This window comes from Stenotrophomonas sp. RIT309 (genome assembly GCF_000632045.1).
In the GTDB taxonomy this organism is placed as follows: domain Bacteria; phylum Pseudomonadota; class Gammaproteobacteria; order Xanthomonadales; family Xanthomonadaceae; genus Stenotrophomonas; species Stenotrophomonas indicatrix.
Window position 1 is genome coordinate 1 of sequence record NZ_JFYS01000007.1, and the last position, 57671, is coordinate 57671.

A 57671-nucleotide genomic window follows, 5' to 3' on the forward strand; every position below is an offset into this window, starting at 1 on the left:
GAAGTGATCTACGAAACCGACGCCGTCGCAGCCGCTCCGGCCAACGATGATGCGGCGCTGGAAGCCGCCTTCGACGCTGCTGCCGCACCTGCCGCCGACGCTGACCGCGAGCCCACCTGGGACGACCTGCCGGCCGAGGTCGTCCATGAAACCGCGCCCGTGGCCACTGCCGCTGTCGCACCGCCCGCGCCGGAACCCACCTGGGATGACCTGCCGGACGAAGTGATCTACGAAACCGACGCCGCCGACAGCCTGGCGCACACCGACAGCCCCGGATTGCAGGCCGCCTTCGAAGCCGCCGCCGACGGCGAAGTGGTTGCTGACATCGCTGCGCCGGCCGTTGCCAAGGCCGCCGCGCGCCCCGCACCAGCACCGATGCCATCGATGACCCGCGCCGCTGTCGCACCGCCGCCGCAGTTCGCGGTGGACACCCCCTCCAGCAACCGCCCCGGTTCCTGGCAGGAGCTGCAGGCCCAGGCGCATCAGCCCGCCAGCAGCCCGCATCCGCAGAACCGCCGCGCCGGCGAACGCACGTCGCGTTGGCTGCGCCTGCGCTGTGGCACCCAGGCCTACGCGCTGGAACTGCTGAAGGTGCAGGAAGTGGTGCTGCCGGTGCCGTTGCTGCCATTGCGCGGCACTGCCCCGGAAATGCTCGGCATCATGAACCTGCGTGGCCAGGTGGTGCCGGTGATGGATCTCGGCCTGCACCTGGGTGCGGCCTCCGCCGAGGATGACGCGCAGACCCGCATCGTCGTGCTTGAAGAGAACGGCGAGACCTTGGGCCTGCGTGTGTCGGCCGTGGAGGACGTCGCCAACCTGACCGACTCGCAGATCGAACCACCCGATACCGCCCGCATCTGCCAGATCTCCAATGAACTGTTCCGTGGCGTGGCCCGCATCAGCCAGCGGCCGATGATCCTGCTCGACGCCACGCAGCTGCTGGGGTGAATCCGTGCTCTGAATCGGCGCGCAGCGCCGATACCCCTAAAGAACCGCCCCACGGTGCCGTTATGAATGCTGGAACCGTTTGTCCGGAGCAACGATGAGCACTGTCGAACTGGGTGAGGATCTCGGCATCGAGAGCAGCACCGAGCTCAAGAACCGCCTTTCGCCCTTGGTGGCGGAAGCAGGCGAGCTGACCCTGGATGCAAGCCAGGTCGGCCGCATCCACACCGCCAGCATGCAGGTGCTGTGCGCCTTCGTGCAGGCCCGCCGCGAGGCAGGCCTGGGCACCGGCTTCCACGGTTGCACTGCAACCTTCCGTGACGCTGCACGCCTGTTGGGCGTCACCCAGGCCCTGGGCCTGGACGTACCCCATGACAACCTGAAATCTGTGGAGAACGCTGCATGAGCGCACGTATCTTGGTGGTGGACGATTCGGCGTCGATGCGCCAGATGGTTTCCTTCGCCCTCACCTCGGCCGGTTTTGCCGTCGAAGAAGCTGAAGACGGCGCGGTCGCGCTCGGACGTGCCAAGGGCCAGCGCTTCAATGCGGTGGTCACCGACGTCAACATGCCGAACATGGACGGCATCGCGCTGATCCGCGAACTGCGCCAGCTGCCGGACTACAAGTTCACGCCGATGCTGATGCTGACCACCGAGTCGGCAGCGGACAAGAAGTCCGAAGGCAAGGCCGCCGGTGCCACCGGCTGGCTGGTCAAGCCGTTCAATCCCGAACAGCTGGTCGCCACCGTGCAGAAAGTGCTGGGCTGATCGCCCCGCACTGCTCCCCCTCTTCGCTTCCGGATCGCCACTGCCATGAGCATGGACCTGCAACGCTTCCACGCCACCTTCTTCGAGGAGAGCCGCGAAGGCCTCGACGCCATGGAGGCTGGCCTGCTGGCCCTGGAATCGGGACAACAGGACCCGGAGATCATCAACTCGGTGTTCCGTGCCGCCCACTCCATCAAGGGTGGCGCAGGCACGTTCGGCTTCGATGCCATCGCCGGGCTGACCCACGTGCTGGAAACGCTGCTCGATGAGCTGCGGGCCGGCAAGCGCGCACTGGAAGGCAACGCCGTCGATGCGATGCTGTCGTCGGTGGACGTACTGCGCGCCCTGTTGCGCGAGGCCGAGCACGGCCAGCCCGCCGATCCTGCAGCGGTTGCTGCGGTGAAGGCGCGCCTGGAAGCGGTGCTGTCCGGCCAGGCACCCGCCGCCGCTGCACCCGCTGCCGCCAGCAAGGTGGACGACACGCCGGAAGCCTGGCAGATCGGCTTCACCCCGGCGCCGTCACTGTTCATGAGTGGCAACGACCCGTTGCGCATCATCCGCGAACTGGAACACCTGGGTTCGCTGCAGGTGGCCGCGCGCATGGATCGCCTGCCCGGCTTCGCCCAGCTCGACCCGCTTGAAGCCCACCTGGCGTGGGACCTGGGCCTGGTCGGCAAGGTGCCGCGCAGCAAGATCGAAGACACCTTCGCCTGGGTGCTGGACGACTGCGAACTGGACATCCGTCCGGCCGCACCGCCGAGCCTGGCCACCCAGGCACCGGCCGCCGCGCCGGTCGCTGCCCCTGCGCCCGCCGCTGCCGCACCGACGGCCAGCACCGGGGCCAGCCAGGAAGCAGAAACCTCCATCCGTGTCAGCGTCGACAAGGTCGATGCACTGATCAACCTGGTCGGTGAACTGGTCATCACCCAGGCCATGCTCAAGCAGGTCTCGCACGCGCTGGACCCGGTGCATGCCGAGAGCCTGTTCGCCGGCCTGGACCTGCTTGAACGCAATACCCGCGACCTGCAGGAGGCTGTAATCGGCGTGCGCATGCTGCCGGTCGACGCAGTGTTCCGCCGCTTCCCGCGTCTGGTCCGCGACCTGTCCGGCCGCCTGGGCAAGCACGTGCGCCTGCGCACCATCGGCGAAGGCACCGAGCTGGACAAGGGCCTGATCGAGAAGATCGCCGATCCGCTGGTGCATCTGGTCCGCAATTCCATCGACCACGGCCTGGAAATGCCGGACGTGCGTCGCGATGCCGGCAAGGACGAGACCGGCACGATCACCCTGGCTGCCTCGCACCAGGGCGGTCATATCGTCATCGAAGTCAGCGACGACGGCCGCGGCCTGAACCGCGAGAAGATCCTGGCCAAGGCGCAGGAACGCGGCCTGGCCGTACCGGACAACCCCACCGACTCGCAGGTCTGGGACCTGATCTTCCAGCCCGGCTTCTCCACCGCCGATGCGGTCACCGACCTGTCCGGTCGTGGCGTGGGCATGGACGTGGTCCGCCGCAACATCCAGGCGCTCGGTGGCGAGGTGCAGATTGAAAGCGGCCTCGGTACCGGCACCCGTACGCTGATCCGGCTGCCGTTGACCCTTGCCATCCTCGACGGCATGACCGTAGCGGTGGCCGGCGAAACCCTGATCCTGCCGCTGGCGTACGTGCTTGAAGCACTGCAGCCGCAGCCTGACGACATCCGCAGCATGGCCGGCGAAGGCCGCGTGCTGCGCGTGCGTGGCGAATACCTGCCGATCCTGTCGCTGAGCGAGTACTACGGCTATGGCCAGCGTGCACCCGGCAGTGAATCGCTGGTGGTGGTGGTTGAAGGCGATGGCCAGAAGATCGCGCTGGAAGTGGACGAGCTGGTCGGCCAGCAGCAGGTCGTGGTGAAGAACATCGAGAACAACTACCGCCGCATCGGCGGGGTCTCCGGTGCGACCATCCTCGGCGATGGCCGCGTCGCCCTGATCGTCGACATCGGCGGCCTGGTGCGTTCGCTGCGGGTGCCGCAGGCCGCCTGAGCTGCGCTACACGTTGTACCTGACCGCCGCCCTCCGGGGCGGCGGTTTTCGTTTGCGCGCGGGCGCAGGCAGCAATCGTACCCACGCGCAACGCGGCGGCCCCCGCAACTGTGAACTCCGTCGTCCTGCGTCGTGAACCTGATCGGGCGCATGGTTTCGCCTGAAACCACGCCGCCACGGCGAAAGCCCCGCCACTGCTTGCTTTCCGTTGGTTTCCCCTACGCCAGCGAATGTGACATCGGTCCATAAAGTACGGCGCAGCTGCGCCGCTATCTCGGGTTGACGGCAGTCACCGATCCTTCACCCGGCACCACCGTTCCCTCCTGCAACGACCTTTTGCCCGCGGCGCCGCCGCGGGTATTCTGCCCACCTTGGAGCACCCTGCATGAAGTGGTTCCACGATCTGCCCATCGCCCGCAAGCTGGCTGTGGGATTCACCCTGACCACCCTGATGACCGTCGTGCTGGGTGCGTTCGCCCTGGTCCGCCTGTCCGAAGCCAACGCCAAGCTGACCTCGATGGCGACCAACGACATTCCATCGGTGCAGTACCTCGGTGAAGTGCGCTCGCAGCTGGGCGAGTTCCGCACCTATGAACTGGCCCAGATCAGCATGCTGGACCAGCCGGAGAAGGTCGCCGACTACAACAAGCGCATGAACGACACCGCTGCAGTGGTGCGCGAGCAGCTGGCGGCCTATGCCAAGCTGCCGTCCGGCGACAAGGAGCGCACGCTGTACCAGGCCGTGCAGGCCGACGTCGATGGCTACTTCGCCGCCAATACCAAGCTGCGCGAAGCGGCCACCGCCGGTGATGGCGAAGCGGCCCGGCAGATTTCCGATGAGCAGTCGCGCCCCCTGCGCCGCAAAGCTTTCGAAGACCTGAAGGCGCTGGGTGCGCTGCTGGGAACCCAGATGCAGGGCAAGATCGACGACGCCAACGCGACCCACCGCAACAGCATGCTGGCCATCATCGCCGCCATCGTGCTGCTGGTCGTGGTCGCCGCCACCCTGGCGGTGATCATCTCGCGCGCCGTGGTCGGCCCGCTGGGCAAGGCCGTGCACGCCATCCAGGCCGTCGCCCGCGGCGATCTCAGCGTCACTACCCAGGCCACCGGCAAGGATGAGGCGGGTCGCATGCTGGCGGCCACCGCGGAGATGACCGCGATGCTGCGTCGCTTCTCCGAGCAGACCCAGCTGATGGCACAGATGCATGCCGGCCCCGATATCAGCCACCGCATTCCGGAAGACTTCCCGGGCGTCTATGGCCAGCTCGCCGGCGGCATCAACACGGTGATCTTCGAACACCTCGATGCGATCCGTGATGCCATCGATGTGCTCAACCAGTACGCCACCGGCAACCTCACCCCCGATGCGCGCCGGTTGCCGGGCAGCCGCGCGATCCTGCACGAATCGATGGATGCGGCCAAGGCCAGCCTGCTGGCCATCAACACGCAGATCCAGCAGTTGGCATCGGCTGCTGCGGCCGGCGACTTCAGCCAGCGCGGCGATGCGCAGCGCTTCGATCACGATTTCCGCGTGATGATCGAGCAGCTCAACAGCATGATGGAGGTCGCCGACGGCAATCTTGGTCAGCTGTCGCAGCTGCTGCAGTCCATCGCCGCGGGCGACCTGACCGCACGCATGGACGGCCAGTTCCACGGCGTGTTCGCCCGCATGCGTGACGATGCCAACACCACCGTCGCCCAGTTGACCCAGATCGTCAGCCAGATCCAGGCCAGCACCTCGAGCATCACCCTGGCCTCAGGCGAAATCGCCTCGGGCAATAGTGACCTGTCGCGCCGTACCGAGCAGCAGGCCGCCAATCTGGAAGAAACCGCCGCCTCGATGGAGGAACTGACCTCCACCGTGCGCCAGAACGCCGAACATGCGCGCCAGGCCAACCAGCTCGCCATCGGTGCGCACGGCGTGGCCTCGCAGGGCGGTGAAGTGGTCGGCCAGGTGGTCACGACCATGTCGGCCATCGAAGCCTCCTCGAAGAAGATCGCCGAGATCATCTCGGTCATCGATGGCATCGCCTTCCAGACCAACATCCTGGCGCTCAATGCCGCAGTGGAAGCGGCCCGTGCCGGCGAACAGGGCCGTGGCTTCGCCGTGGTCGCCAGCGAGGTGCGTACCCTCGCCCAGCGCTCGGCCGCCGCCGCCAAGGAGATCAAGGGGCTGATCGACGAATCGGTCGGCAAGGTCGCCGAGGGTTCCAGCCTGGTCCACCAGGCCGGCAGCACCATGGGCGAGATCGTCGCGTCGGTGCAGCGCGTGACCGACATCATGGCCGAGATCTCCGCCGCCTCGCAGGAGCAGTCCGCCGGCATCGAGCAGGTCAACCAGACCGTGGTGCAGATGGACGAAACCACCCAGCAGAACGCCGCGCTGGTGGAAGAAGCCACCGCCGCCGCGCGGGCGATGGAAGACCAGGCCGCACAGCTGGGCGAGGCCGTCGCACGCTTCCGCCTGGCCGCACCGAGCGCGGGCAATGCGATACCGCGCGCAGCCATGGCCGTGGCCAGCAGTGCTCCGCGCAAGGCGGCGCCCGCATCCATCGCCGCACCTGCGCGCGTGCGCAAGCCCGTTGCGCAGCCGGCCCTGGCCGGTGACGGCGACTGGCAGGAGTTCTGATCGCAGCATCGGGGTGGCCGCGCGCCACCCCGTCAGCGGAAAGGCAGCGCCGGGCCATGCCCGGCCCGGGCACCACTCGTGCCCGACCGCCGCGGGCATGGCACAACGGAGCAAACGAGTGCGTTCGGTGCTACATAAATCCGCAACGCAGCCGATACTTCTTTCGAGCCACGCGCCCACACGCGTCGGCGCCCGCCCCTGACCACAGATTCCATGTCCGACGGCCACGACACTGCACTGCCCGAAGTCCATGCGGCCGATGCCGCGGATGATCGCTTTCTGGTCCGCAACCCCCGCCAGGTGCGGCAGCTGCTGCGTTCACTGATCGACCAGCGATCACTGATCAACGCCCATATCGACGGCCGCGATCGATCCTTCCCCACCGCCCTGCTTGAACTGGACGACGACGAGGATTTCCTGCTGCTCGATGGCAGCCCGCAGGAGGCTTCCAACCGCGCCGCCGAACAGTCCGACCACCTGCTCTGCTTCGCCCAGCTGGAACGGGTACTGGTGCGTTTCCGCCTGCATGACCTGCAGCGCGTGGACAACGAGGGCCATGTGGCGTTCCGTGCACCGCTGCCCGATGAATTGGTGCACCTGCAGCGACGCGAACTGTACCGGCTGGAGACCCCCATCACCGACTCACCGCAATTGCTGCTGCCACCGGGCGAGGCCCGCGCCGAAGCCTTGTCGATGCGGGTGGTGGACATCAGTGGCGGCGGCCTGGCGGTAACCGTGCCCACCGACTGCGCCATCTTCAGCCTGCAGCAGCGCTACCGGGCGCAGCTGTCGATGCCCGATGGCCCGGACCTGCAGATCGAACTGGTGGTCTGCAACCTGCTGCCGCAACGCCTGCCCAACGGCACCGAGGTCAAGCGCGTCGGCATGCGCTTCGACGACCTGCCGCGCGGCGGCGACAGCGCCATCCAGCGCTACATCTTCCGCATCGACCGCCAGCGCAAGGCACGCCGCAACGGCGAGCTCTGACACCCCCACGGCGGGCAGTGCCGGCCGCTGGCCGGCAACCTCGAAACCGCGTGGATACCGGTGCCAGTAGATCCACGCCATGCGTGGATGCGGGAGCCAGTAGATCCACGCCATGCGTGGATGCAGGATTGCCGGCCAGCGGCCGGCACTACCAGATGCCTAAAGTCCCCCACCCAGGGGCCGATATCGAGCCTGACACCGGCACTTCCGGCAGAACCAGGACCCCTCGATGAACGACAAGAACAGCTCCGCCGCCGGCGCCGATGGCGAATTCCTCAGCTTCACCCTCGGTGCCGAGCACTACGGCGTGGACATCCTCAAGGTGCAGGAAATCCGCGGCTACGACGCCGTCACCCGCGTCCCCGATGCCCCGGACTACATCAAGGGCGTGATCAACCTGCGCGGCACCATCGTGCCGGTGATCGACCTGCGCCTGAAGCTGCGCCTGGAAGACGCCCGCTACGACGCCTTCACCGTGATGATCGTGCTCAACGTGGAAGACCGCGTGGTCGGCATCGTGGTCGACAGCGTCTCCGACGTGATCCCGCTGTCGGCCGAGCAGATCCGCCCGACCCCGGAATTCGGCGCCGCCGTCGACACCCGCTTCATCTCCGGCATCGGCACCCACGACGACCGCATGCTGATCCTGCTGGATATCGAAACCCTGCTGGACAGCGCCGACATGGGTCAGACCAACGTCGTCGAAGACGCTGCCGCCTGAGCAAACGGACCTTTTTCACGTTTCTGTTACGCAGCCCTTCAGTTCCCCTCATCCACGCCGATAGGGGGACAGAAGCCGGTCGCGCAGGAACGCGCCAAGGCCGGATCCACCATCACCATCCCCGGAGAATCACCCCGATGAAGTCCCTGCTTGCGTTCGTTTCGGCTGCCGTCCTGGCCACCACCGCTTCCTCCGCCTTCGCGCAGTCGGCCGAGATGATTCCGCCGGAGATGGCACCGCGCGCCGTCGGCAAGGACGGCATGGTCTGCGGCAAGGTCGAAAAGGCCCGCTTCGCAGAAGGTTCCGAAGGCCAGCCGACCTTCCTGTACATGGGCGGCGCCTTCCCGCGCCACACCTTCTCGGCACGCATCGCCGGCGAGAACCGCGGCAAGTTCTCCTTCCCGCTGGAAACCCTGGAAGGCAAGACCGTGTGCGTGATCGGCAAGATCCAGCGCGACGCCTCGCGCGCGGAAATCGAAGTCAGCTCGCCGTCCAGCCTGAAGCTGGCCAACATCAAGTAATCCGCTGTCCGTCAGACCGCGCCGGCCAGCGTGCCGGCGTGGCTGTTGCAACCGGGCCCTGCGCCCGGCCGCGTCTGCCTTAGGAGATCGCAACGCCCATGCCGTGGATCAACAACCTGAAACTGATGCCGAAGCTCATGCTGACCTTCGGTGTCCTCTTGCTGGTGATGCTGCTGCAGGGCATCGTCGCCTACCGTGGCCTGCATTCGCTGAACAACGTGACCACCGAACTGGCTGGTTCACGCATGGAGAGCATCCGCATGGCCGGCGAGATGCGCGGCATGCTCGGCGAGTACCGCAACAGCGCCTACCAGCAGCTGATCCGCGCCAGCGACGACGTCAAGGCCGACGCCCGCAAGCAGGCCGTCGAACTGCGCACCAGCATGGACAAGTCGATCAAGGACTATCCGAAGCTGGTCGACAACGCACAGCAGAAGAAACTGTTCGACACCTTCGCCAAGGACTGGAAGGACGCGCTGGCCTCCTATGACAGCGTCACCGAAATGCTGGAGCTGGACCTGCCCGACGATGCGATCGACACCTTCGTCGGCGAGACCCGCACCAAACACCGCAAGGCCGGCGCCGCGCTTGAAGCGCTGATCGCCGAAGACAACCGCCTCGCCCGCGCCTCGCGCGACGAAGCCGCCTCCACCTACTCCGCCTCGGCCGTGCTGACCGTCATCGCCCTGCTCGGCGGCGCCGCGCTCGGCCTGGTGCTGGTGTGGCTGTTCGCCCGTGCCCTGGTCGGCAGCGTGCGTGGCGCCGTCTCGGTGGCCAACGACGTCGCCGGTGGCAAGCTCGATGGTCACATCGACGTCAGCCGCCAGGACGAAGTGGGCGAACTGATGCAGGCCATGCAGCGCATGCAGCGCGACCTGCGCGAGCGCACCGAAACCGACCAGGCCATCGCCCGCGAGAACCTGCGCATCCGCACCGCGCTGGATTACAGCTCGACCGGCGTCTACCTCACCGACCCCAACAACACCATCGTCTACAGCAACCGCGCCCTGCAGCAGACCCTGGCCCAGTACCAGGACGAGCTGCGCCGCGACCTGCCCGACTTCGACGTCCACGCCTCGCTGGTCGGCAAGCCGGTCACCGTGCTTGAACACCGCGGCGAGATGGACAATACCCTGCTGGCCAACCTCAAGCAGCATGGCGTTGCCCGCCGCCCGATGCAGTACGGCGATGCCCAGTTCGCCCAGGTCGTGTCGACCATCCGCAACGAAGACGGCGACACCGTCGGCTACGTGGTGGAATGGCGCGACCGCACCCAGGAAGCGCAGGTCGAGGCGGAAGTGGCACGGGTCATCGCCCAGGCCGCTGCCGGCGACCTGTCCGGCCGCATCGATGCCAACGACAAGGAAGGCTTCTTCCTGCAGCTGGCCCAGCAGATCAACGGTCTGCTGGACGCCAACTCGGGCAGCATCGAACAGATCTCCGGCCTGCTCGCCGCACTGTCGCAGGGCGACCTGACCGTGCGCATGCATGGCGACTACCAGGGCGTGTTCGCCCGCATGCGTGACGATGCCAACGCCACGGCCGCACAGCTGAGCGAGATCGTCACCCGCATCAAGCAGTCCAGCCGTGCGATCAGCTCGGCCGCCGGCGAAATCGCCTCCGGCAACAGCGACCTGTCGCGCCGTACCGAACAGCAGGCCGCGAACCTGGAAGAAACCGCCGCCTCGATGGAAGAACTGACCTCCACCGTGCGCCAGAACGCCGAGCACGCCCGCCAAGCCAACCAGCTCGCCATCGGCGCGCACGGCGTGGCATCGCAGGGCGGCGAAGTGGTCGGCCAGGTGGTCACCACCATGTCGGCCATCCAGGCCTCGTCGAAGAAGATCGCGGAAATCATCTCGGTCATCGACGGCATTGCCTTCCAGACCAACATCCTGGCGCTGAACGCCGCGGTGGAAGCGGCCCGTGCAGGCGAACAGGGCCGTGGCTTCGCCGTGGTCGCCAGCGAGGTGCGTACCCTCGCCCAGCGCTCGGCCGCCGCCGCCAAGGAAATCAAGGGCCTGATCGACGACTCGGTCGGCAAGGTCAACGACGGCTCGGCACTGGTGCACAAGGCCGGCGCCACCATGGGCGAAATTGTTGCCTCGGTGCAGCGCGTCACTGACATCATGTCCGAGATCTCTGCTGCCTCGCAGGAGCAGAGCGCCGGCATCGAACAGGTCAACCAGACCGTGGTGCAGATGGACGAAACCACCCAGCAGAACGCCGCGCTGGTGGAAGAAGCCACCGCCGCCGCACGTGCGATGGAAGAACAGGCGGGCCACCTCAGCGAGGCGGTCTCGATCTTCGTGGTCGACGAAGCCGAAGCCGTGGTCGCCACGCGCGCACCGGCACCGCGCGCGTCGGCACCGGCAGCCCCGGCTCCGGCAGCGGCGGCACCGCCGGCCCGCCGCAGCACCGGCGGCCGATCCATGGCCACCGAACTGGCTGATGGAGACTGGCAGGAATTCTGATACCTGCCTGACCTGAGGCACGAAAACGCCCCGGCCCTGCGCTGGGGCGTTTTTTTTTGCGGCCTCGCCAGGTGTTGTCCAGCCAACGGCGCAGTGCTTCCGGGGTCAGATCCGTTTTCCTGCGGAAAACGGATCTGACCCCTCTTTCCACCCGCCAACACCAATGCACTTGCCATCCGAGCCAGTGAAACCCGAGGGGATGGGTCGGGGCGGCCAGGCGGGACCGTTGGCGCCATGGATGGCGCCATCGAGCCCCCATGGATGGGTTTACGGCGTGTCCCGCCTGGCCGCCCCGACCCATACCAGCACGTATCAACACAGAGCCCTGAGCGCTGTTGCTGTTGCTGTTGCTGTTGCTGTTGCTTCAACAGCCTGCCGCAGGCAGCGCCGCAGCCGCCGCTGCAAACGAACCTGAATACGTTCGAACAGCCCACCTCAATCCCCCGCCCCCGCGGCCGATAACGGTCATGTCACCGCTGCTCCCGATCAGCACCGGCGCCTCCACCCACCACCACCCGGGTACTGCTCGATGAATCTCCTGCATCGCTGGCAACACTACTTCAGCAATCTCTCCGTCCGACGCAAGCTCAATCTGCTCACGCTGCTGATCGCACTCGGCGTGATCGCGCTCTCGGTGATCGCTGCCCGCATGCAGTACCTGGACCTCAATGAAACCCGCAAGTCGTCGTTGAAGACCCAGGTTGAACTGACCTACGGCATCCTCGACCACTACCACGGGCTGGCCGCCAGCGGCGAACTCACCGAGCCCGCCGCCCGCCAGGCCGCGCTCGATGCGCTGGCGCGCATGCGCGCCGACAGTGATACGTATTACTACAGCGTCTACGACACGAACTACCGCGTGCTGATGCATCCGTTCCGCAAGGACCTGATCGGCAAGGACATGAAGGACTTCCGCTCCGAGGACGGCGTGCAGCTGTTCCACGACCTGGTGGAAGTGGCTCGCAAGGGCGGCGGGGTGGTCTCCTACAAGTGGGCCAAGGCCAACAGCGAAGGCCTGTACGACAAGGCGTCCTACGCCGGCCTGTTCAAGCCCTGGAACTGGGTGGTCAGCAGCGGCGTATACATGGATGACGTGCAGCAGCAGGCACTGGTCTTCACCGCCATCATGACCCTGGCCGGCGGCGTACTGGTGCTGATCGTGCTGGCATTGAGCTGGGTCATCGGCAACCGCATCGCACGTCCGCTGAAGCAGGCCACCGCCGTGGCCGAAGGCATTGCCGGCGGCAAGCTGGACAGCCACATCGGCCCGCAGCCGCATGACGAAACCGGTCGCCTGCTCGAAGCCATGTCGCGCATGCAGCAGCAGCTGCACGCGGTCATCAGCGGCCAGCGCGAGATGGCGCGCCGCCACGATGGCGGTGAACTCAGCTACCGCATCGACGCCAGCAGCTTCCCCGGCGAATACGGACTGATGGTGCAGGAAACCAACGTCCTGGTCGGCAGCCACGTGCAGACCCTGCACGATGTACTGAACGTCGTGCAGCAGTACGCCGTGGGCGACCTCAGCAGCGACATCGCGCGCTACCCGGGCGAAAAGGCGGCGATGACCACCACCGTCGACACGGTCAAGGCCAACCTCGGCCGCATCAACGCCGAGATCAAGCAGCTGGCCAGTGCCGCCGCTGCGGGCGACTTCAGCCAGCGCGGCGATGCACAGCGCTTCGATCACGATTTCCGCACCATGCTGGAAAACCTCAATGCCATGATGGCAGTCAGCGATGACAACCTCGGCAAGCTCTCGCAGCTGCTGTCGTCCATTGCCGACGGCGACCTGACGGCACGCATGCACGGTGACTACCAGGGCGTGTTCGCCCGCATGCGCGACGATGCAAACGCCACGGTCAGCCAGCTGACCCAGATCGTCAGCCAGATCCAGGCCAGTGCCTCCAGCATCACCCTGTCGGCCGGCGAAATCGCGTCGGGCAACAGCGATCTGTCGCGCCGTACCGAGCAGCAGGCCGCCAATCTGGAAGAAACCGCCGCCTCGATGGAGGAACTGACCTCCACCGTGCGCCAGAACGCCGAACACGCGCGCCAGGCCAACCAGCTCGCCATCGGCGCGCACGGCGTGGCCTCGCAGGGCGGCAGCGTGGTCGGCCAGGTGGTCACCACCATGTCGGCCATCGAAGCCTCCTCGAAGAAGATCGCCGAGATCATCTCGGTCATCGATGGCATCGCCTTCCAGACCAACATCCTGGCGCTGAATGCCGCAGTGGAAGCGGCCCGTGCCGGCGAACAGGGCCGTGGCTTCGCCGTGGTCGCCAGCGAAGTGCGTACCCTCGCCCAACGCTCGGCCGCCGCCGCCAAGGAGATCAAGGGGCTGATCGACGACTCGGTCGGCAAGGTCGCCGAGGGTTCCAGCCTGGTCCACCAGGCCGGCAGCACCATGGGTGAGATCGTCGCGTCGGTGCAGCGCGTGACCGACATCATGGCCGAGATCTCCGCCGCCTCGCAGGAGCAGTCGGCCGGCATCGAGCAGGTCAACCAGACCGTGGTGCAGATGGACGAAACCACCCAGCAGAACGCCGCGCTGGTGGAAGAAGCCACCGCCGCCGCGCGGGCGATGGAAGACCAGGCCGCACAGCTGGCCGACGCCGTGGCGATCTTCCGCCTCGACAACCAGGTCGCTGTCGCAGTGAAGGCGGTGACCGCCAAGGTCGCGCCGAAGGCTGCCAGCCCTGCGCCTTCGCGACCGTTGTCGACGCCCGCACCGATCCGCCGTACCCACTCCAGCACCGTCGTCTCCAACGACGGCGACTGGCAGGAATTCTGATCCTCGCGGCGGCTCCGGCCGTCGCCCCGCCGATGGACACGTCACCCGTGCAGAGCCCTACCCCCATCGTCAGCGGTACGCGCGAATTCGAATTCGCCGACCGTGATTTCCGCCGCGTCTGCGACCTGATCTACCAGCGCGTGGGCATCGCCCTCGCCCCGGCCAAGCGCGACATGGTGTACGGACGCCTGTCGCGCCGCCTGCGTACGCTGGGCATGCGCAGCTTCCAGCAGTACCTGGACCATCTTGAACAGGGTGATGGTGACGAGTGGCAGGCATTCACCAATGCGCTGACCACCAACCTCACTGCGTTCTTCCGCGAGCCGCACCATTTCGACAAGCTGCGCGAAGAGCTGCAGCAGCGCAACGGGCGCGGTCCGCTGCTGTTGTGGTCGTGCGCCGCCTCCACCGGCGAAGAGCCCTACTCGATGGCGATCACCGCCTGCGAAGCGTTTGGCACCCTGAAGCCGCCGGTACGCATCGTCGCCACCGACGTCGACACCCAGGTGCTGGCCACCGCCGGGCGCGGCGTCTACAACATCGACCGTGTCGCCGGCCTCGATCCGGACCTGCGTCGCCGCTATTTCCAGCGTGGCAGTGGCCCCAACGAAGGCCAGTGCCGCGTACTGCCGGCGCTGCGCGAACTGATTGAATTCCGCCCGTTGAACCTGCTGGCACCGCGTTACGACGTCGGCGGCCCGTTCGATGCGCTGTTCTGCCGCAACGTGATGATCTACTTCGACAAGCCGACCCAGCGCGCGATTCTTGGCCGCCTGGTCAACCACCTGGCCGACGACGGCCTGCTCTACACCGGCCATTCGGAGAACTACCTGCACGCTGCCGATCTGATCCAACCCTGCGGCCGTACCCTGTACCGTCGTGCGGCAAAGGCCGGCGCATGAACGCATCACTGCGTACCGACGATGTGATGCGCTACCAGGACGCACGCTTCAAGACCATCGCCGCCAAGCTGCTGCCAACCCAGTATCTGGTAGTGGATGACACCACCGCGCTGACCACTACGCTGGGCTCCTGCGTGGCGGCTTGCCTGCGCGACCCGGTACTGAAGATCGGCGGCATGAACCACTTCCTGCTGCCCGAAGGCAACGCCGGCGACGGCGCGCCCGCACGTTATGGCAGCTATGCGATGGAACTGCTGATCAACGACATGCTCAAGCGCGGCGCCCACCGCAAGCGCATCGAGGCGAAGGTGTTCGGCGGCGCCAACGTGCTGAAGGGCTTCACCAGCAATCCGGTAGGCACCCGCAACGCCGAGTTCGTGCGCCAGTACCTGCAGGCCGAACACATCCCGATCCTCGCCGAGGACCTGTGCGGCATCCATCCGCGCAAGATCTGGTTCTTCGCCGATACCGGCCGCGTGGTGGTGCAGCGCCTGCCACACGCCCACGAAGCCGAAGTCGCCGCGACCGAATCGGCCGTGCGCGCACGCCTGTCCAAGGCCCCGGTCACCGGTGGCGTGGAGCTGTTCGAATGACCCTGACCGGCAACGCCCCCTGCCGGGTCCTGATCGTCGACGACTCCGCCGTCGTCCGGCAGATGCTCACCGAGATCCTGTCCAGCGATCCGGCCATCGACGTGGTCGGCACCGCCGCCGACCCGCTGCTGGCCCGCGAGAAGATCAAGCGCCTGGCCCCGGACGTGATCACCCTGGACGTGGAAATGCCACGCATGGATGGCCTGGCGTTCCTGGAAAACCTGATGCGCCTGCACCCGCTGCCGGTGGTGATGATCTCTTCCCTGACCGAACGCGGCGCCGATACCACCCTGCAGGCACTGGGCCTGGGCGCGGTGGACTTCGTGTCCAAGCCCAAGCTCGACGTGGCCCGCGGCCTGCAGGGCTATGCTGATGAAATCATCGCCAAGGTAAAGATGGCTGCGCGTTCCCGGGTGCGCCCGCTGGTACGCGTGGCCACGCCGAAACTCACGCTGGATGCCGCCCCTGCCGCGCGCCCAGCAGCAACGCAGTTCCGCACCACCGACCGCCTGATCGCCATCGGCTCGTCGGCTGGCGGTACCGAAGCATTGCGCGTGGTGCTGGAAGGCATGCCCGCCGACGGTCCGGCCGTGGTGATGACCCAGCACCTGCCCGCCAGCTTCAGCACCGCCTTCGCCGAACGACTGGACCGTCACTCGGCAATGGCCGTGCGCGAAGCCAGCGACGGTGAAGCGGTGCTGCCCGGCCACGCCTACCTGCCTCCGGGCGGCAAGCACCTGCGGATCATCCGCGACGGTGCGCGCTGGCGCTGCCGTGTCGACGATGGTCCTGCGGTGAACCGGCACAAGCCGGCGGTGGACGTGCTGTTCCGCTCGGTGGCACAGAGCGCGGGCGGCAATGCCATCGGCGCGATCCTCACCGGCATGGGCGACGACGGTGCACGCGGCCTGCTGGAAATGCGCCAGGCCGGCGCGCCGACGCTGGTGCAGGACGAGGCGACCAGCGTGGTCTGGGGCATGCCCGGCGCGGCCTTCAAGCTCGGCGCCGCCGAAGAACAGGTGCCGCTGGAGCGCATTGCCGAAAGACTGCTGGCGCTGGCCCGCGGCTGACCGACCACAGCGCCGCAGCGCTTCATCCCGTCTTTCAAACGCCGGCCCCGGAGGGGCCAGCTGTTTCGTTCTTCAAGGAGCTTCACCGTGGCCCAGCGCCGCTTCCCCACCCGAACCTCGCTGCTGACTACCGCGCTGCTGGCCCCGCTGGCGGCCACGTCTGCCGCACAATCAGCACCGCCGCACACACCACCCGTCGCTGCCACCGCCACCGCTACCACCACCGACCACCCTGCCCCCTGGACTGATCGCGTACAGATCCAGAGCGGTCCGGCCAGCGCGCTGAAGCGTATGCACGCACCCGACGTGGCGCTGCGCATCGTCACTCCCGATGACAGCGAGGCGCTCACGCCTAAGGGGCTCGCGCTTCTCTTCAGCGGCAACGAGCCGGACTACTTCCAGCGTAACAACCTGCCCGGCAGCATCATCGAAGGACAAGCCAGTCCCGCCATCACGCTGATGCCAAACGTGGCCAAGGCGCTGGTGGGCGGCTACTTCCGCTATGCACCCGACGCGCTGCCCGCGCAGACCAGTACCCTGCGCTTCAGTGCAGACACGTGGGCACTGGTGCACCAGGGCAACACGCGCAAGGATCCCCTCTACCGCCTCAACCACTCCAGCACCATCGAGCAGCGGCGTGCCGACGGTACGCTGGCGGAAATCATCAGCTGCAATGACAGCGACAACCGCGCAACCCTGGAAGCATGGCAGGCCGATGATTACGCGCGGCTCAAGGGGGCCGCGCAGATGATCACGATGAAATGCATCGAGAAGCTGGTCAAGAGGATCCCCGCAATGTACCCGCGCCCGTTGGCCGCTGAAGATGTCAGCGCCTATGCTGACGGCACCGCTCCCCCGGCACGGGTGCGCGTCTACGCAGCCTTGGGGCGCACCACCACCCTGTACACCGATGCCGCCTGCCGCGAGGATTACCGCGACAGGATCGACGTCAAGTACAACAACGCCGGCGACAAAGGCGTGCTCGGCATCCCCGTCACGGAAACCCTGCGCAGCAAAGAGAACGAGCGGTTTTCCACGCTCAGCTACCAGGAATACGAAGTACCCGGTGGCAAGCCGCTGATCTTCGAGGCACGTTTCGACGCAAGCAGTCGCGTGTACTGCGACGGCAAGCTGTCAGGCCAGTTCGTGGCCAAGCCCGGGCAGGATTACGAGGTGGAATTTGAAGTGGCCGACAAGATGTGCCGGCTGCATATCCGCCAGGTGCATGCCGACGGCAGCATGACACCGCAGCAGGCACGGGCCACCCCCACCATCTGTGAGCGCACCCGCGCACCGGTTCGCATCGAGCCGCGGCAGGAAATGCAGGTGCTGCTGTTCAGCCCGGGCGAGGTGCAGATCCAGGATGCCAGCCTGAGCAGCGCACCGCAGCGGCTGAGCGACGATGCAGGCAGCAGCCAGGCACTGCAGCAGATGCTGCAGCAGGCCAGCAGCACCCCCGGCACGCGCCTGTGCGTGGTGGTCCCGGCCGCGGATTACAGCAGCGTCCTGCACGATGCCGTGCGCGAACGCGTGCTGGATGCGCCGCAGGTGTTGCCCAGTCTGTGGGAGGAGACGTCCACGGTGAACCAGCGCCGCAATGCCGCCGCCGATGCTCCGGTCGACATCGCCGCCGCGGTCACCCGCTGCAAGGCGTTCCCGATCAAGGAATTCGCGGCGCAGTGAGTTGCAGCGCGCGCACCCATCACGTTTCCCCAAGGAGTACCACCGTGGCATTACGCCCAGCCTGCCTCACCGCCGCGATCGCGGCCAGCCTGCTGCTGGCTCCGTCGGCCTACGCCGTCGACGAAGCACCCACGCCTGTCGCCGCCTCTGCGGTCACGTCCGGGGCATCACCCGATCCGGCAACGGACGCCACGCCCGTAACCGATATAGCCGAGGCCGCACCGGCAGCTGCGGCCGTCGCCGGACCAGCCGTCGGGGACGTCACAGTGGCTGTGGCACCCGCACTGGATCTCAGCAGCCTGCAACGGGTAAAGGTCACTTCCGGCCTGGGCGTCGGGCCCAACGGCAATCGCGTGGGCGACCATGTGCTGCGCCTGGTGATGCGCGGTGACACCGCCGCGGTCACCGCAGCCAAGGTCGGTCTGTCTGCCTTGGCGTTCGTCACCGGCGTGGGTGACATCGGCACCAGCAACAGCTTCAGCAAGAACAACGTGCGCGGCGAGGACATCCAGTCCGTTCCCAGCCCGGCCTTCGGCGCGTTGCCCGGCATGATCCGCGAGCAGCTGGCGCTCTATTTCACGGCCCATCCCGGCGCCATTCCCAGTGACGCGCGCACCGTGGAAGCCAGCGCCGGCCAGTGGTCCCTGGTGTACCAGAAGCTCAGCGACGCAGAGACCCCGTATGAGCTGCGCCACGATGTAACCATCGGCTTCCCGCTGGTGCGCAAGCTGTTCCGCAGCGCCAGTGGCGGCCAGGGCGTGCACTGCCAGGACGAAGCGCGGGTTGCTCCGCTGCAGGAATGGCAGGCCGACGACTACGCCAAGGCGAAAGCTGCATCGCGTGAGTTCGCCGAAGCCTGCATCGTCCGCTTCGTCGCCGAGCTGCCGCGCCTGTTCCCCGACCACGGTGCGTTGCCGGAAACGGCCGCGGAACCGGAGCTGCCGATGGACACGCCAGCGGTGACCGAGGAAGCGGCCGCCGCCGGCCAGGCCTGACCCCGGACGGACCTGAATCGCGACTAGTGCCGGCCGCTGGCCGGCAGCGCTCTTGACCTCGCACGGCTGCCGGCCAGCGGCCGGCACTACCAGGCATCATCGGCACCACAAAAAACCCCCGGCTTTCACCGGGGGTTCTTCGTTTCAACGGGCTACCGGCCAGCGGCCGGCACTACCCTCAGGCAGCGACCGTGTTGGCCACGTCCTGGTATTCCTCGATCTGATCGAAGTTCATGTAGCGGTAGATCTCGCTGCCGCTGGCGGCGATCACACCGATATCGGCCATGTACTCTTCCTTGGTCGGAATGCGGCCCAGGCGCGAGCAGATTGCCGCCAGTTCCGCCGAACCCAGGTACACGTTGGTGTTGCGGCCCAGGCGGTTCGGGAAGTTGCGGGTCGAGGTCGACATCGCGGTGGAGCCTTCGCGGATCTGCGCCTGGTTGCCCATGCACAGCGAGCAGCCCGGCATTTCCATGCGTGCGCCGGTCGCGCCGAAGGTGCCGTACACGCCTTCCTTGGTCAGCTCGGACGCATCCATCTTGGTCGGCGGGGCCACCCACAGGCGGGTCGGCAGGTCACGCTTGCCTTCCAGCAGCTTCGCAGCCGCGCGGAAGTGACCGATGTTGGTCATGCACGAACCGATGAACACTTCGTCGATCTTGGCGCCAGCAACTTCGGACAGGGTCTTCACGTCGTCCGGGTCGTTCGGGCAGGCCACGATCGGCTCGTGGATGTCGGCCAGGTCGATCTCGATGACGGCGGCGTACTCGGCGTCGGCATCCGGCTCCAGCAGCTCCGGGTTGGCCAGCCACGCTTCCATCTTCTCGATGCGGCGCTGCAGCGAGCGCGGATCCTGGTACCCCTCGGCGATCATCCACTTCAGCAGCGTGATGTTGCTGGTCAGGTACTCGATGATCGGTTCCTTGTTCAGGCGCACCGAGCAGCCGGCCGCCGAACGCTCGGCCGAGGCATCGGACAGTTCGAAAGCCTGTTCGACCTTCAGTTCCGGCAGGCCTTCGATTTCCAGGATGCGGCCGGAGAAGATGTTCTTCTTGCCAGCCTTGGCCACGGTCAGCAGGCCCGACTTGATCGCGTACAGCGGGATCGCGTTGACCAGGTCACGCAGGGTCACGCCCGGCTGCATCTTGCCCTTGAAGCGCACCAGCACCGACTCCGGCATGTCCAGCGGCATCACGCCGGTGGCAGCGGCGAAGGCGACCAGGCCCGAACCGGCCGGGAACGAAATGCCCACCGGGAAACGGGTGTGCGAGTCGCCACCGGTGCCGACGGTGTCCGGCAGCAGCATGCGGTTGAGCCAGCTGTGGATCACGCCATCGCCCGGACGCAGCGAGACGCCGCCGCGGGTGGAGATGAATTCCGGCAGGGTGTGGTGGGTCTTGACGTCCACCGGCTTCGGGTAGGCCGCGGTGTGGCAGAACGACTGCATCACCAGGTCGGCCGAGAAGCCCAGGCAGGCCAGGTCCTTCAGCTCGTCGCGGGTCATCGGGCCGGTGGTGTCCTGCGAGCCCACCGAGGTCATCTTCGGTTCGCAGTAGGTGCCCGGGCGCATGCCCTTGCCTTCCGGCAGGCCACAGGCGCGGCCAACCATCTTCTGCGCCAGCGAGAAGCCCTTGCCGGTATCGGCCGGCTGCACCGGCAGGCGGAACAGGTCGGTCGGGGCCAGGCCCAGCGCTTCACGCGCCTTGCCGGTCAGGCCACGGCCGATGATCAGCGGAATGCGGCCACCGGCGCGCACTTCGTCGAACAGCACTTCGGACTTGACCTGGAACTCGGCGATCACTTCGCCGTTCTTCAGCGCCTTGCCATCGTACGGACGCAGCTCGACCACATCGCCGTGCTCCATCTTCGACACGTCCAGCTCGATCGGCAGCGCGCCGGCATCTTCCATGGTGTTGTAGAAGATCGGGGCGATCTTCGAACCCAGGCAGACGCCACCGGCGCGCTTGTTCGGGATGTACGGAATGTCATCGCCGGTCCACCACAGCACGCTGTTGGTGGCCGACTTGCGCGAGGAACCGGTGCCGACCACGTCGCCGACATAGGCGACCAGATGGCCCTTGTCCTTCAGCGACAGGATCTGCTGGATCGGGCCGCGCTTGCCGTCTTCTTCCGGGGTGAACGCGGCGTCGTCACGCTTGTTCTTCAGCATCGCCAGGGCGTGCATTGGAATGTCCGGGCGGGTGGTCGCGTCCGGTGCCGGCGACAGGTCGTCGGTGTTGGTTTCGCCCGGCACCTTGAACACGGTGACGGTCAGGCTCTGCGGCACTTCCGGGTTGCTGGTGAACCACTCGGCATCGGCCCAGCTCTGCATCACGGCCTGGGCGTTGGCGTTGCCGGCCTTGGCCTTTTCCTGCACGTCGTGGAAGGCATCGAACACCAGCAGGGTCTTCTTCAGCGCGTCGGCAGCGATAGCGCCAACGCTGGCATCGTCCAGCAGCTGCACCAGCGGCGCGACGTTGTAACCGCCCAACATGGTGCCCAGCAGTTCGGTGGCGCGCTCGCGGCTGATCAGCGGGTTCTGCTCGCTGCCCAGTGCGATCGCGGCCAGGTACGAGGCCTTGACCTTGGCAGCGTCATCGACGCCGGCCGGCACGCGGTGGGTCAGCAGGTCGAGCAGGAACTCGGCCTCGCCCTGCGGCGGGTTCTTCAGCAGTTCGATGACATCGGCCGTCTGCTGCGCGGTCAGCGGCAGGGGCGGGATGCCAAGCGCAGCGCGCTCGGCGACGTGGTGGCGGTAGGCTTCCAACATGACAACTCCCGGGTAATGCGTGAGGTGAATAAAAAGTGGGCTCAGGCTTGCGGCACGATCAGCTTCAGGCCCTTGAAGTAGTCGCGATAAAACGTGTCGTTCCAGGTGATCAGGCCATCGCACTGCAGCAGGGCGTGCGCGCCGATCATGAATTCGTCCAGGCCACGGCGCTGGCTGCCGCCGCGCTGGCGATGGCGGCGATGCATCTCACCCGCGCGCAGGGCCGACTTGGCTTCCAGCGCGTTGAAGTGCACGCCCATTTCTTCCAGCGCTTCCAGCACCTCGGCACCGCCGCGCAGGGCGGCACAGATCTCGGCCAGGGTCGCGCCGCAGACCACCACTCGGCCACCGACAAGGCTCTGCCGCAGGCAGGATTCCACCGCATCGGCCTGCGGGCCGTTGCTGAGCAGTTCGACCAGCACCGGTGAATCGACGGCGATCATCACCGCTTACTCCTCGTCGCGCAGGTCGCGCACGGCCGCATCAGCCGATTCGAAGCCGTCCAGCGAGAACTTTCCGCGGGCGCGGGAGATCGCATCGTCCACGCTCTTGCGCAGGATGATCCGGCTGCCTTCCAGCTCCACCTTCAGCAAGGTGCCCTTGGTCAGGCCCAGCGCATCGCGCACTGCCTTGGGCAGGGTGATCTGTCCGCGTTCAGCAACGGTGGCTTCCATGGGGTACGCCTCAAAAAGTATGTATGAATTATACATACCCGTCGCATCCGGAACAAACCTCCCGATATGTGACCTTGATCCCGCGTCAGTCGCAGCCGGGCGTTAGACTCGCCCAGCAGCCCTGCTGCGCCCCGGCTGGACGCCCCGGCGTTCCAACCGCACCTATCCGCTCCATAAATAAGGAAGTTTCATGCGCGCGCTCGCCCTTGCCCTGATCCTCGCAGCCCCGCTGGCCGTTTCGACGACCTCCGCCCATGCCAACCCGTTCGGCGCCTACACCACCGGCATCGAGATCACCCAGCAGCAGATGGACACCCTGGAAGTGGGCAAGACCACCCAGGACAACATCCGTGAGAAGTTCGGCGCCCCCGGCCGCCGCGAACAGCTGGGCGACACCCAGGTCTGGTACTACGACTTCGTGAAGATCAAGAGCTTCGGCAAGAACATCCAGGAAGCGACCGTACTGGAGTTCAACAAGCAGGGCGTGCTGACGGCCAAGTCCAAGAGCAACGCTGTCGGCAAGACCGGCAATCCGCTGATCGATGCCGCTAACGGCAAGTAAGTCCTGCAGCCGATGCATTCCTGGACGGGGCGCCCATGAGCGCCCCGTCTGCGTGCGGGCTGGCGCAAAAACGATGCACACGCTGACACGAAGGCTACACACACCGCTGTAACCTTGCGTTCCAAGCCTGCCGGGTCATTGCCGGGCGCTGGATCGCCGATACTGGGCAGGATCCGGGGCCGGAGTGCCACCGGCAAACGCAAGCAGGCCCGCCCATGCGGGCCACTGCAAGCCATCCGCAAGAGGAGTCATCCCCCATGAGCGATTCGTTCTCCACCCGCAGCCAGCTGGACGTCGGCGGCAAGACCTACGACTACTTCAGCCTGCCCAAGCTGGGCCAGCGCTTCGACATCTCCCACCTGCCCTACTCGATGAAGATCCTGCTGGAGAACCTGCTCCGGCACGAGGATGGCGGCGTCACCGTCGGCAAGGATCACATCGAGGCCGTCGCCCGCTGGCAGCCCAGCGCCGAACCGGATACCGAAATCGCCTTCATGCCCGCGCGCGTGGTCCTGCAGGACTTCACCGGCGTGCCCTGCGTGGTCGACCTGGCCGCGATGCGCGATGCGGTGGTCAAGCTCGGCGGCCGCCCCGAACAGATCAATCCGCTGATTCCCTCCGAACTGGTCATCGACCACTCGGTGCAGGTGGATGTGTTCGGCAAGCCCGACGCACTGGACCTCAACGGCAAGATTGAATTCCAGCGCAACCAGGAACGCTACGGCTTCCTGCGCTGGGGCCAGAAGGCCTTCGACAACTTCAAGGTGGTGCCGCCCAACACCGGCATCGTCCACCAGGTGAACCTGGAAAACCTGGCCCGCGTGGTGATGACCGCGGACAAGGACGGCAAGGCCGTTGCGTATCCGGATACCGTGTTCGGCACCGACAGCCACACCACGATGATCAACGGCATCGGCGTGCTCGGCTGGGGCGTGGGCGGCATCGAAGCCGAGGCGGCCATGCTCGGCCAGCCTTCGTCGATGCTGATTCCGCAGGTGGTCGGCTTCAAGCTGACCGGCAAGCTGCCCGAAGGCGCCACCGCCACCGACCTGGTGCTGACCGTCACCCAGATGCTGCGCAAGCTCGGCGTGGTCGGCAAGTTCGTCGAGTTTTACGGTGATGGCCTGCAGCATCTGCCACTGGCCGACCGCGCGACCATCGGCAACATGGCCCCCGAATACGGCGCCACCTGCGGCATCTTCCCGATCGACAACGAATCGCTGACCTACCTGCGCCTGTCCGGCCGCAGCGAAGAGCAGATCGCCCTGGTCGAAGCCTACGCCAAGGCGCAGGGCCTGTGGCACGACGCCACCAGCCCGCATGCGCAGTACAGCACCACGCTGGAACTGGACATGGGCACGGTGAAGCCCTCGCTGGCCGGCCCCAAGCGCCCGCAGGACCGCGTGCTGCTGGAAGACGTGCAGAAGAACTACCGCGACGCGCTGGTCGGCATGACCGCCAACCGCGACAAGCGCAGCGAGGATGTCTCCACCTTCGTCAATGAAGGCGGCGGCGCCGCAGTGGGCAACGAGCAGCTGGCCAAGGGCTACGCCGACATCGAGATGGACGGCAGGAAGGTGCGGCTGAAGGATGGTGCGGTGGTCATCGCCGCCATCACCTCGTGCACCAACACCTCCAACCCGGCGGTGATGATCGGCGCCGGCCTGCTGGCCCGCAACGCGGCCGCCAAGGGGCTGGACCGCAAGCCGTGGGTCAAGACCTCGCTCGGCCCAGGCTCGCGTGTGGTCACCGACTATCTTGAAAAGGCCGGCGTTCTCACCGAGCTGGAGAAGATCGGCTTCTACGTGGTGGGCTATGGCTGCACCACCTGCATCGGCAACTCCGGCCCGCTGCCGACCGAAGTCAGTGCCGGCATCGCCAGTGGTGATCTGGTGGTGACCTCGGTGCTGTCGGGCAACCGCAACTTCGAGGGCCGCGTGCACCCCGAAGTGAAGATGAACTACCTGGCCAGCCCGCCGCTGGTGGTGGCCTACGCCATCGCCGGCACCACCGACATCGACCTGACCACCGAGCCGCTGGGCACCGGCAGCGATGGTCAACCGGTGTACCTGCGTGACATCTGGCCGAGCAACAAAGAGATCGGCGACGTCATCGCCGCCACCGTCGGCCCGGAGATGTTCAAGCAGAACTACGCCGACGTGTTCAAGGGCGATACCCGCTGGAACACCATCGCCTCGCCGGACGGTGACCTGTACGAATGGAGCGATGCATCCACTTACATCAAGAACCCGCCGTACTTCGATGGCATGACCATGCAGGTCGGCAGCATCGATGATGTGCACGGCGCACGGGTGATGGGCCTGTTCGGCGATTCGATCACCACCGACCACATCTCCCCGGCCGGCAACATCAAGAAGGACTCGCCGGCAGGTCGCTTCCTGCAGGAGCGCGGCGTGCAGCCGGCCGACTTCAACAGCTACGGCAGCCGCCGCGGCAACGATGACGTGATGGTCCGCGGCACCTTCGCCAACATCCGCATCAAGAACCTGATGTTCGGTGGCGAAGAAGGCGGCAACACCCTGTACTACCCGGCCGGCGGTGGCCAGCCGGAGAAGCTGGCGATCTACGATGCGGCCATGAAGTACAAGGCCGACAAGGTGCCGCTGGTGGTACTGGCCGGCAAGGAATACGGCACCGGCTCGTCGCGCGACTGGGCAGCCAAGGGCACCCTGCTGCTGGGGGTAAAGGCGGTCATCGCCGAAAGCTTCGAACGCATCCACCGCTCCAACCTGGTCGGCATGGGCGTGCTGCCGCTGCAGTTCCGCAACGGCGAAAACGCACAGTCGCTGGGCCTGGATGGCTCGGAAGTGATCGATGTCACCGGCCTGCAGGATGGCGCCAGCAAGCGCGCCACGGTCACCGCGACCAAGGCCGATGGCACGAAGAAGACCTTCGAAGTCTCGGTGATGCTGCTGACCCCGAAGGAAGTGGAGTACTTCCGCCACGGCGGCCTGCTGCAGTACGTGCTGCGCCAGCTGGCTGCACGTTGATCGAACGTACTGCGTAGGTAGAGCCAGGCCATGCCTGGCTGCGACAAGACAAAGGGCCGGATCCTCACAGATCCGGCCCTTTTCTTTGCTGCTCGCCGGGCGTGGCGGCCCGGCGCCACCTACCGCCGCGGCGCGTCTGGGTCGGTACGCAGCGCCTTCAGCAGGCCCCACATGTAGAACGCCAGGATGAACGAGAACGGCAGGCCGCACAGCACCACCGCCGTCTGCATCGCGCTGAAGTTGCCGGCCAGCAACAGGCCGACACTGGCCACGGTAATGCCCGCCGCCCAGAACACGCGCAGCCAGATCGGCGCGTCATGCCCATCCTCCACGCCATCATCGACACGCCGGGTGCACAGGTTGGCGATCATCAGCGTGCCCGAATCGACCGGGGTCAGGAACAACACGAAACCAATGACCACCGCCGCACCAGCGATGTACGGCGCCGCGGGCAAGTATTCCAGCAGCTTGAACAGGGTCATCGCCGCATCGTGCTGAGCCACCTGGCCCAGCACCGCCTGGCCATGGTTCAGCACCAGGTCGATGGCGGTGTTGCCGAAGATCGACAGCCAGGCCAGCGTGAAACCCAACGGGATCAGCAGCACGCCCATGATCACTTCGCGGATGGTGCGGCCGCGCGAGATGCGCGCCACGAACAGGCCCACGAACGGCGCCCAGGCAATCCACCACGCCCAGTAGAACAACGTCCACGAGCCCATCCACTCACGCCCCTTCGGGTCGTTGAGGTACATGTCGAAGCTCTTGCGCACGAACGCGCCCAGGTAGTCGCCGGTGTTCTGTACCAGGCCATCGAACAGGTGCAGGGTCGGGCCGGTCACCAGCACGAACAGCAGCAGCAGGCACAGCAGGCGCACGTTGAGGTTGGACAACCAGGCGATGCCCTTCTCCACGCCGGCGACCACGCCGATGGTGGCTACGACCATCATCACCAGCACGATGGCCACCAGCACCTGCGGCGTATCCGGGATGTGGAACAGGTAGACCAGGCCGGACTGCACCACCAGCGCACCGATGCCGAGGTTGGTGACCATCGAGATCAGCGTCGCGAGGATACCGAAACCATCGACCATGTCGCCGATGCGGCCATGGATGCGCTCGCCGAAGATCGGGTACAGCGCCGAACGCAGGGCCAGCGGCAGGTTGCGGCGGTAGGCGAAGTAGCCCAGCGCCACGCCGACCAGCGCGTACAGCGCCCAGCCGTGCAGGCCCCAGTGCAGGAAGGTCAGCACCATCGCTTCGCGGCCCGCGGCGACGGTGCCGCCGGGCTGCCCGGGCGGGTTGAGGAAATGATCGAGCGGCTCGTAGGCGCCGTAGTACAGCAGCGCGATGCCGATGCCGGCCGAGAACAGCATCGACACCCAGGCCACGTAGCCGAACGCCGGCGATTCCTCGTTATGGCCCAGGCGGATGCGCCCATACGGCGAGAACGCCAGCCACAGCACGAAGCCCAGGCAGGCCACGATCAGCAGCATGTACCACCAGCCGAACGCCGCCGAGACCTCGGCCTGTGCCCATTGCAGCCAGTGCTCGCTGGCCTCCGGGAAAAAGACGGTCAACGCACCGAGGATGCCGATGGAGACCGACGAACTGAAGAACACGAAACGGTTCAAGCGCAGGGGCGAGCGCTTGGGATGAGCCAGGGAAGACATGGGGTCGTCTCATCAGTCCAAGGGGGCACATGGGCGGGGCCGGACCGGAAACCGGGCCCATGGCGTGGGGGCGCGACCGGCATCGTAGGGTTTATTGATTGAACGTTCAATCAATAAAAAGTATGATCTTCACCAGCCCGGCATTCCGGGTCGCAATCCGTGGAGAGACAATGCCGAAGAAAGGCGTGGAACCGGTCCGCCGCGAGCAGCTGATCCGGGCCACTTTCCAGACCATCGACGAGATCGGCATGGCCGATGCCACCGTCGCTACCATCGCAAAAAAGGCCGGCCTGTCCAGCGGCATCGTCGCCCATTACTTCGGCGACAAGGACGGCCTGCTCAATGCGGCGATGCGGCAGATCCTGCGCGAGCTGAAGGCAGCCGTTGCCCGCTATCGCGACGCCGCCGCCGGCGACGCACGTTCACAGCTTCGCGCCATCGTCGATGGCAACTTCGACGACAGCCAGACCAACGGAACCGCCATGCGCGTATGGCTGACCTTCTGGGCCGCCAGCATGCATCAGCCGGAACTTGCGCGGCTGCAGCGCGCCAACGACCAGCGACTGTTCTCCAACCTCTGCCATCAGTTCAACCGCCAGTTGCCGCATGCACAGGCACGCCTGTCCGCACGCGGGCTGGCCGCGATGATCGACGGCCTGTGGCTGCGCGGCAGCCTGGTCGGTGGTGACTTCAACGCCGACAAGGCGCGCCGCATCGCCTACGGCTACATCGATTTCCAATTGCAGGCCAACGCGCCCTGAGCGCGCCACGACCCCGCCCCATCCCTTCCAGGAGCAAGCCGATGACCACCCTGCCCGTGCAACAGCTCTACATCCACGGCCGCCGCGTCGACGCCACCAGCGGCAAGACCTTCCAGACCGTCAACCCTGCCAATGGCCAGGTGCTGGCCGACGTGCAGATCGCCAGCCAGGCCGATGTCGAACGCGCCGTTGAAAGCGCCAGCGAAGGCCAGAAGGTGTGGGCAGCGATGACCGCCATGGAGCGCTCGCGCATCCTGCGCCGTGCCGTCGAGATCCTGCGCGAGCGCAACGACGAGCTGGCCCACCTGGAAACCCTGGATACCGGCAAGGCGCTGGCCGAAACCACCACGGTAGACATCGTCACCGGTGCCGACGTGCTGGAGTACTACGCCGGCCTGGCCACCGCCATCGAAGGCATCCAGCTGCCGCTGCGCGAATCGAGCTTCTTCTATACCCGCCGCGAGCCGCTGGGCGTGGTCGCCGGCATCGGCGCCTGGAACTACCCGATCCAGATCGCCATGTGGAAGTCGGCCCCAGCCCTGGCCGCCGGCAATGCAATGGTCTTCAAGCCGTCCGAAGTGACCCCGCTGACCGCGATCAAGCTGGCCGAGATCTACACCGAAGCCGGCGTGCCGGACGGCGTGTTCAACGTCGTGCAGGGCCCGGGCCGCGAGATCGGCAACTGGCTGACCGAGCACCCGGTGATCGAGAAGATCTCCTTCACCGGCGGCGTGGCCACCGGCAAGAAGGTCATGGCCAGCGCTGCGTCGTCGTCGCTGAAGGAAGTGACGATGGAACTGGGCGGCAAGTCGCCGCTGGTGATCTGTGACGACGCTGATCTGGACCGTGCCGCCGACATCGCGGTGATGGCCAACTTCTTCAGCTCCGGCCAGGTCTGCACCAACGGTACCCGCGTGTTCGTGCCGCGCAGCATGCTGGCCGCGTTCGAAGCTGCCGTGGTGGAGCGCGTCAAGCGCATCCGCATCGGCGACCCGATGGCTGAAGAGACCAACTTCGGCCCGCTGACCAGCTTCCCGCACATGGAAAACGTGCTGCGCTTCATCGAAAGCGGCAAGAGCGAAGGCGCGCGCCTGCTGACCGGCGGCGGTCGTGCTACAGACGGTGCCCTGGCCGAGGGCGCCTATGTGCTGCCGACCGTGTTCTCCGACTGCCGCGACGACATGACGATTGTCCGCGAAGAGATCTTCGGGCCGGTGATGAGCATCCTCGCCTACGACGATGAGGACGAAGTGATCCGTCGCGCCAACGACACCACCTTCGGCCTGGCCGCAGGTGTGGTCAGCAAGGACATCAGCCGCGCACATCGCATCATCCATCGCCTGGAAGCCGGCATCTGCTGGATCAACACCTGGGGCGAGTCGCCGGCGGAAATGCCGGTCGGCGGCTACAAGCAGTCCGGCGTTGGCCGCGAGAACGGTATCTCCACCCTCGGCCACTACACCCGCATCAAGTCGGTGCAGGTCGAGCTGGGCGACTACGCCAGCGTGTTCTGACCGGCGCGCCCTGAGCACCGCCCATCGTCCGGCCACCGCGCCGATCCGACATTCCGCCGGGACGCCTGCATGCAGCGCGCCCGGCCTGCAGGAGAGCAACCATGAGCACCCATAACGAGTACGACTACATCATCATCGGCGCCGGTTCGGCCGGCAACGTGCTGGCCACCCGCCTCACCGAAGATGCCGATGTCAGCGTGCTTCTGCTGGAAGCAGGTGGCCCGGACTACCGGCTCGATTTCCGTACCCAGATGCCCGCCGCACTGGCCTTCCCGCTGCAGGGCAAGCGCTACAACTGGGCGTACAAGACCGATCCCGAGCCCTTCATGAACAACCGCCGGATGGATTGCGGTCGTGGCAAGGGCCTGGGCGGTTCGTCGCTGATCAACGGCATGTGCTACATCCGCGGCAACGCGATGGACTACGACAACTGGGCCGGCATGCCGGGCCTGGAAGATTGGACTTACCTGGATTGCCTGCCGTACTTCCGCAAGGCCGAAACCCGTGATATCGGCCCGAACGACTACCACGGCGGCGACGGCCCGCTGCGCGTCACCACGCCCAAGGCCGGCAACAACGAACTGTTCGCGGCGATGGTCGAGGCCGGCGTGCAGGCCGGTTACCCGCGCACCGACGACCTCAACGGCTACCAGCAGGAAGGTTTCGGTCCGATGGACCGCACGGTCACGCCGAAGGGCCGTCGTTCCAGCACCGCCCGTGGCTACCTGGATCTGGCCAAGCCGCGCCCGAACCTGACCATCGTCACCCATGCCCTGACCGACCGCATCCTGTTCTCGGGCAAGCGCGCAGTGGGCGTGCAGTGGCTGCACAACGACCAGCCGCAGCGCGCCACCGCACGCCGCGAAGTGCTGCTGTGTGGTGGTGCCATCGCCTCGCCGCAGATCCTGCAGCGCTCCGGCGTCGGCCCGGCCGACCTGCTGCGCAGCCTGGACATCGACCTGGTGCACCACCTGCCCGGCGTCGGCGCCAACCTGCAGGACCATCTTGAGATGTACCTGCAGTACGAGTGCAAGAAGCCGGTCTCGCTGGCCCCGGCACTGAAGCTGTACAACCAGCCGGCGATCGGCGCCGAATGGCTGTTCCTGGGCACGGGCATCGGTGCCAGCAACCAGTTCGAAGCCGGCGGCTTCATCCGCAGCGATGCCGAATTCGACTGGCCCAACCTGCAGTATCACTTCCTGCCGGTGGCGATCAACTACAACGGCTCCAACCCGATCAAGGCGCACAGCTTCCAGATGCATGTCGGCTCGATGCGCTCGCCCAGCCGCGGCCGCATCCACGTGCGCTCGAAGGATCCGCGCGAAGATCCCAGCATCCTGTTCAACTACATGTCGCACGACCAGGACTGGCGCGAGTTCCGCTCGGCAATCCGGATCACCCGCGAGATCTTCGCGCAGCCGGCGCTGGCACCGTACAGCGGCCGCGAGATTTCGCCGGGCAGCGCGCTGCAGACCGACGCGCAGATCGATGCGTTCGTGCGCGAGCATGCCGAGACCGCCTACCACCCGTCGTGCTCGAACAAGATGGGCCACGCCGATGATCCGATGGCGGTGGTTGACGGCCAGGGCCGCGTGCACGGCCTGGAAGCCCTGCGCATCGTCGATGCCTCGATCATGCCGCAGGTGGTCACCGGCAACCTCAACGCACCGACCATCATGATCGCCGAGAAGCTGGCCGATGTGATCCGTGGCCGCGCGCCGCTGCCGCGCAGCACGGCTTCGTACTACAAGGCCAACGGCGCGCCGGTGCGCAACAAGAGCTGAGTCTCCGGCCATCGGAATCATCCGCCGGGCATGGCCCGGCGCTACCAGCCGGGCTTTGCCTTCGGTCGACGGGCATGGCCCGGCACTACGAGGCGAGCTTTGCCTTCGGTAGCGCCGGGCCATGCCCGGCGGCTTTTGGCGCATACGGCCGCGGAGTGTCCACCCTCTTCGCGTTTTCCCTACGGGACGGTATGCTGCGGAGAGCGGTTCTGGCGGATACTGTCCGCGCCGCACCCATCATTACGATTCCTGGAGGGGGAATATGAGTCTGGATCGTCCCTGGCTGCAGAGCTATCCGAAAGGCGTTCCCGCCGAAATCGACGTCAACGAGTTCCATTCGGTAGTTTCGGTCTTCGACGCCTCCGTCGCGAAGTACCGCGACCGACCGGCCTACTCCAGTTTCGGCAAGACCCTCACCTACGGTGAGACCGACGCCCTGGTCGAACAGTTCGCCGCTTACCTGCTGGGCGAGCTGAAGCTCAAGAAGGGCGACCGCGTCGCCCTGATGATGCCCAACTGCCTGCAATACCCGATCGCCACCTTCGGCGTGCTGCGTGCCGGCCTGACCGTGGTCAACGTCAACCCGCTGTACACCGCGCGCGAGCTGAAGCATCAGCTGGTCGACGCCGGCGTGACCGCGCTGGTGGTGGTGGACAACTTCGGCGATACCGTCGAACAGGTCATCGCCGATACCCAGGTCAAGCAGGTCATCACCACCGGCCTGGGCGACCTGCTCGGCGCCAAGGGCACGATCGTCAACTTCGTGCTCAAGTACATCAAGAAGATGGTGCCCAACTACCACCTGAAGGGCGCGATCCGCTTCAAGCAGGCGCTCAAGCTGGGCAGCCGCCACACCCTGCCGAAGGTCGAGATCGACCATGACGACGTGGCGTTCCTGCAGTACACCGGCGGCACCACCGGTGTCGCCAAGGGCGCGATGCTGACCAACCGCAACCTGATCGCCAACATGCAGCAGGCCTCGGCCTGGATCAGCGCGTCGGGCATCGAGATGGGCAAGGAATGGATCATCACCGCCCTGCCGCTGTACCACATCTTTGCGTTGACGGCGAACGGCCTGGTCTTCATGAAGTTCGGTGGCTGCAACCACCTGATCACCAACCCGCGTGACATGAAGGGCTTCGTCAAGGAGCTCAAGTCGGTGCGCTTCACTGCGATCACCGGCGTCAACACGCTGTTCAACGGCCTGCTCAACACCCCTGGCTTCGACACCGTCGATTTCTCCTCGCTGAAGGTGACCCTGGGCGGCGGCATGGCCGTGCAGCGTGCGGTCGCCGAGCGCTGGAAGAAGACCACCGGCGTCACCCTGGTCGAGGCCTACGGCCTGACCGAGACCTCGCCGGCGGCCTGCATCAACCCGCTTACCCTGGCCGAGTACAACGGCTCGATCGGCCTGCCGATTCCGTCCACCGATGCCTGCATCAAGGACGACAACGGCAACATCCTGGCGCTGGGCGAAGTGGGCGAACTGTGCATCCGCGGCCCGCAGGTGATGAAGGGCTACTGGCAGCGCCCGGAGGAAACCGCCAAGGCCATCGACGCCGACGACTGGCTGCACACCGGCGACATGGCGAAGATGGACGAGCACGGCTTCTTCTACATCGTCGACCGCAAGAAGGACATGATCCTGGTGTCCGGCTTCAACGTGTACCCCAATGAAGTCGAAGACGTCATCGCGATGATGCCGGGCGTGCTGGAAGTGGCCGCGGTCGGCGTACCGGACGAGAAGTCCGGCGAGGTGGTCAAGGTGGTCATCGTCAAGAAGGACCCGAACCTGACCGCCGAGATGGTCAAGGAGCACGCCCGGGCCAACCTGACCGGTTACAAGCACCCCAGAATCGTTGAATTCCGAAAAGAGCTGCCGAAGACCAACGTCGGCAAGATCCTGCGTCGCGAACTCCGCGATACGCCCGCCCCGTAAGGGTTTCGGGAAAGTTGAACGCGCTCAGGCCCGGGTCGGCAACGACCCGGGCCTTTTCGCATGCGCGGGCCCGGGGCCGGTGTAGCATCGCCGCGTGAGTGGACCGTTCGGCCCGCCGGCCACCACCTTGATCTGCGGGCCGCACCGCCGAGGACCCTTCCATGAGTACCATCGAAAAGCTGCCCAGCAGCGGCTCGCCCTATGCCACCATCCGCACCCAGGACAGCGCCGACGGCGCCGCACACTGGCTGTTCATGCACGCCGATGCCTCCACCGGCGTGCGTCCCTGCTGCCGCAAGGACATGCTGGACGAGATGTGGAGCTACATGAGCGCCATCACCTGCGGGCCGGCGCAGCGCCACAGCGGCCAGCTGCGCCATTTCGTGCTGGCCTCCGACGCCGCCGCCTACAACCTGGGCGGCGACCTGGACCTGTTCACCCGCCTGATCCGCGAAGGCAACCGCGACCTGCTGCTGACCTACGCCCAACGCTGCGTGGAGGGCGTTCACCACCTGCACACCGGCTTCGGCGGCGACGTCCGCTCGATCGCCCTGATCCAGGGCGATGCGCTGGGCGGTGGCCTGGAAATGGCCCTGGCCTGCCACACCATCGTGGCCGAGGAAGGGTGCGGCATGGGCCTGCCCGAAGTGCTGTTCGGCCTGTTCCCGGGCATGGGCGCCTACTCGTTCCTGTGCCGCCGGGTGGCGCCGCAGCTGGCCGAGAAGATCATCCTCGATGGCCGTATCTACAGCGCCGAGGAGATGCACGCGATGGGCGTGGTCGACGTGCTGGTCAGGAAAGGTGAAGGCCGCGGCGCGGTCGAAGAGATGATCCGCCAGCAGCAGCGCCTGCCGCAGTCGTACCTGGCAATGAACGCCGCGCGCAACCTGGCACAGGCGGTCAGCTATGACGAACTGCTGGAAATCACCAAGGTCTGGGTCGATTCGGCACTGGCCCTGGGCGATCGTTCGCTGCGAACCATGGACCGTTTGATCAAGGCGCAGACCCGACGCGCCAATCTGGATGTGGCCTGATACGTTCCCCTCCCCCGCAGGGTTCAAGCCCGGCTGGCCACCGGGCTTTTTTTATGCGGCGCGCAGTCATCGAAAACCCGCCGCGCAGGCCTGGCTCTACCGCTCGCCGTCGTCGGCCACGCCGCGTGCCTTGCGTTCGGCGCGCGCATCAAGCGCCTGCCGGCCTTCCTTGATGGCCCCCTGCAGCACCGCAAGACGCTGCCGCCATTCGGCCTTGAGCTGCCAGTCGGCCATCCGCATCAACTCACCGGCGCGGTTGGACGCGCGCACCAGGCCCAGGTTGCTGGCCACGCCCTTGATCGCGTGCGACTGCTCGCGGAACGCACCCCAGCGTGCCGCTTCACCATCACCTTCGGCCTTGCGCAGGCACGATTCGGCATCGTCCAGGCACTGGCGGATGAACTCGCGCTCGAAACCCTCGCCCATTCCCAGCGACGCCAGCTCGTCAAGCACGCCGGTATCGAGCACGCCATCGAGGTTGGTGACGGTGCGCACGATCGGCGGCGCACTGGCCTTGAGCTGAGCGTTGTTGGCAATCTCGGCCAGGGTGTCCAGCAGTCGCACGGCCACCACGGGCTTGGCCAGGAACGCATGTGCACCGGCCTGGGTACAGCGCTGGATGGCTTCGGGAGTGACGTCGGCGCTGAGCACCAGCACCGGCGTGCGCGGGCCGCCGCCGGCCTGCATCACCCGCAGCTCCTTCAGCATGTCCAGGCCACTCATGCCCGGCATGTGCAGATCGACGATGGCCGCATCGAACTCGCTTTCAGCCAGTGCATCGAGCACCGCCTCGCCACCATCGACGCACAGCACCTTGTGCCCGGCCTTCTGCAGCAGCCGCTGCAGCACCATGCGGTTGGCCTCGTGGTCGTCGGCGACCAGGATCTGCATGCTGCGCACGCGCGCGCGATGGCGCAGGAACGGATCGGCGAAGGCGATGACGTTGCCGCCGGCACCGGTTTCGTCGCCAGCAGCAAGGGTCGGTACCGCACCCGGGACCACCGGCTGCGGCGGCGCGAACGGCAGCTCCACCCAGAAGTGGCTGCCCTGCGGCGGGTTGTCCAGGTAACCGATCTCGCCGTCCATCGCTTCGACCAGCCCCTTGGCGATGGTCGTACCCAGGCCGGTACCCTCATGGCGGCGGGCCATGCTGACGTCGGCCTGCTCGAAGGCCTCGAACAGACGCGGACGCATCGCCGGTGCAACGCCGATGCCGGTGTCGAGAATGTCGAAGCGCAGCCGCACCCCACCCTGGGTGTCGGCGTGGACAACGCTGACGCGGATCTCGACCCGGCCGTGATCGGTGAACTTGACCGCGTTGCCGGCCAGGTTGAGCAGGATCTGCCGCAGATGCCCGACGTCGCCGCGCAGGGTCGGCGGCACGGTCTCGGCCACCTTCACCCGGTAGTCCAGGCGCTTGGCCTTGGCCTGCGGCAACAGGATCAGGCCGATCGCCTGCATCACTTCGGAAAGAACGAAATCCTCGGCGACCACGCGCAGCTTGCCGGCCTCGATCGCCGAGATGTCCAGCACTTCCTCGACCAGCGCCAGCAGGCTGCGCGATGACGCCTGGATGGTACTCACGCACTCACGCTGCTCGTCATCCAGGCGCGTGGTCGCCAACACTTCTGTCATGCCATTCAATCCATTGAGTGGGGTACGAAACTCGTGGCTCATGTTGGCCAGGAATCGACTCTTGGCTTCGCTGGCGCGCCGCGCCTCGGCCATCGCTTCGGTCAACTGCCGCAGCAGCGTGGAAAAATACAGGGGAACCGCCGCCAGGCCAAGCCACAGGCCGATGGCCAGGCGTGCGTTCTGTTGCCAATAGGGGGTCGACAGCGCGGTACTGCCGAAGCTGACCATCGCCATTGCCACGGCCACATACAGGTAGTGGTTGCCGAAGCGCATGCCGTTGCCCACCGTCACCCACATCACCACGATGTAGACCCACGACAGCGGCTCGCCCATCTGGATCATGCCGGCGGCGATCAGGCCGTAGTCGGCCAGCATGCCCAGTACGCGCCGGGGGTCGGAACGCTGCGGCCGCCACAGCAGCCAGCCGAACAACAGCAGCGACAGACTCAGCCCCGTCAACACGATCGCCAGCACACCGACATACTGGGTGTGCGGCAGATCGTGCCGCGCCGAAGGCAGCAGCACGTAAGCCAGGATCAGGCTGATCAGGACGATGCGGACGATCTGCTGCCCGTGCTCGCTGTCCTGCCGCTGGGACAGGCGCAACCGCAATCGCGACAGCAGGCGTTTCACGCGCCCAGTCCCGGCCGTGCAGAGGCGGTGGAGTGCTCGGCGCAGATCTGTTCCAGCTGCTCACGACCGCGCAGCAACGCGTCCACGCAACGCGGATCGAACAGGCGCCCGCGCTGGGCATACAGGTAGGCCATGGTCGCTTCCATCGTCCACGCTTCCTTGTAGGGGCGCGGCGAGATCAGCGCATCGAACACGTCGGCCACGGCGACGATGCGTGCCTCCAGCGGAATCGCATCGCCGACCAGGCCATCGGGATAACCACTGCCGTCGTAGCGCTCATGGTGACGCAGCGCGATCAATGCACCGACCTGGATGAAGCGGTTCTGGCTGCCACTGAGCAGTTCATGGCCAATGCGTGGATGCCGGCGCATGATCGCCAGCTCCTCATCATTGAGCTTGCCCTGCTTGAGCAGCACCGCATCGGGAATGGCGATCTTGCCCATGTCGTGCAGCGGCGCGGCCATCTCGATCAACTTGACGTCGTCTTCCGGCAGGCCCAGCTGCTCGGCGATCAGGCCAGCCACGCGCGCCATGCGCTCAAGGTAGGCACTGGTGCCTGCATCACGGAACTCGATCGCACGCGCCAGCCGCGAAAGCGTCTCGCGCTCGCGCTCCTCCACCTCGTGCATGCTGGCCAGCAGCCGCTGCTCCAGCGACAGCGCACGCTGCTTCACGTTCTCGGTCTGCTGGCGCAGCTGCAACAGGTTGTAGCAGCGTGCGCGCAGTTCGCGCGGGCGGATCGGCTTGACCAGGAAATCGATCACGCCGGCTTCCAGTGCTGCCTGGCGGATCGGCTCGTCACCCACCACGGTGATCAGGATCACCGGAATATCGCGATGTTTGGGCAGCCGGCGGAAGCGGCGGGCGAATTCAAGCCCGTCCATCTCCGGCATGCGGTAATCGAGAAGCAGCAGGTCGACCGGGTACGATTCGCACCATGCCAACGCCGTCAACGGATCGCCGAAGTCATGCACGCTCAGTTCCGGCGCGATGTCCTCGATGACGTGACGGAGCATCGTCCGCGCGGAAGTCTGGTCATCGACGATGACGATGTTCAAGGCGTTCTCTGCCTGCTTTCTCGACCATGCTGAAAGGTCAGCGGGCGAGGATACCCCGCCGCTGTGCACGCTGGCACCCTGCATCGGCTCGACTCCCGTCACAAGCTCCCCGATTCATGATCGTCGTCACAATGTGAAGCGGATTCTCCACATCGCGGCCTCCCCTGACGCCATCAAGCCATAGCCGGTGTCAAGGTTGTGCAATAACGATACGCCGAGTGCGGGATGCGTCAATGGCGCCGTCTCAAACCGAGACGACGCGCACAAACGGACGCCGAAAACGCCGGTTACTGCTCCGGACGCATGTACGGGAACAGCAGCACGTCGCGGATCGAGCTGCTGCCGGTCAGCAGCATCACCAGGCGATCGACGCCGATGCCAAGGCCGCCGGTCGGCGCCATTCCGTACTCCAGCGCACGGATGTAGTCGGCGTCGTAATGCATGGCCTCGTCGTCGCCGCCTTCCTTCGCCGCCACCTGCGCCTGGAAGCGCTGGGCCTGGTCTTCCGGGTCGTTCAGCTCGGAGAAGCCGTTGGCCAGCTCCTTGCCGTTGACGAACAGTTCGAAGCGGTCGGTATAGCCGGGATCGTTGTCGTTGGCGCGGGCCAGCGGCGAGACCTCCACCGGGTGATCGGTGATGAAGGTCGGCTGGATCAGGGTGTGCTCGACGGTGGCTTCGAAGATCTCCAGCAGCAGCTTGCCCCAGCCGTAGGACGGCTTGACGCGGATCTTCAGGCGCTCGCAATGGCGCAGCAGCGCGTCACGGTCGGTGCAGTCGGCCGCGGAGATTTCCGGGTTGTGGTGGCGCACCGCCTCGTCCATGCGCCAGCGGCGGAACGCCGGGCCCAGGTCGATGTTGGCGCCGTCCCACTCGACCACGGTGGTGCCGTTCACCGACTGTGCCACGTCACGGATCACGCCTTCGGTCAGGTCCATGATCTCGTTGTACGTGGCATAGGCCTCGTACAGTTCCATCATGGTGAATTCCGGGTTGTGGCGGGTGCTGACGCCTTCGTTGCGGAAGTTGCGGTTGATTTCGTAGACGCGTTCCAGGCCACCGACGGTCAGGCGCTTGAGGTACAGCTCCGGCGCAACGCGCAGGTACAGGTCAAGGTCCAGCGCGTTGTGGTGGGTGGTGAACGGCTTGGCCGCCGCGCCGCCGGGGATGTAATGCATCATCGGCGTTTCGACTTCGAGGAAGTCGCGGTTGTCCAGCCATGCACGCATCGCACGGATGATCTTCGAGCGCTTGATGAAGACCGCGCGCGACTCCGGCGTCACGATCAGGTCGACGTAACGCTGGCGGTAGCGCTGCTCGACGTCGGCCAGGCCATGCCACTTGTCCGGCAGCGGGCGCAGCGACTTGGTCAGCAGGCGGATCGATTCGGCCTTGACCGACAGCTCGCCGGTCTTGGTGCGGGTCAGGCCACCTTCGACAGCGATGATGTCGCCCACGTCCCAGCCCTTGAAGGCGGTGTAGGCATCACCCAGCACGCTGCCCTGCAGGAACAGCTGGATGCGGCCCGATTCGTCCTGGATCTGGGCGAAGCTGGCCTTGCCCATGACCCGCTTGGCCATCAGGCGACCGGCCATCTTCACCTGGCGGCCGTTGCCTTCCAGGGTTTCGGCGGTCCACTGCTCCGCATCGGCGAATTCTTCCTGCAGGCTGCCGGCAAAGTCCTCGCGACGGAAGTCGTTCGGATACGCGATCCCCTGCCCGCGCAGCGCTTTGAGTTTCTCACGGCGCTCGGCGATCAACTTGTTTTCGTCGACGGGGGGGGTATCGGTAGCTTCGCTCATGGATCTGCGGGAATCGTGTAGTGAGGGGGAGTGTTGCGCCCGGCGCAGCCGGTTGCCCAGCATACCAAAAGCGCCCTGCCCCGGCCTCGGGCCGCCCCTGCTCCGGTAGCCGCCAACCTTGGTTGGCGCCCACCGTGTCGACCAAGGTCGACACCTACCCGGCTCCCAGGAACACCTGCCGCAGTCGATCAACCTCAATCCACCGCCCTGGTAGCCGCCAACCTTGGTTGGCGCTCTACCGCGCCGGGCATGGGGAGGCATCCACGCATGGTCTGGATCTACTGTGTCGACCAAGGTCGACACCTACCGGGCTCCCAGGAACGCCTGCCGCAGCCGGTCAACCTCGATCCACCGCCCTGGTAGCCGCCAACCTTGGTTGGCGCTCTACCGCGCCGGGCATGGGGAGGCATCCACGCATGGTCTGGATCTACTGTGTCGACCAAGGTCGACACCTACCGGGCTCGGGGGTCGACGCCTACGGGGCTCCGGGGGGCGACACCTACCCGTTTCCCGGGAATGCCTGCCGCAGCTCATCCACCAGCACCCGCTGGTTCTCCGAATAGTCCACCGGCACCGACACCAGATGCACGCCGCCCGCGGTGAACGCTGCTTCCAGGGTCGGAATGAACTGCTCGATCGCCGTCACCTCGTGCCCTTGGCAGCCATAGGCCTCGGCGTATTTGACGAAATCCGGATTGCCGAAGGTCATGCCGTAGTCGGCGAAACCATCCACCGCCTGCTTCCAGCGGATCATTCCGTAGGCGCCGTCGTTGAGGATCAGCACTACCAGGTTCAGGCCCAGCCGCCGCGCGGTCTCCAGCTCCTGGCTGTTCATCATGAAACCGCCATCGCCACACACCGCCAGCACGCGTCGCTGCGGATACAGGATCGAGGCCATGATCGCTGACGGCAGCCCTGCGCCCATCGTTGCCAATGCGTTGTCCAGCAGCAGCGTATTGGCCACCTGGGTACGGTAGTTGCGCGCGAACCAGATCTTGTACATGCCATTGTCCAGCGCCACGATGCCGTCCGGCGGCATCACCTGGCGCACGTCATGCACCAGCCGCTGCGGCGTGAAACCGGCCTCTTCGGCGCGATCGGCGATGTGCTCCAGGATTGTCGCGCGCAGCGGCAGCAGTGCAGCGGCGTTGTCCACCCTGCCCTCGATGCGGTCGGCCAGCAGGGTCAGCGAGCGGCCGATATCGCCGATCACCTCCACCTGCGGGAAGTACACCTGCTCCACCGCGGCCTGCGAGTAGCCGATGTGGATGACCGTGCGGCCACCCGGGCGCATCACGAAGGGCGGCTTCTCCGTCACCTCGTGGCCAATGGTCACGATCACGTCGGCCTGATCGATGGCCATGTGCACGTAGTCGCGCTCGCTCAGTGCCGCCGTGCCCATGTACAGGCCCGAGCCACCGGCCACCGCGCCCTTGCCCATCTGCGTGGTGACGAACGGGATGCCGGCGCGCAGCACGAAGGCCGACAGCGCTTCGCTGGACTGCGGTCGCGACGCCGCCGACGCGATCACCAGCAGCGGCCGCTTGGCCTCGCGGATGATCTGCGCCGCACGGTCCAGCGCCTCGGGACTGGCGATCGGCCGATCCACCGGGTGTGGCGGGATCAGTGCAACGTCCTCGACCTCCATCGCCGCGATGTCCTCGGGCAGTTCCAGCAGCACCGGCCCGGGGCGCTCCTCCAACGCCGTGCGGAAGGCCTCGCGGACGATGGTGGGGATGGTGCGCGCCGAAACGATCTGCCGCGCCGACTTGGTCAGCGGCTTCATCGTGCTGACGATATCCACGATCTGGAAGCGCGCCTGCTTGCTGGCCACGATGCCCTTCTGCCCGGTGATCATGATCACCGGCCACGCGCCGAGCAGTGCATACGCGGCACCGGTGGTGAAGTTCAGTGCACCCGGGCCGAGCGTGGCCAGGCACACGCCGGGCTTGCCGGTCAGGCGGCCGTAGGTGGCGGCCATGAACACGGCAGCCTGTTCGTGGCGGGTGATGACCAGCTCGATGCTGGAGTGGCGAAGCGACTCGACGACATCGAGGTTCTCTTCACCGGGAATGCCAAAAATGCGCTCGACGCCCTCGTTTTCGAGTGCGGCGACGAGCAGATCGGAACCCTTGGACATGGAATGACGTCCTTCTCGCAGTGCGTGATGATGGAACGTTGCAGGGATGCTGACAGGAACGGTGGATGGCCCGCGTCAACGGCGGTCGAACCACACCGTCTGCGCGTTGACGAACTCGCGGATGCCGAAGTGCGACAGCTCGCGGCCGAAGCCGCTCTTCTTCACTCCGCCGATCGGCACGCGTGGATCGGAGGCAGAGAAACCGTTGACGAACACGCCACCGGTCTGCAGCCGGCGCGCCAGCTGCATCGCGCGGGCGTGGTCGCCGGTCCACAGATTGCCGCTCAGGCCGAACTCGCTCTGGTTGGCCAGTTCCACCGCATGGTCGGCGTCGCGCGCGCGGCTGATCGACGCCACCGGCCCGAAGGTCTCGGTGTCGAAGGCCTGCATGCCCGGCTCGACGCCCGCCAGCACGGTGGGTGCATAGAAACTGCCGGGGCGATCGAGCTGCTTGCCGCCCACGAGCAACTGCGCACCGGCCTCGACCGACGCACGCACCTGTGCATCAAGCTGTTCAAGCAGGTCCTGCCGGGCCATCGGTCCGATCCGGTTGCCGGCCTCACGGCCATCGCCCACGGTCAGCGCCTGCACGCGCTCGCAGAACAACGACACGAAACGCTCATACACGGCGTCTTCGACGATGATGCGCTTGCCGGCAATGCACACCTGCCCGGTGTTCTGGAAGCGCGAGGCCACCGCGGCATCGACCGCTGCCTCCAGGTCGGCGTCGGCCAGCACGATGAATGGATCCGAGCCACCCAGCTCCAGCACCACCTTCTTCAGCGCCTGCCCGGCCTGCGCGGCGATGCTGCGCCCCGCGGCGACGCTGCCGGTCAGGGTCACGGCCGCGATGCGGTCATCGGCGATGGCGGCACTGGTTCCCTCGCGGCTGATGTTGGCGGCGATGAAGGTGCCGTCCGGCAAGCCCGCATCGCGCCACGCAGCGGCGAGCAGCCCCGCGGTGCCGACGATGTTTTCGGCCGGCTTCAGCAGGAAGCCGTTGCCGCCCATGAGGATCGGCACGGCCGCGCGCATCACCTGCCAATACGGGAAATTCCACGGCATGATGCCCAGCACAACGCCCAGCGGCAGGTAGGAGACATAGGCCTTGTTGTCGGCCACCGCGGTCGGCTCATCGCGCAGGAACGCCGCACCGTTGTCGGCGTACCAGTCACACAGCACCGCGCACTTCTCGATCTCGGCCAGCGACTCGGCGTGGACCTTGCCCATTTCGGCAGTGGCCATCGCAGCGAGGGGTTCGCGGTCGCGACGCAGCACAGCGGCCATCGCACGCAGCACGCTGGCGCGTTGTTCCAGTGACTGCGCGCTCCAGGCTGCAAAACCGGCCTGGCCGCGGTCGAGGATGGCTTCCAGCTCGGCGTCGGTGGCGAAGGGGTGGCTGGCGATCTGCTGGCCGGTGGCCGGATCGCGGGAAATGGCAGCGGGGGCTGCGGGGGAAGCGGACATGCAGGTCTCCTGTTGTCTCGACAACGGGCGGCTGCCCGTTTCCTGACAACGAATGTGGACCCGATCGATGGCAGCAACAAGGCGTCTGCGTATCCTGTGACCTGTACTTACCTGCCTGAATGGGGTTGATCGGCAGGGCTGCGCCCGGGTACGCGCCATCGCATGCGCGCTGCCGCTCCCACGCTTCGCTACGCGAACCGCGGGCCCCACTTACCAGCCCCCATACCCCCGCCGCTTCGCGGCCGCCCCCTGACTCAGGGGGCTCTTCCCCAGACCCAACCCGGCGCCTCCAGTAGATCCACGCCATGCGTGGATGAATTTCCATCGAGATCGACTATCTCGAATTGAAACCGAAAAGCATCCACGCATGGCGTGGATCTAACGTGTCGACCAAGGTCGACACCTACCAACAGCAGCGGAGATCTGTCAGAGGTGGGGCGGTGTCGGAGTGCGGGGTGTCCGCGGCATGGATGCCGCGGCCAAGCCCCCATGGATGGGTTCACGGCGTCCCCGCACTCCGACACCGCCCCGCCACCCCACGGAAAGCCCGCTGTTGCTGTTGCTGTTGCTGTTGAGATTGCCGGCCAGCGGCCGACACTACAGCAGGTGCAGGGCTGCAAGCCCTGCCGACCAACCTACCTTCGCGGCAGGTAGGTCACCAGTGACAGGTCATGCCGGCTCTCCGGCACCAGCGCTACGTACTGCAGGTCCAGCAGCCCGCGCGTGGGATGGTTCAGCTTTTTCGCACCTTCGTCGAAACGACGCACATCGTGCTCGGGCCACCACTGGCGGAACTGCTCGCTGTGCGCACCGATGTCCTCGGCCAGTGCCAGGAACGGCGCCTTGTCCGGCGCCTGCGCCATCGCCGCGCGGAAGCTGGCCAGCAGCCCGCGGGTCATTTCTTCCCAGTTGAGGATCAGCGTGCGGTACGGCGGATACAGGAACATCAGCCGCAGCGTGTTGCGTTCGTGCGGCGCCAGCTGACCGTAATCAACAAACAGATCGGCGATGGCAGGATTCCAGGCCAGGATGTCGAATCGGGTATTGCGCACGTAGGCCGGGATCGGCTGCATCGCCTCCACCAGCTGGCGCAGGCCGTCGGTTACCGTCTCATCGGGCGATTCCAGCGGCACGCCATAGCCGGACAGCGCGAACGCGTAGGCGCGCTCGTCGTCGCTCAATCGCAGTACCTGCGCCAGGCGCTCCAGCACCTCAGGCGAGGCGCGCACTTCGCGGCCCTGCTCGATCCAGGTGTACCAGCTGACACTGACCCCGATCGCCAGCGCGACTTCCTCGCGCTTCAGGCCCGGCGTGCGTCGGCGGCCGGCTGGCAGCCCCAGCGTTGCGGGGTCGACCCGCGCACGGCAGGCCTTGAGAAAGCCTCCCAGTTCCTTGCGTTCGGCTTCACTGCGCATCATCGCCCTGCCCTGCAGGTTTCAACGGCGTTGCGGGACGCCGAAGACGTCCCGCAACGCAGGGCCCGGGCAGCGGACGGTACCGCTGTCGCCGGGCACGCATCAGGCATCGATGCGCTTGGAGCCGACCGCCAGGCCGGCCTTCAGGCTGGCCTCGACGAACTCGTCCAGGTCACCGTCGAGCACCTTCTGCGTATCCGAACGCTCGATGCCGGTGCGCAGGTCCTTGATACGGCTCTGGTCGAGCACGTAGTTGCGGATCTGGCTGCCCCAGCCGATATCGGACTTGGTGGCTTCCACCGCATCACGCTCGGCGTTGCGCTTCTGGATCTCCAGCTCGTACAGCTTGGCGGCCAGCATCTTCATCGCGTTGTCGCGGTTCTGGTGCTGGCTACGGCCGGTCTGGCAAGCCACGACCGTGTTGGTCGGGATGTGGGTGATACGCACCGCCGACTCGGTCTTGTTGACGTGCTGACCACCGGCACCGGACGAGCGGTACACGTCGGTACGCAGATCGGCCGGGTTGATGTCGATTTCGATGTTGTTGTCCACTTCCGGCGACACGAACACCGAGGTGAAGCTGGTATGGCGGCGGTTGTCCGAGTCGAACGGCGACTTGCGCACCAGGCGGTGCACGCCGGTCTCGGTCTTCAGCCAGCCATAGGCGTAGTCGCCTTCCACGCGCAGCGTGGCCGACTTGATGCCCGCGACGTCGCCACCGGACACTTCCATCAGCTCGGTCTTCCAGCCACGCGATTCACACCAGCGCAGGTACATGCGCAGCAGGATCTCGGCCCAGTCCTGGGCTTCGGTACCACCGGCACCGGCCTGGATGTCGACGAACGCCGGAGCGTTGTCCATCTGCCCGGAGAACATGCGCTGGAACTCCAGCTTCTCCACGTGCGCCTGGTGCTTGTCCAGGTCGGCCACCACGGCCAGCGCGGTGTCCTCGTCCTGCTCGGACTCGGCCAGCTCCAGCAGTTCGGTGGCGTCGCTCAGGCCTTCCAGCACCGCGGCGATGCCGCCCACGGTCTTTTCCAAGGTCGAGCGCTCGCGCCCCAGGTTCTGGGCGTACTCGGCGTTGTTCCAGACGTCGGGGCTTTCCAGCTCCCGCGTTACTTCCTCAAGACGCTCTTTCTTGGCGTCGTAGTCAAAGATACCCCCGGAGCGACAACACGCGATCGGTCAGATCGGCGATGCGCTGGCGGACAGGATTCAGTTCGATCATGTCGGCGGTTATGCATTCAAAAGATGACTGCAAATGATACCGCAGGCCGGGGTGAACCGGCGCAGAAGCCGGTCCCGCCCCGACACGCCCCTACCCGCCCAGGGCCTGGCGCAGCAGCGGCAGCTGCCGCCGGCTGCAGGGTACCTTGGCCCCATCGGCCATGTGCAGCAAGGCCTCGCCCCCATCCAGCGGCTCGATCGAGCGCAGCTGATCACGGTTGACCAGCCAGCTGCGGTGGCTGCGCAGGAACAGGACCGGGTCCAGCCGCGCCTCCAGCACTGCCATGGTGATCCGCAGCGGGTAGTCATGCCCGCGCACCCGCAGGTTCACATAGTTGCCGGCGGCCTGGGCGTACTCGACGTCGGCCGTGGCCACCAGGAACTCCTTGCCCAGCTTGCGCACAAGGAAATGGTCGGGGCGATCGACCGGTTCGACCGGCGGGCCCTCATCGGGGGCGGCAAGCAGGGTCGCTTCACCCTGGCGGCGGCGGCCGAACCAGGCCAGGGCATGGACTGCCGAGACCAGCAGCGCATAGGTCTGGATGTCCTTGAAGAACTCGTAGAACCATTGCGCCGGCCAGTCCCCAAAGGTGTAGTGGCTGCCAAGCACGGCGTGGGCGGCCTTGCGCAGCAGGACCATCACACTCACATGCAGCAGCCACCACGCAACCGCGCCCAGCAGATACGGCGCCAAGCGTTGTCGCCAGGTATCGGCGTGCAGCGGCCAGCGCGACGCGGCGCGGATCAGCACCGCCAACAGCAGCAGCGACACCAGCGCACTGCTGAACTCGTCAATCGTGGCCGCCATCCATTGGGAGGGCAGCCCATCGCGCGCCGCCATCATGGCCTTGGCCAGCACATTGGCCGCCGCCGTCCCCAGGAACAGTACGACCCAGAACACGGCTGCCTGCCGCCCTTGCCTGCCGTTGCCCATCGATTCGCCACGCACGTCCGGATCCTGCTGGTTGTACTCATCCATCACTGGATTATCGCCAACCGCAGCCCCGCTGACGTACGCCATTCGTCCCCCCGCCCCGCCATTGGGCCCTGCAGGGCATCCAACCGCCCCTTGCTGCTGGCGACAGCCCACGAGGACTTCCACTCTGTGAGGACGCCAACACGGATACCGCCATGACCCGCCGCCACGACCTCGACACCCTGCGTATCGGTGCCTTCGGGCTGTTGATCCTCTACCACGTGGCCATGGCCTACGTGGCCGGATGGGACTTCCACCTCAAGAGCGTCCACACCGCGGAGTGGCTGCAATGGCCGATGATCGCGCTGAATCGTTGGCGCATGCCGCTGCTGTTTGCCATCTCCGGCATCGCGCTGGGCCTGTGCCTGCCCGCGCAGGGCCGTTGGCGGTTCGCGTTGCGGCGCGGCGGGCGGCTGTTGTTGCCGCTGTTGTTCGGCATCGTCGCGGTCGTTTCGCTGCAGGCCTACTGTGAAGCGGTGGACAAGGGCGACGTCACGCCAGGGCTCGGCGCATTCCTGTGGCGCTACTGGCAATTCCGGCCGTGGCCGGGAGCCAGCTTCACCGGTGCCGCCTATGGCTTCACCTGGAACCACCTGTGGTACCTGGCCTATCTGATCCCTTACACGCTGCTGGCGATCGTGTTGGCCAGCGTAGTGCGGCCGCTGCGCCACCGCCTGCCGGGCCTGCCTGCAGGCGACCGCTGGGTGGCCACGCTGGGCCTGCTGCTGCCGGTGCTGTGGCTGGCGTGGGCACTGCTGGTGATCCTGCCCACCCACCCGCCAACCCATGCGCTGGTCGATGACCTGTACGTCCACGCCGAATCGCTGCCCCTGTTCCTCGGCGGCTTCCTCGCCGCGCGCTGGCAGCGCGGCTGGGATCTGCTGGTGCGCGGCCGGCGGTTGACCCTGGCGCTGGCCGTTGTCGGGCTGACTGTCGAACTGGGCATCCGCGCGTTGGGGCGGATGCCCGACCTCGGCGATCTGCCGCAGTGGGTGCTGGCGCTGCCGTGGGCGCAGGCCGAGCACGTTGGCCGAGCGCTGTACACCTGGTGTTCCCTGCTGGCCCTCTTCGGATGGGCGCAGGTCCTGCTGGCGCGGCCATGGCGTGGCCTGGGCTACTGCCGCGAGGCGGTGTTCAGCTGGTACATCCTGCACCAGACCGTGCTGATCATGCTGTTGTACTGGTTGAGGCCCTTGCAGCTGGGCGCATGGCTGGAGCCGGCGCTGGTGATTGTCGGCACCGTCGCCGGCTGCCTGCTGATCCACGAACTGCTGGTGCGCCGTGTGCGCTGGCTGCGGCCGCTGTTCGGGTTGCGTGCCGATCGCAACGGCGCAGTGAGCATCACGCAGGATCACAGCGCCGGCCGCCGGGCATGGCCCGGCGCTACCGCACCTCGAACTCGCCAACCAGCACCGTCTCGGCACGATCCTTCAGCCGCATCGTGATCATCTGGTCCTTCTGCTTCGGCGTGCCCCAATGGGTAGTCAGGCGCAGCATCAGCGTCGTGGCACCGGTTACCAGCTGCTGGCGGCTGCCGAAGTAGTTCGCCTCCACCTTGTACTTGCCCGGCTTGGCGTTGCGCAGCGAGAACTGTTCCGGACCATAGCCACCGGTGAAGTCCTGCGACATCTGCCCACCCTGGTAGGTCAGGCGGTTGCCGTAGTACGCACGCTCGCCGTTCGGGTCGGTGACCCACAGGTCCATGTCGCTGTTGTCGGCATCCCAGGCCAGCACCACGCGCAGGTCCAGCGGCATCGCCTGCAGCAGGCGCGGGTCGATGCCGGTGGTATCCAGGCGCGGCGTGCTGCCGGCCACCAGGTTGGTCAGTTCATCCAGGGCGATCAGCGCAATGCCGTCGAAACGACCATCCCACGGCCGCACGACCACCTGGTACAGCGGCGCCAGCGCCTGCTGCGGCTTGCCCGCTGCGGCCAGCGCCAGGCCCAGATCACGGAAACTCTGCGGTTCTTCCTGCCCCATCGCCAGCACCTGCTCGAACACCGGCACCGCCAGTGCGGGTGCATCGGCCTGCAGCAGGCGATAGCCGAGAACGCGCAGCAGATGGCGGTTGTCCAGCTCCATCTCGGCCAGGTTGGACAGCACGCGCAGGGCAAGGTCGCGCTGCCCCTGTTCGATCAGCAGATCGGCCACGTCGAGGAAGAACGCACTGCTGTTGGCGTTCGCAGCGCGCTCGGCCAGATAGCGGTCGTACAGCTGCGACGACGGCCCCTGGCGCAGGCGGCGGGCAACCGGCGAATCCGATTGCCAGGCGGCCAACCGGATTCCCAGCTGACCGTCATTGGCGGCGGCCGGTGCATTGGACGCCGTGGGTTCGATGGCAACGGCATCCATCGCGGCCTCCAGGCCCGCAGGTGCCTGCCGCGGCGGCGATCGACGGGCGCGCGCGCTGCTGGACTCCGCCCGCTGCTCGGCGGCAACGGCCATCGGCGCTGGCGCGGGAGGAGGCGCGGCGAGCATCGCCACCGGGGCAGCCGCGTACGCGTCCTGACCGACCACTTCCAGCGCCTTCGCCTGCACGCGCATGCCCTTCGGCCAACGGCGGCTCCACCATTGCTGGCGCTGCTGCCACTGCGTCACCACCTTGTCCAGGCGCTGACGGTCGGCGGCATCGCGATCTGCAACCTGGCGTGCGAAGCGCTGGTCGTACTGGGCGCGCAAGGCACCTGCGGGGCGGATCGCGTAGCGCAGGTAGTCGTCCAGCGTTTCCAGCACGATCAGTGAAGTGTCCGGGCCCACCAGGCTGAACTGCTGCGACAGGCGCTGCATCGCCTCGCGATTGCCGCGCCGATCGGTCGACAACTGCTGCAGGCGTGCCTGTGCCCACAGGCCGGCCAGCAGATCGCCATCGGCGCTGGTGGAGCTCTCCGGCAGTGCCTGCCATTGCCCACCGGCAATGCGCACCCGCATCGGCACACCTTCGGCCGCCAACCGCGCATGCAACCACAGCCAGCCCTGGGCCTGGCTGCGGCGGTCGACCACCACGTCCTGCACACCACGGCCGGCATCGATCTGGATATCCAGCGGCATCGACAGCAGCTCCCGCGCAGCGGCATCGATATCGCTGCCGAGCGCCACGAAACTGCCGGCATGCGCCTCGCTCCAACCGCGCAGGCGGGTGGCATCGGTGCGTGCGCCGGCACTGCTGACCGCAAACAGGCGCTGATCGGCGGCCAACGCCGGCAGTGCTTCCGGCCCATAGGTCAGCAGGCCGTCGCTGACCATCAGGTACTCCTTCACCGAGGGCTGCGGCTGCCACTGCGCCAGCGCGCTGGCGCCATCCGGCTGCACCGCCATCAACGCGCGCCGCAGTTCACTCCAGTCACCCCTGCGGATACGGAAACGACGCACAGGCTCGGCGCGATCACGCAGCACGGTCAGCGCGACGTTGCCCTCGCCCATCGCAGCAAAGTAGCGATCCAGCAGCGCGAACTCGCGGGTGCGGTCGCGCTGGCCTGCGGAACCCGAACCGTCCCACAGCAGCCCCACCTCCGACGGCACACGGCGCGGCGCGGTCGACGTCGGCACCGGCAGCTGCGCCAACAGGTAGTGACCGTCCTGCCAGCGTGCAACCTGCACCTGTGCCTTGCGCTCGGCCAGCAGCGTCCATTGCAGCTGGGCCGGCAACTGCGCGCCACGTCCTTGCCAGTGCAGGCGGCCATCGGCGATGCGGAACGGCGCGCTTCCTGCCTCAGCCCCCTTCGGTGCCCGCACGTCCAGTTCGACGGCTGCGGCGCCGGCGACGAACTGCAGCGGCAGTGTCCAACGCCAGCCCTGCCCGGCATATGCCAGCGGCTCGCGTACGACCAACTGCACGCGGCGGCTGCCGCCGGCCGGCAGCGGATACACGCGCAGCCGGAACTGGTTGCCGGCGGTCTGCTCCAGCAGGCCCGGGTCGACACCACGGCGGGCGATCTCCTCGAACACTTGACGACCGCGGTCCTTGGGCACCGGTACTGCCTCGCGCAACTCGCCGTTGATGTCCAGGGCGAACCCGGTGATCTGCTGGCCCTCGGCCAGCGGGAACTGCAGCTCGCCTTCCAGCACGCGCTGGTTGGGGTTATGGAACTCCAGGGTGATACGGGTCTGGGCGATACCGGCCTGGACCTCGCCTTCGATGCCGGCATGTCGCAGCTGCACGGGCTGCTCGGCGGCGGGCGCGATCAGGAGCGGAGTGGTTGCCTGCGGTCGAGCAATTCGGGGCGCCTGAGCGCCGACAGGCCAGGCCGCAAGGGCCAGCAACAACACAGCGCAGCAACGGGCGAAGACCATGACAGGACTCCAGTGGGATCGTGACTGCTTGAACGCACCAACCGGGTGGACGGGGTTAACGTGATTCCATGCTGGTTCTTCGCTGCCCCTGGGCGCACCATGTGCGACTTCCCGATCCCGTGCAAGGATGCCCATGCGTTCTCCCCTGCTTCCCACCCTGCTGGCCCTGTGCTGGCCGTTGGCCGCCGGCGCCGTCGATGCGCCTGCAGGCCTCTATTTCCAGCATCACGACTGGGTCGTGGCCTGCGACAACACGCGCACGTGCCGCGCGGCCGGCTACGCCAGTGGCGATGACAGCACCCTGAGCGTGCTGCTGACCCGGGCGGGCGGCCCCAATCAGGCCATCAGCGGTCGGATGTCGTTGCAGCCGATCGATGACCAGCCGCAGCCCAAGGGCGCGCTGCACCTGCGCATCCAGCAGCGTGACCTCGGTGTGCTGGCGCCGGCCACGGAGCCGGGTGTCCATGTGCTCAGCGCGGCACAGACCAGCGCAGTGCTGTCCGCGCTGGTGCGCGATGGTGGCATCGCGGTTGTCGATGGCGCCGGCCACACGTGGCCGCTGTCGGACAAGGGCGCAGCGGCTGTGCTGTTGAAGACCGACGAGTTCCAGGGCCGCGTGGGCACGCCGGGCGCGGTGATGCGCAAGGGGGCCGCTGCCGAAAGCAGCGTGCCTGCCGCCGTTGCCAAACCCGTGGTGCGCAAGGCAGCGACGCTGTCGACGCCACCGGACGACCCGGCGTTTTCCAAGCTGGCCGCCTCGCCGGCGCTGCGTGCGGCGCTGCGCGCCACTCTGGTAGAACCCAGCTGCGAAGGCCTGCTCGACACCGACCCGGATCTTCCGATCAGCAATTCACCACTGCAGATCCAGCGCCTGGACGCCAAGCATCTGCTGGTCAACGTCCCCTGCTGGCGCGCGGCCTACAACAGCGGTGATGGCTACTGGGTCATCGGTGAGAAAGCGCCCTACCAGCCGCAATGGGTGACCAGCGACGCGATCGACTACGGCGACGGGCAGATCGTCGCCTCGCACAAGGGCCGCGGTCTGGCCGACTGTGTGTCGGATGAAACGTGGTCCTGGGATGGCACCCGCTTCGTCGCGACCTCGGCGATCAGTGGCGGCCTGTGTCGCGGCGTTCCCGGGGGTACCTGGGAACTGCCGACGCGGGTGACCGACGTACGCTGACCCTTCCGAAGCGGTAGCGCCGGGCCATGCCCGGCATGGACTACGCCGGCAGGCAGTGCTCGACGATCAGCTGGATGGCGGCGCCGCCACGATAGTCATCGCAGGCGAGCCGGTAGGCGAGATGCACGTGGCGACCGGGCGCATTGCCGTGCCAGCCGCCGAAATGGATCGCGTTGATCGTGCCGGGTACGCCGGGCAGGCGCAGTTCCAGCTTCAGATGCCGTTCCTTCAGCACGCGCCAGTTGGCCACTTCGAAGTGGCCATCGAACAGCGGCTCGGGAAAGCCCTGCCCCCATGGACCCGCCAAACGCAGCGCATCGGCATGGCGATGATCGAGTTCGTCCGCGGCCAGTTCGCCGTCGCTGAGCACCTGCTGCTGCAGTGCAGCCGGGTCGAGCATTTCCAGCACGGTGGCGACGAACGCGGCTTCGAAGGCAGCCAGATGATCCAGGCGCATGCTCAACCCGGCGGCCATCGCGTGACCGCCGAAGCGCTCGATCAAGCCGGGATGGCGCGCATCGACCAGCGCCAGCGCATCACGGATATGCAGGCCGGCGATCGAACGCGCCGAGCCGCGCAGGGTGTCGGCGCCCGGCTCGGCCGGCGCGAACGCGATCACCGGCCGATGCAGGCGATCCTTCATCTTTGAAGCAACCAGGCCAACCACGCCGGGGTGCCAATCAGCATCGAACAGGCAGGCCGCCACCGGGCGCTGCCCTGCGGTATCGAGCACCACCCGCGACAGCGCGTGTTCGGCGTCATCGGTCATCGACTGCTGGACCGCACGCCGCTCGGCGTTGATCTGTTCCAGCGTCTGCGCGATGTCGCGGGCCTGCCGCGGATCTTCGGTGAGCAGCAGGGCGATACCCAATGCCATGTCTTCCAACCGACCGGCCGCGTTCAAGCGCGGGCCAAGCCCGAAGCCGATGTCGGTGGCGGTCAGGCGCGCGGCGTCGCGGCCGCTGGCCTCGATCAATGCCTTCAGGCCGACGCAGCCCTGGCCATTGCGCAGCCGGCGCAATCCCGCGCTGACCAGGGCGCGATTGTTGGCATCGAGCACCACCAGGTCGGCCACTGTGCCCACCGCCACCAGGTCCAGCAGCGTGGTCAGGTCCGGCCCTTTGCCATCGGCAAATACCCCCGCTTCGCGCATCTGCCGGCGCAGCGCCATCAGCACGTAGAAGATCACGCCGACACCGGCCAGCGCCTTGCTGGGGAAGGCGTCGCCGTCGAGGTTGGGGTCGACGATGACATCGGCCGGTGGCAGCTGTGGACCGGGCAGATGGTGATCGGTCACCAGCACCTGCCAGCCACGCGCCTTGGCCGCGGTCACGCCGGCATGGCAGGCAATGCCGTGATCGACGGTGACCAGCAGATCCGGCTGCAGCGCAGCCAGCTCGTCCACCAGAGACGGCGACAGACCATAGCCGTGCACCATGCGGTTGGGCACTGCGTGGAAGACATGTTGCGCGCCGAGCATGCGCAGCCCACGCACACCGACCGCGCAGGCGGTGGCGCCGTCGCAGTCGAAATCACCAACTACCAGGATGCGCTTGTCGGCGGCGATGGCTTGCACCAGCAGGTCCACCGCCGCGTCGATGCCGGTCAGCAGTTCCGGCGCATGCAGGTTGCCGAGCTTGGGCAGGGCCAGCTCCGGCGTGTGCGCACCACGTGCGGCATACAGGCGGGCCAGCAGGGGCAGCGTGCCCTCCGGCCAGCTACCGGGCGCGACTGCATCGCGACGGCGGATCATCGGCGTATCGGAAGACGGCAGCGCAGCATCGGCGGCAAGGGACATCGGCATCGCCGGGTTGCGGAAGACCCGCGCATGATACCCCGCTCGGCTCGCCAGGCTCTTCCGGGCTTGGCGCAAGCGTGGCGATCGCCCATGCTTGTTCGCTTCTGAAACGGAATTCGCCATGTACCGCCTGCTGTCCGTACTGCTTGCCAGCCTCCTGCCACTTGCTTCCCAGGCCGCAAACACGCCGCCAACCCCCGGTATCGAGTTCGTGCACCACGACTGGTTCCTGGCCTGCGACAACACCGGCACCTGCCGTGCAGCCGGCTACGGCCCTGAAAAGGCGGACAGCCTGCTGGGCCTGATGCTGGAACGTGCCGGCGGCCCCGGCACGGCAGTGAAGGCGAGGCTGCGGGTCGGCGAGGATGGCGAAAGTGCAGTGCCTGAAGGTTCAATGCGCCTGCACGTGAACGGTCGTGATCTGGGCCCAGTGCAGGACACCGGGGCCGACGAAGCAGTGATGCTGCGGCCGACGCAGGTAGTAGGCCTGCTGGCCGCCCTGCCCGGCCAGGCACGCATCGAGGTGATCGACAGCAAGGGCACGCGCTGGCCGATTTCCGATCGTGGTGCCGCCGCGGTGCTGCTGAAAATGGACGAGGTCCAAGGGCGCGTGGGCACGCCCGGTGCGCTGGTACGCCGCGGCACGCGTGCCGAAGCGAGCGTGCCCGCCGCGGTGGCCAAGCCGGTGATCGTGCGCGGCGCGCTGGCGGCCGGCCGCCCCGGCGATAGCGGGCTGGGCCGCAGCGAAGCGCTGCGCGACGCGCTGATTGCCACGCTCGGCGACAACGACGACTGTCCGCGCCTGATCGAGTACAAGGGGACGCCGGAAATGGTGATCGAGCGGTTGGACGACCACCATGTGCTGGTGCAGGCGTTGTGCCAGATGGGCGCGTACAACTACAGCAATGGCTTCTGGATCGCGCGCGATCAGCCGCCGTTCGCACCTGAGACGGTCACGCTGGAGGCAGAAGGCTTCTCGCGCTCCGATCGCACGTTGTACGCGCGCTACAAGGGCCGCGGCATCGGCGACTGCGTTTCCGGCTGGGACTGGGCCTGGGATGGCCGCAGATTCCAGCCAAGCAGTGCGTTCAGTACCGGTCTGTGTCGTGGCGTGGCGGGCGGGCACTGGACGCTGCCGACGCTGGTCAGCACGGTCCGCTGACCCGGAAACCTGGAACATGACTACGCTTCGATTTCCTCTACTGGCGCTGGCGTCACTGACGCTGGCACCTGTCAGCTTCGCCGGCACGCCCGCGCAGTTCACGTTCCTTGAACAGAACGGACACCTGGCATGCGATAACACAGGCACCTGCCGGATGGTGGCGTTCGGCCCACCGGCCGCGTTGATGCTGGGCGTGCTCATCGAGCGTGCCGCTGGACCAGACACCCCCGTGACGGCGCGATTGTCGCTGGCTGATGGCAGTGACGGCGCGCCCCGCAGCCCGCGGGTGCATCCAGAGGGCCGGCTGCGGCTGCATGTGGATGGCGCGGACCTGGGTGATATCGGCCCGGTGGATGCGCTTGAGGCCGGCCTGGCTCTGGCACCACCACATGCGCAGGCGCTGCTGGATGCACTGGTGCGCGGGCGGCCGGTCAGGATGACCGACACGGCGGGCCAGGCATGGCCATTGGCAGAGAGCGGTAATGCCGCACTGCTGCTGAAGATGGACGAGGCACAGGGCCGCTTGCACACCCCCGGGGCGTTGGTGGGCAAGGGTTTGCGGCCGGAATCGCAGGTGCCGGTCGCACGGGTGGCACCTCGCCTGGTGCCGCCACCGCTGCTGGTTGAAGCCCACGACGAGGATGCCGCGCTGGCCGAACGTGCCGATCTACTGCAAGCACTGCTACCGCGCGCCGAGGCTGGCGCGGGTTGCGCTGCAGCCTCTTCCCGCTACCTGCGCATCGAGCGGATCGATGCAACGCATGTGCTGGCGATGTTGAACTGCACGACCGGCCGCTACATCCGGCCAGCCGGCAGCTGGGTGATCCGCGACCGACCGCCCTTCACGCCCGTGCCGATCACCGCATCCACGCTGTTTCCGCTCTACCCGCATGCCGTGTTCCTTGAAGAAGGCTTTGCAAGCGCTACGGACCGCTGCGGGACAGACCGGCATTGGGCCTGGGATGGAGCCCGCCTGGTGCTGGCGGCAACCTTCGTCGGCCGGCACTGCCTGGGCGCCGGTCAGCGCCACTGGCAACTGCCGACCTACGTTACGGAATCGCGCTAGGGCATCCGCCGGGCATGGCCCGGCGCTACCACCCCGTCAGGCGTCGTGAAGCTGCCGTGGCTTCTTCCAGAACTGCGCTAGGGCATCCGCCGGGCGTGGCCCGGCGCTACCACCACTTCAGGCGTCGTGAAGCTGCCGTGGCTTCTTCCAGAACTGCCAGCGCTGGCCGCGATCCAGCTGGAACTGCAGGCCGTCCTCGAAATCCAGCACCAGGCGCTGCAGCTCGCCACGCTTGAGCGCGGCCAGCAGCGGCCGGATTGCATCGTTGCCCAGCTGCTGCAGCGAGCGCAGCTGGCGCAGGTCGACCAGTGCATCGACCGACTGCTCGCCATCCACCGCGACACCTGCGGCCTGGGCCAGGCCCTGCAGCAGCGCATCGCGGCTGCGCACCTGCGCGTGCGGCGTAGCCACCGATACCGGCATCACGCCACCACCCCAGAACCACAGCGAATTGATCGGCTGCTGGCCCTGCGCGGCGCGCTGCTGGTTCCACGCGTGGGTGTGCAGCAGCACCTGCGCTTCGGTCATCAGTGCGCGCCAGCGACGGCCCGCCTCGCCCGGCGGCAGGTGCGAGAACAGGTCATCACCCAGCACCTCGTCGGGGCTGTCGAACTCCGGCAGTTCAGTACCGATGGGCAGGCGCAGGTACCAGCGTGACGGATCGGGTGCATCCAGCACGAAGCCTGCATCCGCAAACAGCGGCTGCAGCACGGGCAGCAACGCCAGCGTATCGGCCAGGCTGGGCCGCAGCGTTTCGCCGTGGCCCATCATCCGCGCGCCATGCATGTCCGGCACCATGCAGGCCGGATCGGCACGCAGCCAGCAGGCGCCGGCGGCATCGCCGACGTCACGCTGGCGGGTCAACGCAGCCACCGGCCAGTGCGGCGCGGCCACCGTGAAGTGGCGCAGCAGCTGCGCGCGTTCACCGGCGTCGCCCTGCGAGGTGGTGGCGCGGCCCAGGGCGCGCGCCACGTCATCCGGCAATGCAGCTAC

The 57671-nt window shown here is 66.8% G+C and carries 41 protein-coding genes (1 of these 41 running past the window's edge); 26 read left to right on the forward strand and 15 right to left on the reverse strand.

Annotated elements, in window-relative coordinates; all coding sequences use genetic code 11:
- The 15 genes from BW38_RS15135 to BW38_RS15065 form a co-directional block, all read left to right on the forward strand.
- Positions 1-948, forward strand: a 948-nt coding sequence (locus BW38_RS15135) for a chemotaxis protein CheW (protein WP_032975456.1), incomplete at its 5' end; no start/stop codon positions are given.
- A 94-nt stretch (positions 949-1042) separates the two neighbouring features.
- A complete protein-coding gene (locus BW38_RS15130) occupies positions 1043-1351 on the forward strand; it encodes an STAS domain-containing protein (protein WP_032975458.1) in 309 nt (102 codons plus the stop codon).
- The gene (locus BW38_RS15125) at positions 1348-1713 is read left to right on the forward strand and encodes a response regulator (RefSeq protein ID WP_025878971.1); all 366 of its coding nucleotides are present in this window, start codon (positions 1348-1350) and stop codon (positions 1711-1713) included. Before BW38_RS15130 ends, BW38_RS15125 begins: the two co-directional genes overlap by 4 nt.
- A 45-nt stretch (positions 1714-1758) precedes the next feature.
- Positions 1759-3738 carry a chemotaxis protein CheA gene (locus tag BW38_RS15120; protein WP_025878970.1) on the forward strand — a complete coding sequence of 660 codons (1980 nt, stop codon included), beginning with the start codon at positions 1759-1761 and terminating at the stop codon, positions 3736-3738.
- A 385-nt stretch (positions 3739-4123) separates the two neighbouring features.
- Positions 4124-6370, forward strand: a complete 2247-nt coding sequence (locus tag BW38_RS15115) for a methyl-accepting chemotaxis protein (protein WP_032975459.1) — start codon at positions 4124-4126, stop codon at positions 6368-6370.
- 213 nt (positions 6371-6583) lie between these two features.
- A complete protein-coding gene (locus tag BW38_RS15110; protein WP_025878968.1) occupies positions 6584-7357 on the forward strand; it encodes a flagellar brake protein in 774 nt (257 codons plus the stop codon).
- 229 nt (positions 7358-7586) lie between these two features.
- Positions 7587-8078 carry a chemotaxis protein CheW gene (locus tag BW38_RS15105; RefSeq protein ID WP_025878967.1) on the forward strand — a complete coding sequence of 164 codons (492 nt, stop codon included), beginning with the start codon at positions 7587-7589 and terminating at the stop codon, positions 8076-8078.
- A gap of 137 nt (positions 8079-8215) precedes the next feature.
- On the forward strand, positions 8216-8599 hold the full coding sequence (locus BW38_RS15100) for a hypothetical protein (RefSeq protein ID WP_025878966.1): 384 nt from the start codon (positions 8216-8218) through the stop codon (positions 8597-8599).
- 98 nt (positions 8600-8697) lie between these two features.
- Complete coding sequence (locus BW38_RS15095; RefSeq protein ID WP_032975460.1) at positions 8698-11073, forward strand: methyl-accepting chemotaxis protein; 2376 nt, start codon at positions 8698-8700, stop codon at positions 11071-11073.
- A 529-nt stretch (positions 11074-11602) separates the two neighbouring features.
- Positions 11603-13867: a methyl-accepting chemotaxis protein gene (locus BW38_RS15090; RefSeq protein WP_032975461.1), complete on the forward strand. Its 2265-nt coding sequence runs from the start codon at positions 11603-11605 to the stop codon at positions 13865-13867.
- Between the two features lie 32 nt (positions 13868-13899).
- Entirely contained in the window at positions 13900-14769 is an 870-nt protein-coding gene (locus BW38_RS15085; protein WP_032975462.1) for a CheR family methyltransferase, read from the forward strand.
- A complete protein-coding gene (gene cheD / locus BW38_RS15080; RefSeq protein WP_025878962.1) occupies positions 14766-15362 on the forward strand; it encodes a chemoreceptor glutamine deamidase CheD in 597 nt (198 codons plus the stop codon). The genes BW38_RS15085 and cheD overlap by 4 nt, the downstream gene beginning before the upstream one ends.
- Complete coding sequence (locus BW38_RS15075) at positions 15359-16432, forward strand: chemotaxis response regulator protein-glutamate methylesterase (protein WP_099783897.1); 1074 nt, start codon at positions 15359-15361, stop codon at positions 16430-16432. The genes cheD and BW38_RS15075 overlap by 4 nt, the downstream gene beginning before the upstream one ends.
- Before the next feature lie 87 nt (positions 16433-16519).
- On the forward strand, positions 16520-18115 hold the full coding sequence (locus BW38_RS15070) for a hypothetical protein (protein ID WP_032975463.1): 1596 nt from the start codon (positions 16520-16522) through the stop codon (positions 18113-18115).
- 44 nt (positions 18116-18159) lie between these two features.
- Positions 18160-19110: a hypothetical protein gene (locus tag BW38_RS15065; protein WP_032975464.1), complete on the forward strand. Its 951-nt coding sequence runs from the start codon at positions 18160-18162 to the stop codon at positions 19108-19110.
- A gap of 178 nt (positions 19111-19288) precedes the next feature.
- On the opposite strand, the gene acnB is transcribed toward BW38_RS15065, so the two are convergent.
- From acnB to BW38_RS15050, 3 genes are read right to left on the reverse strand one after another with little or no spacing between them, the layout of a single operon-like run.
- Positions 19289-21880: a bifunctional aconitate hydratase 2/2-methylisocitrate dehydratase gene (gene acnB / locus BW38_RS15060; protein ID WP_032975465.1), complete on the reverse strand. Its 2592-nt coding sequence runs from the start codon at positions 21878-21880 to the stop codon at positions 19289-19291.
- Between the two features lie 41 nt (positions 21881-21921).
- Positions 21922-22323: a type II toxin-antitoxin system VapC family toxin gene (locus BW38_RS15055; protein WP_032975466.1), complete on the reverse strand. Its 402-nt coding sequence runs from the start codon at positions 22321-22323 to the stop codon at positions 21922-21924.
- A gap of 6 nt (positions 22324-22329) precedes the next feature.
- Entirely contained in the window at positions 22330-22554 is a 225-nt protein-coding gene (locus BW38_RS15050; protein WP_025878955.1) for an AbrB/MazE/SpoVT family DNA-binding domain-containing protein, read from the reverse strand.
- Positions 22555-22744: 190 nt separating this feature from the next.
- On the opposite strand from BW38_RS15050, the gene bamE reads away from it, so the two are divergent.
- Positions 22745-23116, forward strand: a complete 372-nt coding sequence (gene bamE, locus BW38_RS15045) for an outer membrane protein assembly factor BamE (protein ID WP_025878954.1) — start codon at positions 22745-22747, stop codon at positions 23114-23116.
- Between the two features lie 257 nt (positions 23117-23373).
- Positions 23374-26127 carry an aconitate hydratase AcnA gene (gene acnA / locus BW38_RS15040; protein WP_032975467.1) on the forward strand — a complete coding sequence of 918 codons (2754 nt, stop codon included), beginning with the start codon at positions 23374-23376 and terminating at the stop codon, positions 26125-26127.
- A gap of 119 nt (positions 26128-26246) precedes the next feature.
- Here the strand turns inward: acnA and BW38_RS15035 are convergent, their stop codons facing one another.
- Positions 26247-27797 carry a BCCT family transporter gene (locus BW38_RS15035; protein WP_025878952.1) on the reverse strand — a complete coding sequence of 517 codons (1551 nt, stop codon included), beginning with the start codon at positions 27795-27797 and terminating at the stop codon, positions 26247-26249.
- Positions 27798-27967: 170 nt separating this feature from the next.
- Here BW38_RS15035 and betI point away from each other — a divergent pair, with 170 nt between their 5' ends.
- The 5 genes from betI (at position 27968) to BW38_RS15010 (ending at position 34829) form a co-directional block, all read left to right on the forward strand.
- Complete coding sequence (betI, locus tag BW38_RS15030; protein WP_032975469.1) at positions 27968-28558, forward strand: transcriptional regulator BetI; 591 nt, start codon at positions 27968-27970, stop codon at positions 28556-28558.
- A 41-nt stretch (positions 28559-28599) separates the two neighbouring features.
- Positions 28600-30072, forward strand: a complete 1473-nt coding sequence (gene betB, locus BW38_RS15025; protein WP_032975471.1) for a betaine-aldehyde dehydrogenase — start codon at positions 28600-28602, stop codon at positions 30070-30072.
- A gap of 101 nt (positions 30073-30173) precedes the next feature.
- Complete coding sequence (gene betA / locus BW38_RS15020; RefSeq protein WP_032975473.1) at positions 30174-31856, forward strand: choline dehydrogenase; 1683 nt, start codon at positions 30174-30176, stop codon at positions 31854-31856.
- 262 nt (positions 31857-32118) lie between these two features.
- A complete protein-coding gene (locus tag BW38_RS15015; protein WP_025878948.1) occupies positions 32119-33795 on the forward strand; it encodes a long-chain fatty acid--CoA ligase in 1677 nt (558 codons plus the stop codon).
- Positions 33796-33956: 161 nt separating this feature from the next.
- Positions 33957-34829, forward strand: coding sequence for a crotonase/enoyl-CoA hydratase family protein (locus BW38_RS15010; protein WP_032975475.1), 873 nt, complete (start codon positions 33957-33959; stop codon positions 34827-34829).
- A gap of 96 nt (positions 34830-34925) precedes the next feature.
- Here BW38_RS15010 and BW38_RS15005 read toward each other — a convergent pair whose 3' ends face one another.
- The 8 genes from BW38_RS15005 to BW38_RS14970 all read right to left on the reverse strand — a co-directional run bounded on the left by BW38_RS15005 (position 34926) and on the right by BW38_RS14970 (position 47137).
- Complete coding sequence (locus BW38_RS15005; RefSeq protein ID WP_032975476.1) at positions 34926-37097, reverse strand: response regulator; 2172 nt, start codon at positions 37095-37097, stop codon at positions 34926-34928.
- A complete protein-coding gene (locus tag BW38_RS15000) occupies positions 37094-38239 on the reverse strand; it encodes a two-component system response regulator (RefSeq protein ID WP_025878945.1) in 1146 nt (381 codons plus the stop codon). The genes BW38_RS15005 and BW38_RS15000 overlap by 4 nt, the downstream gene beginning before the upstream one ends.
- 203 nt (positions 38240-38442) lie before the next feature.
- A complete protein-coding gene (lysS, locus tag BW38_RS14995; protein WP_025878944.1) occupies positions 38443-39954 on the reverse strand; it encodes a lysine--tRNA ligase in 1512 nt (503 codons plus the stop codon).
- A 499-nt stretch (positions 39955-40453) separates the two neighbouring features.
- Positions 40454-42094 (reverse strand): acetolactate synthase large subunit, encoded by a 1641-nt coding sequence (locus BW38_RS14990; RefSeq protein WP_025878943.1) that lies wholly within the window; start codon positions 42092-42094, stop codon positions 40454-40456.
- 75 nt (positions 42095-42169) lie between these two features.
- Positions 42170-43561: an NAD-dependent succinate-semialdehyde dehydrogenase gene (locus BW38_RS14985; RefSeq protein ID WP_032975477.1), complete on the reverse strand. Its 1392-nt coding sequence runs from the start codon at positions 43559-43561 to the stop codon at positions 42170-42172.
- A gap of 635 nt (positions 43562-44196) precedes the next feature.
- Entirely contained in the window at positions 44197-44979 is a 783-nt protein-coding gene (locus BW38_RS14980) for a helix-turn-helix transcriptional regulator (RefSeq protein ID WP_025874707.1), read from the reverse strand.
- A 99-nt stretch (positions 44980-45078) separates the two neighbouring features.
- Positions 45079-46204, reverse strand: a protein-coding gene (prfB, locus tag BW38_RS14975) for a peptide chain release factor 2 (protein ID WP_099783880.1) whose coding sequence is annotated in 2 segments (ribosomal slippage) — positions 45079-46128 and positions 46130-46204 — 1125 coding nt in all. Because the reading frame shifts where the segments join, the coding sequence is not laid out codon by codon here.
- A 90-nt stretch (positions 46205-46294) separates the two neighbouring features.
- Positions 46295-47137 (reverse strand): LytTR family DNA-binding domain-containing protein, encoded by an 843-nt coding sequence (locus BW38_RS14970; RefSeq protein ID WP_081794546.1) that lies wholly within the window; start codon positions 47135-47137, stop codon positions 46295-46297.
- A 197-nt stretch (positions 47138-47334) separates the two neighbouring features.
- Here BW38_RS14970 and BW38_RS14965 point away from each other — a divergent pair, with 197 nt between their 5' ends.
- Positions 47335-48624: an acyltransferase family protein gene (locus BW38_RS14965; protein ID WP_235189911.1), complete on the forward strand. Its 1290-nt coding sequence runs from the start codon at positions 47335-47337 to the stop codon at positions 48622-48624.
- On the opposite strand, the gene BW38_RS14960 is transcribed toward BW38_RS14965, so the two are convergent.
- Positions 48563-51469 (reverse strand): VIT domain-containing protein, encoded by a 2907-nt coding sequence (locus BW38_RS14960; RefSeq protein WP_032975480.1) that lies wholly within the window; start codon positions 51467-51469, stop codon positions 48563-48565. The two genes, BW38_RS14965 and BW38_RS14960, sit on opposite strands and share 62 nt — an antisense overlap.
- Before the next feature lie 133 nt (positions 51470-51602).
- Here BW38_RS14960 and BW38_RS14955 point away from each other — a divergent pair, with 133 nt between their 5' ends.
- Entirely contained in the window at positions 51603-52652 is a 1050-nt protein-coding gene (locus BW38_RS14955; RefSeq protein ID WP_032975481.1) for a DUF1176 domain-containing protein, read from the forward strand.
- 40 nt (positions 52653-52692) lie between these two features.
- On the opposite strand, the gene recJ is transcribed toward BW38_RS14955, so the two are convergent.
- Positions 52693-54450, reverse strand: coding sequence for a single-stranded-DNA-specific exonuclease RecJ (gene recJ / locus BW38_RS14950; protein WP_032975538.1), 1758 nt, complete (start codon positions 54448-54450; stop codon positions 52693-52695).
- Between the two features lie 121 nt (positions 54451-54571).
- On the opposite strand from recJ, the gene BW38_RS14945 reads away from it, so the two are divergent.
- The gene (locus BW38_RS14945; protein WP_032975482.1) at positions 54572-55612 is read left to right on the forward strand and encodes a DUF1176 domain-containing protein; all 1041 of its coding nucleotides are present in this window, start codon (positions 54572-54574) and stop codon (positions 55610-55612) included.
- Positions 55613-55628: 16 nt separating this feature from the next.
- Positions 55629-56678 (forward strand): DUF1176 domain-containing protein, encoded by a 1050-nt coding sequence (locus tag BW38_RS0120540; protein WP_161763228.1) that lies wholly within the window; start codon positions 55629-55631, stop codon positions 56676-56678.
- Positions 56679-56795: 117 nt separating this feature from the next.
- Here BW38_RS0120540 and BW38_RS14940 read toward each other — a convergent pair whose 3' ends face one another.
- On the reverse strand, positions 56796-57671 hold the 3' portion of the coding sequence (locus BW38_RS14940) for a phosphoglycerate mutase (RefSeq protein WP_032975483.1). Its footprint extends 45 nt past the window's final position; 876 of the gene's 921 nt are visible here — the last part of the coding sequence; its start codon lies beyond the right edge, outside the window; it ends in the stop codon at positions 56796-56798.

Excerpts from the sequence above, each read along its gene's own strand:
- BW38_RS15130 (WP_032975458.1), top strand. The coding sequence starts at position 1,043 with ATGAGCACTGTCGAACTGGGTGAGGATCTCGGCATCGAGAGCAGCACC.
- BW38_RS15125 (WP_025878971.1), top strand. The coding sequence starts at position 1,348 with ATGAGCGCACGTATCTTGGTGGTGGACGATTCGGCGTCGATGCGCCAG.
- BW38_RS15120 (WP_025878970.1), top strand. The coding sequence starts at position 1,759 with ATGAGCATGGACCTGCAACGCTTCCACGCCACCTTCTTCGAGGAGAGC.
- BW38_RS15115 (WP_032975459.1), top strand. The coding sequence starts at position 4,124 with ATGAAGTGGTTCCACGATCTGCCCATCGCCCGCAAGCTGGCTGTGGGA.
- BW38_RS15110 (WP_025878968.1), top strand. The coding sequence starts at position 6,584 with ATGTCCGACGGCCACGACACTGCACTGCCCGAAGTCCATGCGGCCGAT.
- BW38_RS15105 (WP_025878967.1), top strand. The coding sequence starts at position 7,587 with ATGAACGACAAGAACAGCTCCGCCGCCGGCGCCGATGGCGAATTCCTC.
- BW38_RS15100 (WP_025878966.1), top strand. The coding sequence starts at position 8,216 with ATGAAGTCCCTGCTTGCGTTCGTTTCGGCTGCCGTCCTGGCCACCACC.
- BW38_RS15095 (WP_032975460.1), top strand. The coding sequence starts at position 8,698 with ATGCCGTGGATCAACAACCTGAAACTGATGCCGAAGCTCATGCTGACC.
- BW38_RS15090 (WP_032975461.1), top strand. The coding sequence starts at position 11,603 with ATGAATCTCCTGCATCGCTGGCAACACTACTTCAGCAATCTCTCCGTC.
- BW38_RS15085 (WP_032975462.1), top strand. The coding sequence starts at position 13,900 with ATGGACACGTCACCCGTGCAGAGCCCTACCCCCATCGTCAGCGGTACG.
- cheD (WP_025878962.1), top strand. The coding sequence starts at position 14,766 with ATGAACGCATCACTGCGTACCGACGATGTGATGCGCTACCAGGACGCA.
- BW38_RS15075 (WP_099783897.1), top strand. The coding sequence starts at position 15,359 with ATGACCCTGACCGGCAACGCCCCCTGCCGGGTCCTGATCGTCGACGAC.
- acnB (WP_032975465.1), bottom strand. The coding sequence starts at position 21,880 with ATGTTGGAAGCCTACCGCCACCACGTCGCCGAGCGCGCTGCGCTTGGC.
- BW38_RS15055 (WP_032975466.1), bottom strand. The coding sequence starts at position 22,323 with ATGATCGCCGTCGATTCACCGGTGCTGGTCGAACTGCTCAGCAACGGC.
- BW38_RS15050 (WP_025878955.1), bottom strand. The coding sequence starts at position 22,554 with ATGGAAGCCACCGTTGCTGAACGCGGACAGATCACCCTGCCCAAGGCA.
- bamE (WP_025878954.1), top strand. The coding sequence starts at position 22,745 with ATGCGCGCGCTCGCCCTTGCCCTGATCCTCGCAGCCCCGCTGGCCGTT.
- acnA (WP_032975467.1), top strand. The coding sequence starts at position 23,374 with ATGAGCGATTCGTTCTCCACCCGCAGCCAGCTGGACGTCGGCGGCAAG.
- BW38_RS15035 (WP_025878952.1), bottom strand. The coding sequence starts at position 27,797 with ATGTCTTCCCTGGCTCATCCCAAGCGCTCGCCCCTGCGCTTGAACCGT.
- betI (WP_032975469.1), top strand. The coding sequence starts at position 27,968 with ATGCCGAAGAAAGGCGTGGAACCGGTCCGCCGCGAGCAGCTGATCCGG.
- betB (WP_032975471.1), top strand. The coding sequence starts at position 28,600 with ATGACCACCCTGCCCGTGCAACAGCTCTACATCCACGGCCGCCGCGTC.
- betA (WP_032975473.1), top strand. The coding sequence starts at position 30,174 with ATGAGCACCCATAACGAGTACGACTACATCATCATCGGCGCCGGTTCG.
- BW38_RS15015 (WP_025878948.1), top strand. The coding sequence starts at position 32,119 with ATGAGTCTGGATCGTCCCTGGCTGCAGAGCTATCCGAAAGGCGTTCCC.
- BW38_RS15010 (WP_032975475.1), top strand. The coding sequence starts at position 33,957 with ATGAGTACCATCGAAAAGCTGCCCAGCAGCGGCTCGCCCTATGCCACC.
- BW38_RS15000 (WP_025878945.1), bottom strand. The coding sequence starts at position 38,239 with ATGCAGGGTGCCAGCGTGCACAGCGGCGGGGTATCCTCGCCCGCTGAC.
- lysS (WP_025878944.1), bottom strand. The coding sequence starts at position 39,954 with ATGAGCGAAGCTACCGATACCCCCCCCGTCGACGAAAACAAGTTGATC.
- BW38_RS14990 (WP_025878943.1), bottom strand. The coding sequence starts at position 42,094 with ATGTCCAAGGGTTCCGATCTGCTCGTCGCCGCACTCGAAAACGAGGGC.
- BW38_RS14985 (WP_032975477.1), bottom strand. The coding sequence starts at position 43,561 with ATGTCCGCTTCCCCCGCAGCCCCCGCTGCCATTTCCCGCGATCCGGCC.
- BW38_RS14980 (WP_025874707.1), bottom strand. The coding sequence starts at position 44,979 with ATGATGCGCAGTGAAGCCGAACGCAAGGAACTGGGAGGCTTTCTCAAG.
- BW38_RS14970 (WP_081794546.1), bottom strand. The coding sequence starts at position 47,137 with ATGGGCAACGGCAGGCAAGGGCGGCAGGCAGCCGTGTTCTGGGTCGTA.
- BW38_RS14965 (WP_235189911.1), top strand. The coding sequence starts at position 47,335 with ATGACCCGCCGCCACGACCTCGACACCCTGCGTATCGGTGCCTTCGGG.
- BW38_RS14960 (WP_032975480.1), bottom strand. The coding sequence starts at position 51,469 with ATGGTCTTCGCCCGTTGCTGCGCTGTGTTGTTGCTGGCCCTTGCGGCC.
- BW38_RS14955 (WP_032975481.1), top strand. The coding sequence starts at position 51,603 with ATGCGTTCTCCCCTGCTTCCCACCCTGCTGGCCCTGTGCTGGCCGTTG.
- recJ (WP_032975538.1), bottom strand. The coding sequence starts at position 54,450 with ATGTCCCTTGCCGCCGATGCTGCGCTGCCGTCTTCCGATACGCCGATG.
- BW38_RS14945 (WP_032975482.1), top strand. The coding sequence starts at position 54,572 with ATGTACCGCCTGCTGTCCGTACTGCTTGCCAGCCTCCTGCCACTTGCT.
- BW38_RS0120540 (WP_161763228.1), top strand. The coding sequence starts at position 55,629 with ATGACTACGCTTCGATTTCCTCTACTGGCGCTGGCGTCACTGACGCTG.